The following is a 54,999-nucleotide window of genomic DNA, read 5'->3' as shown; positions in this document are numbered from 1 at the left end:
CTGGAACGCCGCGGCCCCCGGCCCGGTGGCCGAGCCCCTGGTCGACGAGGTGGTGGCCCGGCTGCGCGAACTGGGCGCCCACGTGGAAACGGGCCGCTTCGGAGCGGACATGCGCGTCTCGCTCACGAACCACGGCCCGTTCACGGTGCTGATCGACGTCTGACGAAGCCCGGCCGGTGGCGGCCGGGGCCCGGCCTCTGCCGGACCTGACAGCCGCCCGCTGCCAGGGGACCTGCCGGGGGGACGCTACGGCTCGACGACCGTCTCCTGCGCGGCCGCCGTCGTCCCGGCGACCAGCGGCGCGTCCACCGGCACGTTCCGCTTCACCAGGGCCAGGGCGATCGGCCCCAGCTCGTGGTGGCGGACGGAGCTCGTCACGAAGCCGAGCTGGCGGCCCTCCTCACCGTCGGCGGCCAGCCGGATCGGAGTGCCGTGCCCGGGCAGCAGCACCTCGCTGCCGTCCAGGTGCAGGAAGACCAGACGGCGCGGCGGCTTCCCCAGGTTCTGCACCCGGGCCACCGTCTCCTGACCCCGGTAGCAGCCCTTCTGCAGGTGCACGGCGCTGCCGATGAGCCCGACCTCGTGCGGAATGGTCCGGTGGTCGGTCTCGAAACCGAGCCGGGGCCGGTGCGCCTCGACCCGCAGCGCCTCGTACGCCAGGACGCCCGCGGCCGGCCCGTGCGAGCCCGCGAAGGACTCCAGGTCGGCCCGGGGCAGGAACAGGTCACGGCCGTGCGGGGTCTCCCGTACGACGGCTCCCTCGGGGACCTCGGCGATGGAGCCGGCCGGGAGGTGGACGACCGCGAAGTCGTCCGTACGGTCGGCGACCTCGACGCGGTAGAAGAACTTCATCGACTCCAGGTACGCGACGAGCTCCTCGCGCGTCCCCGGCTCGACGTGCGCCCAGACCGTCGCACCGTCGTCGACGAGGTACAGGGCGTGCTCGATGTGCCCGTTCGCGGAGAGGATCAGCGCCTCGGTGGCCTGCCCGGGCGCCAGATCGGTCATGTGCTGGGTGACGAGCAGGTGCAGCCAGCTCAGCCGGTCGTCACCGGTGACGGCGACGACACCGCGGTGGGAGAGGTCGACGAAACCGTGTCCGTCGGCGAGGGCGCGCTGCTCACGGAACAGGTCGCCGTAGTGCGCGGCGACGCCTTCGTCGCGGCCTTCGGCGGCGACGGCGCCGGGCAGGGACAGCAGAGGGCTCTTCATGGTGACGAGCCTACGACGTGCCGCCGCTGTTCTCGGGGGCGCGGTCGGCGGCGGCCTTCTGCGCGCACTCCCCGCACCGGCCGAAGATCGCGAAGTGCTTCATGTCCGTCTCGAAGCCGAAGGTCTCGCGGAGCTTTCCGGTGAACTCGGCCGCCACCTCGACGTCCGCCTCGATCACCTCGGAGCAGTCCCGGCAGACCAGGTGCAGATGGTGGTGCCGGTCGGCGAGGTGATAGGTCGGCGCCCCGTGCCCCAGATGGGCGTGGCTCACCAGACCGAGCTCCTCGAGGAGCTCCAGGGTCCGGTAGACGGTGGAGATGTTCACCCCGGACGCGGTCCTGCGGACCTCGACGAGGATGTCGTCGGGCGTCGCGTGCTCCAGCGCGTCGACCGCCTCCAGGACAAGCTGACGCTGCGGCGTCAGCCGATAGCCGCGCTGCCGCAGGTCGCTCTTCCAGTCGGTGCTCACCACGCCCCCCAGTGTAGGAGGGCGCGGCGCGCCGACCCAGGTTCTAGCGGAAGAAGGCGATGCCGTCGTCCGGCATGTCGGGCAGGTTGCGGGCCATCTCCGCGACCTCCTCCGGCGTCACGACCTTCTTCAGGTGCGCCGACATGTACGGCCGCAGCGGGACCTCGGGGGTCGCCTTCTCGCCCACCCACATGAGGTCGCTCTTCACGTAGCCGTACAGGCGCTTGCCACCGGAGTACGCGCCGGAGGCCGCGGTCCGGGCGACGGCGTCGGTCGCCAGGTCGATCTGCGGCTTCTGGTCGGCGAGCTCGCCGTACCAGATCTCGACGATTCCCTGGTCGCGGACCATGACGACCTCGACCTTGCGGTCCTTGTCGATGCGCCAGTAGCCGCTCTCGCTCTCCAGCGGGCGGACCTTGTTGCCCTCGTTGTCCAGGACCCAGGAGTGGGACGTGTACTCGAGGAAGTCCCGGCCGTCGTGGCTGAATGTCACGGACTGGCCGAAGTTGCACTTCTCGGCGCCGGGGAAGTCGGAGACGCCCGCGCCCTCCCACGTGCCCAGCAGGAACGCGAGGGGGACGAGGTCCGGGTTGAGGTCGGACGGGATCTCGATCATGAGCAGCTCTGGCGTTCTCTCGAAGTGGTTAGCGCTGGCCCTGGTACAGCTTCTTCACGGCCAGACCGGTGAAGGCGAGCACGCCGACACAGACCAGGGCCAGCAGAACCTCGAAGAAAATGATCACGGAGTGCTCCTCGACTGAGCGGTGAAGGCGGAACGGGCCGGACCCCAGCTTAGTAGGAGGGTGCCCGGCCCACTCGGTGAGGTGGGTCTCGCGCGCTGTGACTACCCGAGCAGCTGGTTCTGCAGGGTGACGGTCTGCTGGAACGGCACGACGAGGGCCTCGCCCCGACGGGTCTGGGTGATCAGCGCGAGGGTGTCACCGGCCTGGACGTAGGCCCAGCGGGTCTGCTCGGGGCCGTACGGCTTCTTCTCGTGGTACGCGTACAGGCTCGTGTCCGGTACGGAGACGTCGTCCGCGAAGGACTCCAGGACGGCGCCCGCCACCCCGTCCGGCAGTGCCTTGGGGCCGTAGATCCCGTCCGCCTCCAGCGCCTCGTCCTTGAACGCGCCCGCGTACGCCACCGAGCTGAAGCGCAGCAGGTGGATGCTGGTCCTGGTGCCGTCGGGTGTGGTCCAGCCGCGGGCGGCGACGTGCCGCAGGGTGGAGTCCGCCAGGTGCCGCTTCAGCTCGCCGCGGGACTCCTTCCCGTACAGCGCCAGGTACGCGTCCGTGGACACGAACCCGCCGTTCAGCTTCGGGTCGGGCGTGGCGCCGACCGGTGCGGGCAGCAACAGCTCGCGCAGGTCGGCGTGGTGGATCTCGCCGTCGTTGCCCTCCGTGAAGGGGCGCGGCCGGTCCGCCGGCAGGGCGGGGAGCCGGAGCTCGGGGTAGTCCCAGCGGCCGTCGCTCTCGGTCGCGAGACCGGGTACGTCGTTCCGGTCGAGCGCGGTGATCCCCGCGGCGGTACCGGCACCGACGCCGCCGCACACGACGACGGCGGCCGTCCAGCGGGCCACCGCCCACAGGACACGGCGGGACCGCCGGGGCGCGGCGGAGACGGCCGCGGCGGCCGTCTCGGGCGCCTCCGTCGCGGGTGCCTGTGCCTCGGGCGCCTGTGCCTCGGGGGCCTGTGCCCCGGGTGCCTGCGCCTCGGGCGCCTTCGGCTCGTCGGTCTCCGGCTGGGAGGCGGTTCCGGTCGTCAACTGCTCGGTCATACGTACTCCCCCGGGGACGCGATGTGGCGAAGCTGCTTCTCGACAAGGCCGGCCACGTCCTTGTCCTCGAAGGGCGGGGCGCCGAACGCCGTGACGGTGACCATGACCTCGCCGTCGTACGCCGAGCAGATCATGGCCTGGAGCACGGGACTCCGTTCCTCGTCCCCGTACGTCTCCGGCTTCTCGGGCTTGGGCCCGAGGTAGCAGGCGGACGTCCGCGCGTACTCCTTGATCTTCGGGCCCTTGCGCAGCTCCAGGAGCTCGGACATCTCCTTGCGGACCTCGAAGAACTCGCGGACCTTCTTCTTGTCCTTCATCCGCAGGATGAGCACCTCGGCCTGAAGGCTGCTGTCCTGCTGGGCGTACGAGCGCATGGCCATGCCCTGGATGCCGAGCCGGTCGACCGCCTCCTCGTACTCGCGGCGCTTCTTGCCGTAGAAGCCCCTGCCGGACTCCTTGAGGAGGGCCGCGGCCTGCTTGGCGGGCAGTTCGTCGTCGTTCCCGTACCCCGCGATGTCCGCGCCGAGGACGTAACCCTCCGGTACGGGCAGCAGGAGCTTGCTCAGCGGGGTGGAGGCCCGGCCCCGCGCGGCACCGGCCGCCGGGTCGGCGGGCGTCGCGGTCACGGACGGATCCGCCCACGGGTCGGTGGGCGCGGACCGGTCGGCGCCGTCGGCGGTGACGGCGGTGTAGGCGACTCCACCGCCGACGGCCCCCAGGACCAGCACGGAGACCAGCGCGTTCTTCAGGATCCGCCGTGTGCGGCTCCCCGACTTCTCACTCACAGGCGCCCCAGCTGCCGCTCGGCCAGAGAACGGATCTCGCTCTCGGTGATCTTCCGTGTGTCGGACATCAGGATCGTGATCGCGATGTCGCCGCGCTGGATGAAGGCGCGGGCCTCGTAGAGGTCCAGGTAGCCCGCCCGGCGTTCCACCGGGTAGACGAAGTAGCGCCCGTTCTCCGAGCCCCGCACCGACTTCCCGAGGGAGTCCGACTTCGACTGGCCGATGGCGATCCGCTGCTGGCTCTCCACGTGCTCCAGCGCGCCGATGCCGGAGCTGGCGCGGTACTGCACGAGGTTGACCTCCACGCGCTTGTACTCGCCGACGCGCCACGCGCGCGTGGCGATGCGCCGGACGCCCTGGTCGAGCTGGAACTCCAGCGCGCCTTCGGGCCGGGTGAAGCCGTTGACGTACCCGGCCAGCGACTGCCAGCCGTCCGGGCCGTCGGCCCGCGCCCCCGCCGGTCGCGGGACCAGCAGCTTCCGCAGGTCGCCGTCCGTCTTGACCTGGCGGTCCTCCGCCGCGGACAGCGGCGCGGGCTCCTCGCCCTTCGGGAGCGGCTTCGCCGGGTACGCGAGACCGGGCTGGTTCAGCGGCGGCAGCGCGGTGGGCTCGCGGTCGGCCTGGATGCGGTAGCCGACGGCGGTCCCGCCGACGAGCCCGAGCACGGCGGCGACGGCGATCAGCCCGACGGTACGGAGAACACGACGGCGAGGCGGGACGGCGACGGGGTCCGGCGCCTCGGCCGGGTCCGGCGGCGGTGCCGTTTCCGGATTTTGGATAGTTTCTTCGATGCTCAAAAGTCCCCCCACGAGACCTGAAGCGCGGATTCCGTCATCCGCGCACCCAGCAGACCCGCGGGGGACTCCAAGGGTTGTGGCGCCGAGCATTACAGTTCGGCATATGCCGAAGAAGCTCGTGATCAAGGTGACCGCGGGGGCCGACGCCCCCGAACGCTGCTCGCAGGCCTTCACGGTGGCGGCCGTCGCCGCCGCCAGTGGCGTCGAGGTCTCGCTCTGGCTGACCGGCGAGTCCTCGTGGTTCGCCCTCCCGGGCCGGGCGGCGGAGTTCGACCTCCCGCACGCGGCGCCGCTCCCGGACCTGATCGACGGAATCCTGGCGGCCGGCGGCCGCATCACGGTCTGCACGCAGTGCGCGGCGCGCCGCGCCATCGAGGAGAAGGACCTCCTGGAGGGCTTCCGCATCGCCGGCGCCCAGGTCTTCGTCCAGGAAGCGATGTCGGACGAGACCCAGGCCCTCGTCTACTGACCCGGTACTGACCCGGAAGGGCCTACTCCCCGCCGCCCTCCAACGCGCCCCCACACCGCCCCCGCTACGGCCCCCGCCGCTTCTTGCCGTCGAGTTCGTCCCACCACTCGTCCGACTTCGGGTCCCCCGAAGGGTCGTCCCACCAGCGGTCCTCGGGGCCTCTTCGGTTGGCGGCCATCGCGGCGATCGGGGGGATGACCATGGCCACCACGCACATGCCGATCGCCACCGGCATCGAGAAGAGGCGCACGACCGCCCAGGCGCCCACGAAGAGGGCCAGGCAGGCGCCCATCATCCAGAAGTAGACGTGCCGACGGCGTGCGTACACACCTTCAGGGTACGACCGAAGGGCCGTGCCTCAAGTCCTGGAAATGGCGTCCAACCCCCCAGGAGGCACGGCCCTTCGGCCGGTTCGGTGTCGCGGATCAGACCGCGATGGCGACCTCGGCCAGGCCACCGTGCTGGGCCACGACCTGGCGGTCGGCGGTGCCGCCGGGGACCAGGGCGCGGACGGTCCAGGTGCCCTCGGCCGCGTAGAAACGGAACTGGCCGGTGGCGGAGGTCGGGACCTCGGCCGTGAACTCGCCGGTCGAGTCCAGGAGGCGGACGTAACCGGTGACGGGCTGGCCGTCCTTGGTCACGAAGCCCTGGATGGTGGTCTCACCGGGCTTGATCGTCGAGGCGTCGGGGCCGCCGGGCTGCGCTCCACACATGTCGTTCTGTCCTTAACGTCGAGGGGTCCGGAGGAGGGAGGATCCGGGGATTACTTGTTGGCGCCGAGCTCGATCGGCACGCCGACGAGGGAGCCGTACTCGGTCCACGAGCCGTCGTAGTTCTTGACGTTCTCGACGCCGAGCAGCTCATGCAGGACGAACCACGTGAGCGCGGAGCGCTCACCGATGCGGCAGTAGGCGATGGTGTCCTTCGCCAGGTCGACCTGCTCGTCCTCGTAGAGGGCCTTGAGCTCGTCGTCCGACTTGAAGGTGCCGTCGTCGTTGGCGTTCTTCGACCACGGGATGTTGCGGGCGCTCGGCACGTGGCCGGGGCGCTGCGACTGCTCCTGCGGGAGGTGCGCCGGGGCGAGCAGCTTGCCGGAGAACTCGTCGGGCGAGCGGACGTCGACCAGGTTCTGGGCGCCGATCGCGGCCACGACGTCGTCGCGGAAGGCGCGGATGGAGGAGTCCTGGGCCTTGGCCTTGTACTCGGTGGCCGGGCGGGCGGGGACGGCGGAGCCGTCGACCAGGTCGCGGGAGTCGAGCTCCCACTTCTTGCGGCCGCCGTCGAGGAGCTTCACGTCCTGGTGGCCGTAGAGCTTGAAGTACCAGTAGGCGTAGGAGGCGAACCAGTTGTTGTTGCCGCCGTAGAGCACGACCGTGGTGTCGTTCGCGATGCCCTTCGCCGAGAGGAGCTTCTCGAAGCCCTCCTGGTCGATGAAGTCGCGGCGGACCGGGTCCTGGAGGTCCTGGGTCCAGTCGATCCGGATGGCGTTGCGGATGTGGTTCTTCTCGTAGGCCGAGGTGTCCTCGTCGACCTCGACGATGGCGACCTGCGGGTTGTCGAGGTTGGCCTCGACCCAGTCCGCGTCGACCAGGACGTCGCTGCGAGCCATGTTGTTCTCCTCCGGGGCAGTGTGCGGCGGTGTGGTGCGGGTGTGCGGGTGTGGAGCGGTACGCCTCGTCGCGGGCGGCTCGTCGGGTGACTCGTCGGACGGCGTGTCGGGCAAGCGGACGTGCGTGAGGGACGTGCGTACGGCTACACGGGGCGGCCCCGACCTCGGTCGGAGGGCCTGAGGAATACGGGAGTGGTGGGTCCCGCTCAGACGGAGCGACAGAGCATGGCGGCGACGCGGCACAGGTCTACTGCCCGCCGCTTCGTGAGTTCCGCCTGTCGCTTCATGCCCACGATCGTAGGGACGGACAGGCGGCCGTGTCACCGGTGTGTCGTATTTTGAGACGCGATCGTCCGAGATGCGAGACGCGATCAGGACGCGGGAGGGCTCCGGACGCCTCCGTACCGAGGCGTCCGGTTCTGGTTCTGCTGGTCGGACAGCGGTGTCTCAGCATGTGACCAATGGGTACACGCAGGGGCCGCGCGGGTGGCCTTCCGGGGCCGCCGGGCCGTCCGCCCAGCCCGCCCGCCGGGCCGTCCGCCCAGCCCACCCCTCGGCCCGCCCGCCGGCCCGCCCGTCAGCCCGCCAGGACGACGTCCTTGCCGCTCACGGAGATGGCGAGGCCGTCCGGGCGCGGCTCGACCTTCTCCACCTTCATGCCGGCGATCACACCGATCGGGCGGTCGAAGTCGGTGCGGGCGCGCACCAGGTCCTCGATGCCGGGGATGCCCTCGCCGGGCACCTCGTCGGCGCGGACCCGGAGGGTGTCGCCGTTCACGACGGTCACGGTCGACAGGACCGTGCGGGTCACGGTGCGGCCCATGACCTTCACGCCGCCGGTCACCTTCACCTTGCCGTTGCCGCCGTACGCGACGACGGCCTCCCGGTCGGAGGCGGCGGTGAGGTCCGCGTACGAGATGAGGGCCGTCCCGCTCGCGGAGCCGGCCTTCGCGCCCGCCCAGTCGCCGGTCACGGTCACGTCCCGCAGGGCCACCGTCAGCTCGCCGACCCGGACGCGCTTGTCGCCGGCCTGCGCGGAGCCGCCCTTGACCGTGACGTCGATCTCGTCGAACCGCTTGTCCACGACCTGGGTCAGGAAGGGGAAGCCCTTGATGTCGACCTCGACGGATTCGCTGTTCACGGAGGGGAGCTTCACCCGGCCCGCCGCCTCGTCCTCGGCGTATGAGACGGCCAGCCGGTCGATCCCGACCAGGACCCCGCCCAGCACGACGGCCACGATCAACAGAATCCGCAGTGCTCGCATGGGCTGTGCGTCCCCCCGATGAAAAGGATCCGATGGGTACGGAAAAGGTTCCGGCCCCCCGACACGAAGATCGACGTGTCAGGGGGCCGGTTGGTTCCCTCGCGGTCCGCGCGGGCGGTCAGACCAGGGCCCGGCCGAGCAGGTAGACGGCGGGCGCGGCGGCGGTCAGCGGCAGTGCGACACCGGCGGTCATGTGCACGAAGCGGGACGGGTAGTCGTAGGCGGCCGCCCGCAGGCCGACCAGGGCGCAGACACCGGCCCCGAGGCCGAGCAGCGCGCCGGAGGGGCCCAGGCCGGTGAGGCCGCCGGCGGCGATCCCCGCGCCCGCCGATGCCAGCAGCGCGCCGACGAGGGAGACGGGGCCGGGCAGCGGGAGTGCCCGGGCGAGGACGGCGGCGGCGACCGCGATCCCGCCGACGACGACCGCGTCGGGGTCGGCGCCGAGGAGCCCGGTGGCGATGACGGTGAGCGCCGCCGAGGCGACGGTGGCCATCAGGCCGTACATGCGCTCGTCGGGGTCGGCGTGGCTGCGCAGCTGGAGGACCAGGCAGAGCAGCACCCAGACGCCGAGCGTGCCGAGGATCGCGGCGGCCGCGTGCTCCCGGCCGGTGGCGAGCAGTGCGGCGTCGGCGGCGAGGCCGCCGGCGAAGGCGAGGGCGATGCCCTGGCGGGCGGGCCACATGCCGTTGAGCCGGAACCAGCCGGCGGCGGTGAGGCCCTGGAGGAGCACGAGCGGGACGAGGAGCCCGTAGCTGCCGAGGGCGGCGCCGCCGGCGAGCAGCAGGCCGAGGACGGCGGTGAGGGCGGCGGGCCGCATCCCCGGGTCGATGATCGGCGACCGGCCTTCGGCGCGGGCGCGCTGGGCGTCGGTAATGCGGGTGTTCCCGGAGGTGGTGGGCGAGGAGTACGCGGGCCCGGCCTCGGCGGCGGGGGCCGGGACGGGGGCGGGGGCGGGCTCAGGGGCCGGCGCCTCCGCCGAATGCGGCTGCGGCTCCGCGTAGTACGCGGCGGGGGCCCCGTTCCCGTACGAGCCGTGCGACCCGTACGAGTCCTGCTCGGGCGCGTACGGCGGGTACGGCTGCTGCTCCTGCTGGTACGCCGCCTCCTGTCCCCCGTAGGAGACGGGGGGCTGCGCCCGCGCGGCCTGGACCTGCTCGTAGGTGACGGCCGGCTGGTACTGGGTGTCCCAGGTCTGGCCCTCCCACGTCTGTGTGACGTCGGCGCCCTGCTGCGACTGCTGCCCGTTGCCGTTGCCGTTCGCGTACGGGTCGTACGGCTGACCGCCGTAGTACTGGTCGTTGCTCATGGTCTGGGGTTCACCCTCCTGCGAACGGGGGGAGCACCTCGACGGTGCCGCCCTCGGCAAGCCGTACCGTCTCATGGCTCCGGGTCCCGACGGGGTCGCCGTCGACCAGGAACGAGCACCGCTTGAGGACCTGGGCGAGCTCGCCCGGGTGCTTCGCGCGGGCCGCGTCGAGGGCCTCCGCGAGGTGCTCGGCGGTGTACGGCTCCTCGGCGACACCGGCGGCGGCCTTGGCCGCGGCCCAGTAGCGGATGGTTCCCGCTGCCATAGCGGCGCTCCCTTCGTTCGTGTGCGCGCCGCCCCCCATGATGGGCTATGCGCGCGGGGGCTCAGGCGCGCTCGGGCCCGGGGCCCGGGTCAGCCAGTCCCCGATCCGGGCGAGGAGCTCGTCGTCCGCCGCGTTCTCGGCGTGCCCCATCCCGCGCTCCAGCCACAGTTCCGCGTCGCCCGCCCCGGCCAGCATCCGCGGGTGGTCCAGCGGGAAGTACGGGTCCCGGTCGCCGTGCACGATCAGCAGCGGGGTCGGCGCGATCAGCGGCACCGCCTCCACGGGCGACAGGGGTACGGGGTCCCAGGGCCGCCGCTCGATGCGGGTGCGGAACCCGTAGCGGCCGACGAGCCGGCCCGCCGGCCGGGTGACCACCCAGTGGAGCCGGCGCATCGGGGCCGTCCCCCGGTAGTACCAGCGGGCGGGCGCGGAGACGGCGGCCACCGCGTCGGCGCGTCCGTCGGTGTCCCGGTCGAGGGCCGCGTGGCGCAGGACGACGGAGCCGCCCATGGAGAAACCGACCGTCGCCACGCGCGCGTGGCCGAGCTCACGCGCCCAGCGGACGGCGGCGGACAGGTCGAGGACCTCCCGGTCGCCGACGGTGGACAGACCGCCCGAGCCGCCGTGGCCGCGGAAGGAGAAGGTGACGACCGCGGCGCCGCGCGCGGTGAAGGCCCGGGCGGCGCGCCGGACGGCGGGCCGGTCGGCCGACCCGGTGAACCCGTGGGCGACGACGACCGCCGTATCGGTGACACTGGCCGGAGCAGGGTCGTAAACCGCCTCGATCCGGACATCGTCCCGGGTACGCAACATTGCGCGCCGGGAGCCGGAAGTGATCAGGGAGACATCCACGATGTGAAATGCGCCCTCTCCCTCTGAACTCATGTGGGCTATTCTCCTGTGCAGAGGATCCGGGCGACGCAGCCCCCGGGTCCTTTTGCGTTTTCCGACCGTTGTTACGGATGGATGAACAAAAGCTCTCAGGGCGCGAGAGCCGGCAGTGATCCGTACGAAGCAGTGCCCGTACGAACAGTGCCTGTACGAAGCAGTGCACGTCCTCGCAGGGACCGAGGAGGAACCGCGTGATGAGCGAGCGACCGAAGCACGACCGACCGACGGCGGGTCCGGCAGGTGGTGCGCGATGAGCGCCCTGCTGCTCCTGACCAACGCCCTCCAGCCGTCCACCGAGGTGCTGCCCGCCCTCGGACTGCTGCTGCACAACGTCCGGGTCGCCCCGGCCGAGGGCCCGGCCCTCGTGGACACCCCCGGCGCGGACGTGATCCTCGTCGACGGGCGGCGCGACCTGCCGCAGGTGCGTTCGCTCTGCCAGCTGCTGCGCTCCACGGGGCCCGGCTGTCCGCTGATCCTCGTCGTCACGGAGGGCGGTCTCGCGGCCGTCACCGCCGACTGGGGCATCGACGACGTCCTCCTCGACACCGCGGGCCCGGCCGAGGTCGAGGCGCGGCTGCGGCTCGCGATGGGCCGCCAGCAGATCGTCGCGGACGACTCCCCGATGGAGATCCGCAACGGCGACCTGTCGGTCGACGAGGCGACGTACAGCGCCAAGCTCAAGGGCCGGGTCCTGGACCTGACCTTCAAGGAGTTCGAGCTCCTCAAGTACCTCGCCCAGCACCCGGGCCGGGTCTTCACCCGCGCGCAGCTCCTCCAGGAGGTGTGGGGGTACGACTACTTCGGCGGCACCCGGACGGTGGACGTCCACGTGCGGCGGCTGCGGGCCAAGCTGGGTCCGGAGCACGAGTCGCTGATCGGCACCGTCCGCAACGTCGGCTACCGCTTCGTCACCCCCGAGAAGGTCGAGCGGGCCGCCGAGGAGGCGCGTGCCAAGGCCGAGGAGGCCCGTGTGAAGGAAGGGGCCAGGGCGAACGCCGGCGTCAAGGACGCCACGGGGGATGTCACCCCCGCGGAGGACAGGAACGTGGCGGACGCCACAGTGCGACCTGCCGGTAGGTAGGTCACCCCGCGTAGACTGCCGCGCGTGGCCAAGGTGACGCGGGATGACGTAGCTCGACTGGCAGGTACTTCGACCGCGGTCGTGAGCTACGTCATCAACAACGGACCCCGGCCGGTCGCCCCGGCCACGCGCGAGCGTGTCCTCGCCGCGATCAAGGAACTGGGCTACCGCCCCGACCGGGTCGCCCAGGCGATGGCGTCCCGGCGCACGGACCTCATAGGCATGATCGTCCCGGACGCGCGGCAGCCGTTCTTCGCGGAGATGGCGCACGCGGTCGAGCAGGCCGCCGCCGAGCGCGGAAAGATGGTCCTGGTCGGCAACTCCGACTACCGCACCGAGCGCGAGGTCCACTACCTGCGCGCCTTCCTCGGCATGCGGGTCTCCGGTCTGATCCTGGTCAGCCAGGGCATGAGCGAGCAGGCCGCCAGCGAGATCGAGGCCTGGGACGCGCGCGTGGTGCTGCTGCACGAGCGGCCCGAGGCGATCGACGACGTCGCCGTCGTGACGGACGACATCGGCGGCGCCCAGCTCGCCACCCGGCACCTCCTGGAGCACGGCCACGCGTACGTGGCCTGCATGGGCGGCATCCCGAACACCCCCGCCGTCGGCGACCCGGTCGCCGACCACGAGGAGGGCTGGCGCCGCGCCATGCAGGAGGCGGGCCTCCCGATCGAGGGCCGGCTCTTCCAGGCCCCGTACAACCGCTACGACGCCTACCAGGTGGCCCTGAAGCTGCTCGCGGGCCCGGACAGGCCGCCGGCCATCTTCTGCTCCACCGACGACCAGGCCTTCGGCGTCCTGCGGGCGGCGCGCGAGCTGCGCATCGAGGTGCCGACGGAGCTGGCGGTCGCGGGCTTCGACGACGTGAAGGAGGCGGCGCTCACCGACCCGCCGCTGACCACGGTCTCCTCGGACCGCCCGGCGATGGCGCGCGCGGCGGTGGACCTGGTCCTCGACGACTCGATCCGGGTCGCCGGCTCGCGCCGCGAGCGCGTGAAGCTCTTCCCGTCGGCCCTGGTCGTCCGCCGCTCCTGCGGCTGCGACGAGGGCTGAGCGGGGCCCCTTCCGACGGCCAGGGGCCCGGAGGACGTACGCAGAGCCCGTACGGGAGCGGCGGAGGCCGACCCGTACGGGCTGGGGGTTCTTTATATCGGGCATACAGGCTTCTGTCGGGCTTCTCAGCCGGTCCTCAGGCGGCTCTCATGTACGGCTCCGAGAGTCATAGCCATGACGGACTTCCAGGAGCAGCAGCCGCAGCAGCCCTACTACCCGCCGCAGCCGCCGAGGCCGCCGTACGCCCCGGCGCCGCAGCCTGCCGCAGCCGAGCAGACCGCCACCCAGCCGATCGTCACCGAGCCCGGCACCACGATCTGGCCGTCCGGCGGGCACGTGCCGCCGCCCGTGGGACCGCCCGCCCCTCCCGTCGGACCGCCCGCCCCGCCCGCCGCCATGGGCGCCCCCGCTGCCGCCGGCGGCCCCGGCTCCCGGCGGCGCGCCAAGCGGGGTGTCGGCCTCATGGCCGCCGTGGCCATCGCCGCCGCCGCGATCGGCGGCGGTACGGCCACCCTGGTCCAGCAGCTCGCCTCGGACACCCCCACCGTCGCCGCCTCGAACGTGAACGGCACCAACGTCTCCACCGGCAACACGGGCACCGTCGCCGGGGTCGCCGAGGCCGTCTCCCCGTCCATCGTCGAGATCTCCGCGAGCTCGAACTCCGGCAAGTCCACCGGCTCGGGCGTGATCATCACCTCCGACGGCGAGATCGTCACCAACAACCACGTGATCTCCGGCGCGTCCGAGATCACCGTGCGCCTCAGCGACGGCAAGACCTACCCGGCCGAGGTCGTCGGCACGGACCCCGACAAGGACCTGGCCCTCATCAAGCTCCGGGGCGCCTCCGGCCTCAAGGCCGCCACCCTCGGCGACTCGTCCAAGGTGCGGGTCGGCGACCAGGTCGTGGCGATCGGCTCCCCCGAGGGCCTGACCGGCACCGTCACCAGCGGCATCGTCTCCGCGCTCGACCGGGACGTCACCGTCGCCAAGGACGACGACGGCGGGGACCAGCGGGGGCAGCAGCAGTACGACCCGCGGCAGGGCTGGCCGTTCGAGTTCGGCGGACAGCAGTTCAACGGCGACACCGGCTCGTCGAAGACCACGTACAAGGCACTGCAGACCGACGCCTCGCTCAATCCGGGGAATTCCGGCGGCGCGCTGATCAATATGAAGGGCGAGATCATCGGAATCAATTCGGCCATGTATTCGCCCAGTTCTTCGAGCGGCTCGACGGCCGGAAGCGTCGGCCTCGGATTCGCCATCCCGGTCGACACCGTGAAGGCCGACCTGGCCCAGCTGCGCGCGGGCGGGGACAACTGACCGGCGAACGGGCCTCGTGCGACGCTGAGCCCATGACGGGACAGCACACCGAAGCCGAACGCATCCTCATCGTCGACGACGAGCCCGCCGTCCGGGAGGCCCTGCGCCGCAGCCTCGCCTTCGAGGGGTACGGCACCCAGGACGCCGTCGACGGCGTGGACGCGCTCGCCCGGATGGAGTCGTACGCCCCCGACCTCGTCGTCCTCGACGTGCAGATGCCCCGGATGGACGGGCTGACGGCGGCCCGCCGGATCAGGGCCTCCGGCTCCACCGTGCCGATCCTGATGCTCACCGCGCGCGACACGGTCGGCGACCGGGTCACCGGCCTCGACGCCGGCGCCGACGACTACCTCGTGAAGCCCTTCGAACTGGACGAGCTGTTCGCCCGGATCAGGGCCCTGCTGCGGCGCAGCTCGTACGCCCGCGCCACGGCCGGCGCCCCCGACACCGGCGACGTGCTGTCCTTCGAGGACCTGCGGATGGACCTGGCCACCCGCGAGGTGACCCGGGGCGGCCGGACCGTGGAACTGACCCGCACCGAGTTCACGCTCCTGGAGATGTTCCTGGCGCACCCGCGGCAGGTACTGACCCGCGAGCAGATCCTCAAGGCGGTGTGGGGCTTCGACTTCGAACCGAGCTCGAACTCACTGGACGTGTACGTGATGTACCTGCGGCGCAAGACGGAGGCGGGCGGCGAGCCGCGCCTCGTGCACACCGTGCGGGGCGTGGGATACGCGCTCCGCGGCGGAGGCGGGGAGTGAGCGCTCCCCGCGACGGCTCCGGGACGGACCGCAAGGGGCCGCGCGGTCCCCTCGGCTGGTTCCGCTCCCGGCCGCTGCGCTCCCGGCTCGCCCTGCTCACGGCGGTCGCCGTGGCCGTCGCCGTGGCGGCCGTGTCGCTCGCGTGCTGGTTCGTGACGCGGGAGCAGCTGCGGAACGAGATGGACGACTCGCTGCGCACCACCCGGCTCGACGCGAACGGGGTGCGGAGCCTGCTCACCCTCTGCCAGCAGGGCACCACGCCGCCGCCGGTGGCCGGCTCGTACACGGTCCAGGTCATCCTCGCCAACGGCAGCGTGTGCACCTCGGGGAAGGCCGCGATCCCGGCCGGCGACACCGATCTCGCGGTGGCTCGGGGGCAGCTGGAGTACGTCCTGCACACGGTGAAGGACGACACCGGACGCGAGATGCGGGTCTACACCTACCCGCAGGACGGGCCCCCCGGGCTCGCCGTCTCCGTCGCCCGCCCGCTCGACGAGATCGACAACTCGATGTCCACCCTGCGCTGGGTGCTGCTCCTGGTCTCCGGGATCGGCGTCGTCGGCGCGGGCGCGGCCGGCCTGTGGGTGGCGCGGACCGGCCTTGAGCCGGTGAACCGGCTGACCGGGGCGGTCGAGCACGTCGCCGCGACCGAGGACCTGACCGTGCGCATCCCGGTGGAGGGCGAGGACGAGATCGCCCGTCTGTCGCGTTCGTTCAACGCGATGACGGCGGCGCTCGCGACCTCCCGCGACCGGCAGGCGCAGCTGATCGCGGACGCCGGGCACGAACTCCGTACGCCGCTGACCTCGCTGCGGACGAACGTCGAACTGCTCGCACGCAGCGAGGAGACCGGGCGGGCGATCCCGCCGGACGACCGGCGGGCCCTGATGGCCTCGGTGAAGGCGCAGATGACCGAGCTGGCGGCGCTGATCGGCGACCTCCAGGAACTGGCCCGCCCGGACGCGGCGCAGCCGGGCCCGCTCGAAGTGGTCCCGCTGCACACGATCCTGCGGGCGGCCCTGGACCGGGCACGGCTGCGCGGCCCGGAGCTGACCTTCGTCACGGACCTGGCGCCCTGGTACGTACGGGCCGAACCGGCCGCCCTGGAGCGGGCCCTGATGAACGTCCTGGACAACGCGGTGAAGTTCTCGCCGCGCGGGGGCACGGTCGAGGTGGTCCTGATGCGGGGCGAGCTGACGGTCCGCGACCAGGGCCCCGGCATCGCGGCGGACGAGCTCCCGCACGTCTTCGAACGTTTCTGGCGCTCCCCGTCGGCCCGGAGCCTCCCGGGCTCGGGTCTCGGCCTGTCGATCGTGGCCCGCACGGTCCGGCACGCGGGCGGCACGATCGCGCTGACCCCGGCGGAGGGCGGCGGGACGGTGGCGACGGTACGGCTCCCGGGAGCCCCGACGCCGCCACCGGAACACTGACGCGCACGCGGGCCGGTGCCGCGCGCGGCACTGACGTGCGTACGGCGCTGGCATGCGTACGGCTCTGGCGCGCGTACGGCTCTGGCGTGCCTCGCGGTGCGTCAGAGCACCGCGAGTCGGTCCACCAGGAGGGACACGCGCCGCTCGGCGTGCTCCGGCGGCAGGCGTCCCGCCCGGGTCAGGGTGGCGAGGCCGTGCAGGGCCGCCCAGAACGTCTCGGTGAACAGCCCCGGGTGGACGCCGTCCCCCGCCACCTCGCCGAGGCATTCGAGGAGCGCGGCGAAGGCGTCCTTCAGCGGCTCCGGGGTGTCCTCCCGCGCGAACGCCAGGCCGCCGTCGAGCTGGAACATGGCGTCGTAGACCGCCGGGTTGCGCTCGGCGAAGTCGAGGTAGGCGCGGGCGAGGGCGGTGACCCGGGCGTGCGGGCCGGCCGCGGCGGAGGTCGCGGCCCGCAGCGCCACGGCCATCTCGCCGGCGCCTTCCAGGGCGACGGCGCCGATGATCTCCCGCTTGCCGCGGAAGTGGCTGTAGAGGACGGGCTGGCTGTACTCGATGCGCTCGGCGAGCCGTCGGGTGGTGACCGCGTCCCAGCCCTGCTGCTCCGCCAGTTCGCGGGCCGTCGCCACGATGAGGCGTTCGCGGTCCGCCCGTTCACGCTGCTTGCGTTCCTGTACCGACATGATTCGATCCTAGCACCGCTAGACAATCGAGCGGCAGTAGCGCTAGCGTTGCCTCATCAGCTAGCAACGCTAGATCCCAGGAGGGGCCGTCATGCTCAACGCAATCCAGGTCGTCACCACCGTGCTCGTCGGCCTGATGGTCGGGGTCGAGTTGTCCGTCGCCTTCGTCGTCAACCGCATCCTCGACGCCCTGCCCGAGGACAGCGGCCAGCTCGGCCGCGCCCACGGCGGCCGGATGCTCGGCGCCCTGATGCCCTTCTGGTACATCGGCTCGGTCGTCCTCACCGCGGTGTGGGCCGTCGCCGGATGGCACCTCGCCGGCACCGGCCTCGTCGTCACCGCCGGCGCGCTGCTGATCGTGAGCGTGCTGATGTCGGTGCTGCTGCTCGTCCCGATCAACAACCGCAGCAAGACCTGGACCCCGGAGAACCGGCCCGCGGACTGGAAGGAGCAGGCGAACCGCTGGGACCGCTACCACTACGTCCGCGTCGCGGTCATCATCGCCGCCTTCACCCTGCTGGTCACCGCCCTGGTGTGAGCCACCGGGCCGACAGCACCCGGGCGGCGCGCGGTGCGCCGCCCGGGACACGCGTCGTTCAGTTGTGCCGGAGCAGCGCCTCGACCAGACCCGAGCGGGTGTTGGGGAAGTCCATGGGGACGATCCCGAGGCCCTTCGCGCCCGCGGCGGCCGCGCTGTCGAGGTAGCGGTGCACGCGCGGGTTGAGGTTGTCGGAGTTCCAGCGGGGCGGCAGGTAGGCGGAGGTGCTGACGAAGTTCACGTACAGCCGGCCCGGCTGGGCGACGGCGGTACGGAAGTGCGCCTCGATCTTGGCGTACTTGGGGTCGGGCAGCGCGTTCCAGTCGTCCTGGATGGCGAGGGCCGAGCCGTCGCCCCAGCGCAGACCGCCCGGCAGTCCGCCGTTGTCGGCGATGAGCACGACCCGGCCGCGGGCCTCGCCGAGCAGCGGGACCCCGTCGCCGATGCGGAACAGGGAGCGCCAGCCGCGCGCGTCGAGGTAGTCGTCGAAGACGGCCCGGAAGGTGGCGTCGGAGTCGGTCGAGTACTCCTGCTTGACCCGCATGAGGACGGTCTCGGAGGGGTGCGCGGCGAGGAAGTCGCGGCAGGCGACGAGGACGTCGCCGAACATCATGTTCTGGTAGGAGGCCCCGTGGTGGATGGCGAAGGACCCGCCGGTGACCCGGCACCGGACGTCCAGGAACCGGATCCCGCTGTCCAGCTGCTGGGCGATGGTGGTGTTCTGGCACTCCGACCAGGGCCCGCCGAACCGGGCGCCGGAGTCGTGGGTGCCGGGGATGGTGAGCCGCTGGAGCGGCGTGCCGTCCCCGTGTCCCCCCATCCACGCGCGCGTGTCCACGGCCGAGGCGGTGGGGGCCCCGGTGAGAAGGATCGCCCCGGCACCCACGGCGCCGAGGGCTCCTGCGAGAAAGCGTCGTCGCTCCATGCGCCGCACTATGACAGGTCCACAACAACACCCGCCAGGGTGCGTGCGGCGGAGAGGGAGAAGGGGTCGGAAACGGAGAAGGGGCGGCGGTCCGCCGAAACGGTCCGCCGCCCCCAGGGCCCTAGATGAGCGCCCAGTGCCCTCGTCGAGGGTTACTGCACGACCGTGATGCGGTCCGCCGCCGGGACGGCCAGCGGGGCCGCCGCCGAGGAGTGGGCCGCCAGGTAGGCGTTGAAGACGTCCAGGTCCGAGGCGCCGACCAGCTTGTTGGTGCCGGTGGCCAGGGCCGCGAAGCCGTCACCGCCGCCCGCGAGGAACTCGTTCATCGCGACCCGGTAGGTCTTCGACGGGTCGATCGCCGCGCCGTTCAGCTTGATCGTGCCGTCGACGACGCGGTCCGCGCCCGTCTTCGTCATGTCGAGCGTGTAGGTGAGGCCCTTCGAGACCTGAAGGATCTTGACCGAGTTCAGGTTCGAGCCGCTGACCTGCTGCTTGAGCGCCGCGATCAGGTTCGCGCCGGAGAGGTCGACGACGTTCATCATGTTGGTGAAGGGCTGCACGGTGAACGACTCGCCGTACGTCACGACACCGTCGCCCTCGGCGCCGGACGCCTTGTGGACCAGGTCGGCGCGGATGCCGCCCGGGTTCATCAGGGCCAGCTGCGCGCCGCCCTTGTCGGCCGGGGCGAGGCCTTCGAGCTGCGCGTCGGCGATCACGTCACCGAGCGGCTTCTCGTACGCCGTGGAGCCGCGGCCGTTGATGTCGGCGGCGATCCAGCCCTGCGGACGGTTGGCGATCGGGGCCGCGAGCGTCTGCCAGTCGCCGATCAGCTTCGTCATGTCCGCGGCCTTCGGCACGTCACGGCTGACGACGTGGTTGGCCGAGGCGACGGCCGTCCGCACGATGTCCTTGGTGCGGCGGTCGTAGGTCAGCGTGGTGTCGGTGTACAGCTTGCCGAACGAGGACGCCGAGGTGACCAGCCGCGGCTTGCCCGACGGGTCGGGGATGGAGCACACGTACGCCTGGTGGGTGTGCCCGGTGACCAGCGCGTCGACCTGCGGGGAGACGTTCTTGGCGATGTCGACGATCGCGCCGGACACGCCCTCGCCGTCACCGTCGCCGTCACCGTCGCAGTTGTAGTTGTACGCGGACGAGGCCGGCATGCCGCCCTCGTGGACCAGGGCGACGATGGACTTGACGCCCTTGCGCTCCAGGATCTTCGTGTACTTGTTGATCGTCTCGACCTCGTCGCCGAACTTGAGGCCCTTGACGCCCTCGGCGGTGACGACGTTCGGGGTGCCCTCCAGCGTGACGCCGATGAAGCCGATCCGGACGCCGTTCTTCTCCCAGATGAAGTACGGGTCGAGCAGCGGCTTGCCCGTCTTCTCCTTCGTCACGTTCGCGGCGAGGTAGGGGAAGTCGGCGCCCTGGAACGTCTTGCCCTTGACGTAACAGCCGGCGGTCGGGTGACAGCCGCCGTTCTGCATGCGGGCCAGCTCCACCGCGCCCTCGTCGAACTCGTGGTTGCCCACGGAGGTGACGTCCAGGTCGAGCTTGTTGAGCGCGCCGATCATCGGCTCGTCGTGGAACAGGCCCGAGAGGAGCGGCGAGGCACCGATCAGGTCACCGGCCGCGGCCGTGATGGAGTAACGATTCCCCTGACGCGCCTGACGCAGGTGCGTGGCCAGGTACTCGACGCCGCCGGCGTCGACCTTCTCGGTGGTGCCGTCCTCCTTGACCCGGGTGACCTGACCGGACGAACCGGCCGGCGGCTCCAGGGTGCCGTGCAGGTCGTTGAAGGAGAGCAGCTGGACGTCGACCATCCGGCCCCAGTCCTTGCCGTGCCCGGCGAAGGTGTCCACGCCGGCCCCGGCCGACGGCATCGCGGCGACGAGCGCCCCGACCGTCACGAGTCCCGCCCCCGCGGCGAGAACCCGCCGCGCGGTCTTGTTCTTCCTCGGCTTCGCTGCCATCTCTCCCCTAGTCCCCTTGCCCCGTTTCGAGGCCTTGACGTACTTCCCCGTACGGGGGTGCAGCCTAGAGTCAACGCGCGTAGCGCAACAGGGGGTAGCGGGTTACGAGACAGTTGCCTTCGCCTTTCCCCGGGGCGGCCGCGTGTCGCCGTAGGCTCGGGTCCATGACTTCCGACGCGGCGCCGGCCCTCGAACCCGGACGGCAGATCCAAACCTATGACGAGCTCACCCCCGAGCAGATCCAGGACGTGCTGGACCTGCTGGAGGCCGCGGACCGGTCCGACGGCGTGCACGCCGTGTCCGAGCAGGGCCGGCTCTACCTCCGGCACGGCGGCCGCGAGGGCGTGCGGCACTTCCTGCTCACCGTCGGCACCCACCTCTACGGGTACGCCCAACTGGAGGAGACCGACCCCATCGAGGCCCCCGCGGCCGAACTCGTGGTCCACCCCGCGCACCGCGGCCGCGGGCACGGCCGGGCGCTCGGCACGACCCTGCTCGCCGCCTCCGGCAAGCGGCTGCGCGTCTGGGCGCACGGCGGCAAGTCCGCCGCCCGGCACCTGGCCCAGGTCCTCGGCCTGACGCTCTTCCGCGAACTGCGCCAGCTCCGGCGCCCGCTGAACCCCCTCGACATCCCGGAGCCGGTGTTCCCCGAGGGCGTCACCGTCCGCACCTTCGTGCCCGGCCAGGACGACGCGGCCTGGCTCGCCGTCAACGCCGCCGCGTTCGCCCACCACCCGGAGCAGGGCTCGCTGACCCAGCGGGACCTGGACGACCGGACGGCCGAACCGTGGTTCGACCCGAAGGGCTTCTTCCTCGCCGAGAAGGACGGCCGGCTGATCGGCTTCCACTGGACGAAGACCCACGCCGAGGAGCAGCTCGGCGAGGTGTACGTGGTCGGCATCCTGCCGGACGCGCAGGGCGGCGGCCTCGGCAAGGCCCTCACCGCGACGGGCCTGCGGCACCTGGCGGCGCAGGGGCTGCCGACGGCGATGCTGTACGTGGACGCGGACAACACGGCGGCGGTGACGGTGTACGAGCGGCTGGGCTTCGTGACGCACGAGGTGGACCTGATGTACCGCACGGAGTCGTAAGTCCCTGTCGGAAGGGGGTGGTTGACACCACCCCCTTCTTTCCACCACCCTTTCACTACTTGATTAGTGAAAGGGTGGTGGAAGGGAACGTGGTCGAGTACCGCATCGACCGGCGCAGTGGCGTCGCCACCTACCTCCAGATCGTCCAACAGACGAAACAGGCCCTCCGCATGGGCCTCCTGGAACCGGGCGACCGACTGCCCACCGCACGCGAGGTCGTCGAAGCGACGGCCATCAACCCCAACACGGTCCTCAAGGCCTACCGCGAACTCGAACGCGAAGGGCTCGTCGAAGCCCGCAGAGGCCTCGGCACCTTCGTCCGCACCACCCTCGGCACCGGCCCCGCCGACTCACCCCTACGCGGCGAACTCACCGACTGGACCCGCCGCGCCAAAGCCTCCGGCCTGGACCGGGAGGACGTGGCCGCGCTCTTCACATCCGTACTGAAGGAACAATTCGAGGGGGACGCGTCATGACGAGAGACGGCATCGCACTGGAGGCCGACCTCCTGGGCAAGAAATACGGGGGCAGATCCCGCGGCTGGGCCCTGCGGGACTGCGACTTCGCCCTCCCCGCCGGCCGCGTCTGCGCCCTCGTCGGCCCCAACGGCGCCGGCAAGTCCACCCTCCTCGCCCTCGCCGCCGGCCTCCTCCGCCCCACCGAGGGCAGGATCGAAGCCCCGGCCCGCGAGCACCTCGCCTACGTCGCCCAGGACAAGCCGCTCCACCCCCGGCTCACCGTCGCCGACACCCTCCGCATGGGCCGCGAACTCAACCCCGGCCGCTGGGACGAGACCGCCGCCCGGCGCGTGATGGCCGACGCGCTCGATCCCGACGCCGTGGTACGCACCCTCTCCGGCGGCCAGCGGACCCGCGTCGCCCTCGCGCTCGCCCTCGGCAAACGGGCCGAACTGCTGCTCCTCGACGAACCGATGGCCGACCTGGACCCGCTCGCCCGGCACCAGCTGATGGGCCTGCTCATGGCCGACGCGGCCGAACACGGCACCACCGTCGTCATGTCCTCCCACATCCTCACCGAGCTGGAGGGCTCCTGCGACCACCTCCTGCTCCTCCACGGCGGCCGCATCCGCCTCGACGGACCCGTCGACGAACTCCTCGCCGCGCACACCCTGCTCACCGGCCCGGTCGCCGACCTCGCCCCGCACACCGTCGTCGAATCCCGCACGACGGGCCGTCAACTCACCGCGATGATCCGCCGCCAGGGCCCCGTCGAAGGCCCGTGGGAGACGAGGGACCCCTCCCTGGAGGACCTCCTCCTGGCCCACCTCCGCACCTCCGAAGGAGCCCCCGCATGAGCACCCTCACCCTGAAGGGCCCGCACTGGGTGACGGCCCGCCAGTACCGGCGCACGCTGTGGCTCGCGGCCGCGGCGGTGGGCGGGTCGCTCGCGGTGATCGGCGGACTGCGGATCTGGGACGCGACCCAGGACACCGAGCTCCCGGACCGGTGGGGCCGGGGATACGACCTGCTGCGCGGTGCCATGGAGCAGTTCTCCCAGGGCATGCTCGCGCTGCCCCTGCTTGTCGGGGCGTTCGTCGCGGGCCCCCTGATCGCCCGCGAGTTCGAATCGGGGACGTACAAGCTGTCGCTCACCCAGTCGATCACCCCCACCGCCTGGCTGCGCGCCAAACTCCAGACCGCGACCACCGCCGCTCTGGCGACCACGCTCGCCCTCACGGCGGTCTTCCTGATCGGCTGGCCGCGGGTCGCGGGCACCTACGGACTCCACTGGGCGGACCGCGGCCCGTACGAGGCCACCGGCACCGTCCTCACCTCGTACGTCCTGCTCGCCGTCGCCGTCGGCGCCCTCGTCGGCCAACTGGTCAGGCGCACGCTGGTGGCCATGGCCGCGACCGGCGGAGTGGTGGGCCTCGTCCTCCTGGTCCTCGGCGCCCTCCGCTGGGATTTCCTGCCGGTACGGACGATCACCGGCCCGGCCCACGAGGGCGTCCACGCCCTCGTGACACCCGGCAGCGGCCTGCCCATGGGCCAGGGTCTGATCCGTGCCGACGGGCAGCGGCTCCCCGGATACTTCTGTTACGGCTCGGACGTCCCCGACGGAAGCTGCCGCCCCGACGAGGCGATCACCGCCCAGTACCTCGACTACCACCCCGCGTCACACTTCTGGCCCACCCAGCTCATCGAGACCGGCATCGTCCTCGCACTCGCCGCCCTCGCGGCCTACGTCGCCTTCCGCGTCCTCCGCTCCCGTCACCCGTAAAACGTCCGACCGATCAAGGAGCGGGGCCCGCACACGGCCCCGCCCCCGATTCCCGTACGACATGTCGTCGTTACCGGCCATTCAGACGCGCTTGCGACGCTCACGCAATGAAGCGCTCCGTGACCACGCCCGGCAGGGCGGTCCTCCCCAAGGGGAGACTTCCCTCCCCCACGGCCCGCTCCGACGCGCCCGACCACCCCTTCGCGCGGAAGAATGGGGCCATGAGCAAGCAGCCCGCCGAGGTCCCGGTCCAGTCCTCCGCCACGCCGTCGTCCCCGTCGTCCGCTCCGGCCTCCCCGGCCGCCCGGGCGGGGTCCTCCGACTCCATAGCCACCCCCCGCGCGCAGGTGGTCAACGGCACCGTGGTGACCGACATCGACGCGGACCTGGACTCGGGTCCGGACACCTACGAGGACGACGGCGCCCTCGGTGACGAGCTGCCCCAGGGACGCTTCCTCGACCGGGAGCGCAGCTGGCTCGCCTTCAACGAGCGCGTCCTCGAACTCGCCGAGGACCCCACGACGCCCCTCCTGGAGCGGGCGAACTTCCTCGCGATCTTCGCCTCGAACCTCGACGAGTTCTTCATGGTCCGGGTCGCCGGCCTCAAGCGCCGCATCGCGACCGGCGTCGCCACCCGCTCCGCCTCCGGACTCCAGCCCCGTGAGGTCCTGGACCTCATCTGGACGCGTTCGCGTGAGCTCATGGCCCGGCACGCCGCCTGCTTCCAGCAGGACGTCGCCCCGGCCCTCGCCGACGAGGGCGTCCACCTGATCCGCTGGCCCGAGCTCACCGAGAAGGAGCAGGCGCGCCTCTTCACCCTGTTCCGGCAGCAGATCTTCCCGGTCCTCACCCCGCTGGCCGTGGACCCGGCCCACCCGTTCCCGTACATCTCCGGTCTGAGCCTCAACCTCGCCGTGGTGGTGCGCAATCCGGTCAGCGGCCACCGCCACTTCGCCCGGGTGAAGGTGCCGCCGCTGCTGTCCCGCTTCCTGGAGGCCTCCCCGCAGCGCTACGTCCCCCTGGAGGACGTCATCGCGGCGCACCTGGAGGAGTTGTTCCCCGGTATGGAGGTGCTGGCGCACCACATGTTCCGGGTGACCAGGAACGAGGACCTGGAGGTCGAGGAGGACGACGCCGAGAACCTCCTGCAGGCCCTGGAGAAGGAGCTCATGCGGCGCCGGTTCGGCCCGCCGGTGCGCCTGGAGGTCGAGGAGTCCATCGACCCGTACGTCCTCGACCTGCTGGTCCGCGAGCTGAAGATCTCCGACGCCGAGGTCTACCCGCTGCCCGGCCCGCTGGACCTGACGGGGCTGTTCGGGATCTCCGGGCAGGACCGGCCGGAGCTGAAGTACCCGACGTACGTGGCCGGAACCCATCGGGACCTGGCCGAGGTCGAGTCGGCGTCCGCACCCGACATCTTCGCGGCCCTGCGCGAGCGGGACGTGCTGCTCCACCACCCGTACGACTCGTTCTCGACGTCCGTCCAGGCCTTCCTCGAGCAGGCGGCCGCCGACCCCGACGTACTGGCGATCAAGCAGACCCTGTACCGGACCTCGGGCGACTCCCCGATAGTGGACGCCCTCATCGACGCCGCCGAGTCCGGCAAGCAGGTCCTGGTCCTCGTCGAGATCAAGGCCCGCTTCGACGAGCAGGCCAACATCAAGTGGGCGCGCAAGCTGGAGGAGGCCGGCTGCCACGTCGTGTACGGCCTCGTCGGCCTCAAGACCCACTGCAAGCTGTCGCTCGTCGTACGGCAGGAGGGCGAGCTGCTGCGCCGCTACTCGCACGTCGGCACCGGCAACTACCACCCGAAGACGGCCCGCCTCTACGAGGACCTGGGCCTGCTCACCGCCGACCCGCAGGTCGGCGCGGACCTCTCCGACCTGTTCAACCGGCTCTCCGGCTATTCCCGCCGCGAGACCTACCGTCGGCTGCTCACCGCCCCGAAGTCGCTGCGCGACGGGCTGGTCTCCCGGATCACCAAGGAGATCGCCCACCACCGCGCCGGCCGGCCCGCGTACGTCCGGATCAAGGTCAACTCGATGGTCGACGAGGCCGTCATCGACGCCTGCTACCAGGCCTCGCGGGCCGGCGTCCCGGTCGACATCTGGGTCCGCGGCATCTGCGCCGTACGCCCCGGGGTCACCGGCCTCTCGGAGAACATCCGGGTCCGCTCCATCCTCGGCCGCTTCCTGGAACACTCCCGGATCTTCGCCTTCGGCAACGGCGGCGAACCCGAAGTCTGGTTCGGCAGCGCCGACATGATGCACCGCAACCTGGACCGCCGGATCGAGGCCCTCGTACGGGTCTCCGACCCGGCGCACCGGGCGGCGCTCACCCGGCTCCTGGAGACCGGGATGTCCGACACCACCTCCTCCTGGCACCTCGGACCCGACGGGAACTGGACGCGGCACGCGACCGACCCCGAAGGCCGACCGCTCCGGCACGTCCAGGAGATGCTCATCGACGCGCGGAGGCGCCGGCGTGCACAACCCTGACCACACGCGGGACGTCTCGGCGGGCGAGGTCCTGGCCCCCTATCTGCACGCCCGCGCCGCGGACTTCCTCCGGGGCCTGCGGCTCCACGGCGAGAGCGGCTCCGACACGGCCGGCGCGGAAGAGGCGGCCCGCACGCTGCGCGGGGCCGCCCGCCGGATCGGCGGAACGCTCCACACGTTCCGGCCGCTGCTGGACACGGCCTGGGCGGACCAGCTGCGCACCGAACTCGCCTGGCTGTCCGGAACCCTGGCCCTTGAGCACGCCTGCACCTCACGGCTGGTCCGCCTGGTGGACGCACTGTCCCGGCTGTCGAACGCCACGGGCGGCGCGCACGGCGACGCGAAGGGCCCCGTGCCGGCCGCCCGCGGCGCCGACTCCGCCGGCCTCACCGTGGGCGCCGCCCGGGCCGGCGCCCTCCTGGAACGCCAGCTGACCCTCGCCAGGACCCGCGCCCACTCGGCCTCGCTGCAGGCCCTGGGCTCGGCCCGGTTCCACGCGCTCGCCGACGCCGTCGCCCTCCTGGCGTCCGAGGTGCCGCTCGGCCCCGTCGGCTCCGCCCCGGCCGTCGAGGTCCTGGACGGCCCCGCCGAGGTCGCCGAGCGCCGCCTCCTCGACGCGGTGGCCGCACTGCCCCTGACCCGGGCGGCCCACCCGTACAACGCGGACGCCCTCGGGCTCGCCGCGGGGGAGAACCAGGACGCGCCCTGGCACCAGACCCGGCTGCTGCTGCGCCTCCACCGGTACGCCACCGAGGCCCTGCACACCGGCGGCGAACCCGACGCGGTCCTCTACGAGGCCGCCCGGGCGCTGGACCGGCACCGCGACGCCGCGGAAGCCGCCGCCGCGGCCGCCGCCGCGGCCCGCACCCCCCGCATCGCCCCGGCGACCGCCTACGCCCTGGGCGTCCTCCACGCCGACCAACGCCACGAAGTGGAAGCCGCCCGCTTCGCCTTCCAACGCGCCTGGCGCAGCACGACGGCACCTGTTCCATGAGCGTCCCCGAGTCCCCGATCCTCGCCGCGGGCTGCGTCCTCTGGCGGCGGTCGCGTTCCGGCCACGGCATCGAGATCGCCGTGGTCTTCCGACCGAAGTGGTCCGACTGGTCCCACCCCAAGGGCAAGCTGAAGTCCGGCGAAGGCGCGAGAGCGGCCGCGGTCCGTGAGGTTCGGGAGGAGACCGGCATGACGTGCGCGCTGGGCGTCGAACTTCCCACCGTCCGCTACCGGGTTCAGGGCCGTGCCAAGGAGGTCCGCTACTGGGCGGCCGAGGCCACGGGCGGCTCGTTCGCACCGAACCGGGAAGTGACGCGTCTGCTGTGGCTCACCCCTGAAGCCGCACGCACCTGCCTGACCCAGGACAGGGACAAGGACCTGATCGGCGTGTTCCTCAGGAGGCGAGCCGCAGAGGGCGGGCGGGTGTCATGACCGAGCACACACTGCCAAGATGATCTTCTGTAGCGACAGATCGCCGCACCGGTGATCTGGTCGGCATCGGCTCACGGGGAGTGCGGTTGTGAAGCATCACATAGGTCGGAGTGCGGCAGTTCTGGTGACGCTGGCGGCCCTCGCCACCGGCTGTGGAGGCGCCGGCTCCGACACGACGACGAAGCCGGCCACGGGCGGCAGTGCCGGAACCGGATCAGGCTCGGGCGGCTCGGCCGTCGGCAAGGCGGACTTCGGCACCGTCTTCAGGACCGAGGAGAGGTTCAAGCAGGCGTTGCCCGATCCGGCGTCGATGGCGGGGTGGACGCCGCGCAGCGCAAGCGCGGACATCGAGGAGGCGCCCGAACCAGCCGCGAGTTGCGGTGCGGACGCGGACTGGTACTGCGCCAGGATCGCGCGCGGCGAGGCGGACTACGAGGCGTTCGGCGAGGAAGCCCAGTTCGACCTCACGGCCTTCGCGGACGAGAAGGCCGCTCAGGACGCCTGCCGCAAGGAGAAGAGCTGGTCGGCCAAGTACACCAAGGCAGGGGTGGCACCGGTCGCCGGTGTCGAGAGCCACGCCTACTACCGGAACGCCGGGAGCCTGGACGGCCTCTACCTCACCCTGTGCCTGGGCACGACGGTCGCGCAGGTGACGCTGGAAGGGGAAGGCAGCTCCCTGGACCCCGCCACCGCCCATTCGCTGGCTCAGATCTTCGTCCCCCGGATCCAGAAGGCCGCCGCGGCTTCCTGAACCACGTGGGGCCTCACCCGGGCCCCACGACACCGCACCCGCCCTTCCGGCACGGTTCACTTTCCGTTCACTCTGTCCCGTCGGCCGCTTCACCTGTTCTGCCTAATTTCGGCAGTACACGGTGCACAGAGCTCAGCGACGCACCGCCCACCGACACACGCCGCCGTAGAAACGTTCGGGACACTCGGTCCGCGACAGGGCGGCTTCTGGAAGGAACACCCGAAAGTGAAGCTTTCGCGCAAGAACGGGCTTCGCGCCTCCGCGATCGGTGCCCTCGTCGTCTCCGGTGCGCTCGTCCTCTCGGCGTGTGGCTCGGACAACAACACGGAGACCCCGGCCAAGGAAAACGGCACGAAGACCTCCGCCGCCGCCTCCGACATCGCGTGTGACGGCGCCAAGGGCCAGCTCCTCGCCGCGGGCTCCAGCGCCCAGAAGAACGCGATGGACCTCTGGGTCAAGAACTTCCAGGCCGCGTGCTCCGGTGTCGAGATCAACTACCAGGCCATCGGCTCCGGCGGCGGCATCACCAAGTTCAACCAGGGCCAGGTCGCCTTCGCGGGCTCCGACTCCGCCCTGAAGGACGAAGAGGCCGCCGAGTCGGCGAAGATCTGCAAGACCGGCAAGGGCGTCAACCTGCCGATGGTCGGCGGCCCCATCGCCATCGGCTACAAGCTGGACGGCGTGGACAACCTGGTCCTGGACGCCTCCACCATCGCCAAGATCTTCGACAACAAGATCACCAAGTGGAACGACCCGGCGATCGCCAAGCTGAACCCGGGCGCCAAGCTCCCGGACAGCACGATCCAGGCCTTCCACCGCTCGGACGAGTCCGGCACCACCCAGAACCTCGGCAAGTACCTCTCGACCGCCGCCGCGGCCGACTGGAAGCACGACCCGAAGTCGAAGTCGTGGCCGGCCCAGGGCGGCCAGGCCGCCAACGGCTCCTCCGGTGTCGCCACCGCCGTGAAGGACGCCGAGGGCTCCATCGGCTACTTCGAGCTCTCCTACGCCACGGCGAACAAGATCTCGACGGTCAGCATCAACACCGGCGCCGCCGCCCCGGTCGCCGCCTCCTCGGAGAACGCGTCCAAGGCCATCGCCGCCGCCAAGGTCAAGGGCACGGGCAGCGACATGGCCCTCTCCCTCGACTACGCCACGAAGGCCGAGGGTGCCTACCCGATCGTCCTCGTCACGTACGAGATCGCCTGCGACAAGGGCAACAAGGCGGAGACCCTGCCGACCCTGAAGGCGTTCCTCAACTACACCGTGAGCGAGCAGGGCCAGAAGGTCCTCGCCGACGCCGGCTACGCCCCGCTCCCGGCCGAGATCGCCGCGAAGGTCCGCACGATCGTCCCCACCCTGTCCTGACCCCCGGCCGGGTCCGGCCCCCCGCCCGGGGGCCGGACCCGGCATCCGGTGCACCGCCGCCAGGAGCCCGTACGTCCGTAGGGGCCCCGCAGACCGGAGAAGCAGATGGCTACCACCACTCCAGACATACAAGGGAGCCGGAGCGCCAAGAGCGCCACCCGCCCCGGGGACCGCGTCTTCAGCGGCCTCTCCCGAGGATCCGGCATCACCCTCCTCGTGATCATGGCCGCGATCGCCGGCTTCCTCACCTACCGCGCGGTCCTCGCGATCTCCGACGACAGCGCGAACTTCTTCACCACCTTCGAGTGGAACCCGGCCGGCAACCCGCCGGTCTTCGGCATCGCCGTCCTCGCCTTCGGCACGGTCGTCTCCTCGATCGTCGCGATGCTCATCGCCGTGCCCGTGGCGATCGGGATCGCCCTCTTCATCTCGCACTACGCCCCGCGCAAGCTGGCCAAGCCGCTCGCGTACGTCGTCGACCTGCTCGCCGCCGTGCCCAGCATCATCTACGGCCTCTGGGGCGCGATCTTCCTCGTCCCGTACCTGGACGGCCTCAACAAGTGGCTCGACCAGTACTTCGGCTGGACGTACATCTTCGACAAGGCCACCGACGGCCCCGCCCGCAACCTCTTCACCGTGGGCATCCTGCTGGCGATCATGATCCTTCCGATCATCACCAACGTCACCCGTGAGGTCTTCCTGCAGGCCCCGAAGATGCACGAGGAAGCCGCCCTCGCCCTCGGCGCCACGCGCTGGGAGGTCATCCGCATGTCGGTGCTGCCCTTCGGCCGCTCCGGCATCATCTCCGCCTCCATGCTGGGCCTCGGCCGCGCACTCGGCGAGACCATGGCCGTCGCCGTGGTGCTCTCCCCGAGCTTCCTCCTCTCGGGCCACCTCCTCGACCCGGGCGGCGGCACGTTCGCGCAGAACATCGCCGCCAAGTTCAACGAGGCCGACGAGTTCGGACGGGACGCGCTGATCGCCTCCGGTCTCGTCCTCTTCGCCATCACCCTGCTGGTCAACGGCGCCGCCCGCTGGATCATCGGCCGCCGCAAGGAGTACTCGGGGGCAGCGGCATGAGCCACGCCATACAGGACCGTCCGGTCTCGACGGTCAAGCGCACGGGATCGCTCTCCAGCGCCCGCCTCCCCCGCTGGACCCCGGCCGCCGTCGCCGCCGGCTCCGTCGCCGCGGGCATCGGCATCGGCCTCGCCGCCGGCTGGCACAGCAAGGTCCAGTGGGGCATCCTCGCCGCCCTGATCTTCGTGCTCGTCACGTACGCGCTGACCACCAAGGTCGAGGGCAGCCGCCAGGCCAAGGACCGCGTCGCCACCAGCCTCGTCTGGGTCTGCTTCGTCCTGGCCGTCATCCCGCTGCTCTCCCTCGCGTGGGTCACCATCAGCAAGGGCATCGAGGTCCTCGACCCGTACTTCCTGGGCCACTCGATGAACGGCGTCCTCGACGCCGAGGCCGGCGGCGGCGTCTACCACGCGCTGCTCGGCACCATCGAGCAGGTCGCCATCGCGACCGTGATCGCCGCTCCGATCGGTCTCCTCACCGCCGTCTACCTCGTCGAGTACGGCGGCGGAAAGCTGGCCCAGGCCGTCACCTTCTTCGTCGACGTCATGACGGGCATCCCGTCGATCGTCGCCGGCCTCTTCATCCTCGCCACCTGGAACCTGATGCTGGGCTTCGGCCCCTCCGGTTTCGCCGGCGCGATGGCCCTCGCCATCCTGATGATGCCGGTCGTGGTCCGCTCCACCGAGGAGATGCTCAAGCTCGTCCCGAACGAGCTCCGCGAGGCCTCCCTCGCCCTCGGCATCCCCAAGTGGCGCACCATCCTGAAGGTGGTCCTCCCCACCGCGATCGGCGGCATCACCACGGGCGTCATGCTCGCGGTCGCCCGCATCACCGGTGAGACGGCCCCGGTCCTGCTCCTCGTGTTCGGTACGAAGCTCATCAACCCGAACCCCTTCGAAGGCGCCCAGTCCTCCCTGCCGCTCTACGTGTACGAGCAGTACGCGGTCGGCACCGACGCGGCCGTGTCCCGCGCCTGGGCCGCAGCGCTCGTCCTGATCGCCTTCGTCATGATCCTCAACCTGGTGGCCCGCGGCATCGCCCGCTGGAAGGCCCCCAAGACCGGCCGCTGACCGCGGCATCATTGGAAGTAGTGATTCACATGGCCAAGCGAATCGACGTCAGCGGCCTCTCCGCCTACTACGGCGCCCACAAGGCGATCGACGACATCTCGATGACCGTCGAGCCCCGCTCCGTGACGGCCTTCATCGGCCCGTCCGGCTGCGGCAAGTCCACCTTCCTGCGCACCCTGAACCGGATGCACGAGGTCACCCCCGGTGGCCGCGTCGAGGGCAAGGTACTGCTGGACGACGAGAACCTGTACGGCAGCAACGTCGACCCCGTCGCCGTGCGCCGCACGGTGGGCATGGTCTTCCAGCGCCCGAACCCCTTCCCCACCATGTCGATCTTCGACAACGTGGCGGCGGGCCTGCGGCTCAACGGCAAGTACAAGAAGTCGCAGCTCAACGACATCGTCGAGAAGTCCCTCAAGGGCGCCAACCTCTGGAACGAGGTCAAGGACCGCCTGAACAAGCCGGGCTCCGGCCTCTCCGGCGGTCAGCAGCAGCGTCTGTGCATCGCCCGCGCGATCGCGGTCGAGCCCGACGTCCTGCTGATGGACGAGCCCTGCTCGGCCCTCGACCCGATCTCGACGCTGGCGATCGAGGACCTCATCGGCGAGCTGAAGGAGCGCTTCACGATCGTCATCGTGACGCACAACATGCAGCAGGCCGCCCGCGTCTCGGACCGCACCGCCTTCTTCAACCTGGCGGCCGTCGGCCAGCCCGGCAAGCTGATCGAACTGGACGACACCGAGCGCATCTTCTCCAACCCGAGCGTCCAGGCGACCGAGGACTACATCTCCGGCCGCTTTGGGTAAGTCTCGTCTACGGTGCTGCATGGCGGTGCCACCGTTAGACGAAGGGCCCGGCTCCCCTCAGGGGAGCCGGGCCCGACCATTCAGCGCGTCCGCTGCCGCGTCAGCCGAAGAACAGCTGCACCACGTAGAAGCTTCCGGCCGCGACCAGCGCCGCCGCCGGCATGGTGATGAACCAGCCGAGGATGATGTTCTTGGCGACACCCCACCGCACCGCGTTGACCCGCTTCGTCGCGCCCACGCCCATGATCGCGGAGGTGATGACGTGCGTGGTCGAGATCGGCGCGTGGAAGAGGAACGCCGAGCCGAACATGATCGACGCGCCCGTGGTCTCCGCCGCGAACCCCTGCGGCGGGTCCAGCTCGATGATCTTGCGGCCGAGGGTCCGCATGATGCGCCAGCCACCCGCGTACGTACCCAGCGAGAGCATCACGGCGCACGCGATCTTCACCCAGACCGGGATGTCGTCGCCGGCGTCCTGCACATCGGCGATGACGAGGGCCATCACCACGATGCCCATGGTCTTCTGCGCGTCCTGCAGACCGTGGCCGAGCGCCATGCCGGCCGCCGACACGGTCTGCGCGATCCGGAAACCGCGCTTGGCCTTGTGCGGGTTGGCCTTGCGGAACATCCACATGATCGCGCACATCACCAGGTAACCGGCGACGAGGCCGACCACCGGCGAGATGAACATCGGGATGACGATCTTGTCGAGCACCCCGCCCCAGATGACCTCGGTCCCGCCGGCGAGCGCCGCGCCCACCATGCCGCCGAACAGGGCGTGCGAGGAGGAGGACGGCAGGCCGAAGTACCAGGTGACCAGGTTCCAGATGATCGCGCCGACGAGCGCGGCGAAGAGGATGCCCATCCCCTTGTCGCCGTGCGGCGTCTCGATCAGGCCCTCGCTGACGGTCTTGGCGACCCCGCTGCCCATGAAGGCACCGGCGAGGTTCATGACCGCGGCCATCGCCAGGGCCGCCCGGGGCGTCAGCGCCCGGGTCGACACCGAGGTGGCGATGGCGTTGGCCGAGTCGTGGAAGCCGTTCGTATAGGTGAAGCCGAGCGCGACACCGATGGTCACGATCAGAGCAAAGGTGTCCACGAAGCCTCAGGACTCCTTGACCGCGATGGTCTCCACCGTGTTGGCCACGTGCTCGAACGCGTCGGCCGCCTCTTCCAGCACGTCGACGATCTGCTTGAGCTTGAGCACCTCGATGGCGTCGTACTTGCCGTTGAAGAGCGTCGCGAGCAGCTTGCGGTGGATCTGGTCGGCCTGGTTCTCGAGCCGGTTGACCTCGATCCAGTACTCGGTGAGGTTGGCCATCGTCCGCAGGTTCGGCATGGCTTCGGCGGTCAGCTCCGCCGCCCGGGCCAGCACCTCGATCTGCTGCTCGACGCCCTTGGGGAGCTCCTCGACGTTGTAGAGGACGACCAGGTCGACGGCCTCCTCCATGAAGTCCATGATGTCGTCGAGGGAGGACGCGAGGTTGTAGATGTCCTCGCGGTCGAACGGCGTGATGAAGGAGGAGTTCAGCTGGTGGAAGATCGCGTGGGTGGCGTCGTCGCCGGCGTGCTCCGCTGCCCGCATCCGCTCCGCGATCTCGGCCCGGGCGGAAGGCTCCGCTCCGAGCAGTTCCATCAGGAGCTTCGAGCCCGTGACGATGTTGTCCGCGGACGCGGCGAACATGTCGTAGAAGCTCGTCTCCCTGGGGGTCAGACGAAATCGCACGTGGGGTCCTCGGGGTGCTGGGTTTCGGTCAGGCTGATGCTAGGCGCATCATCCGGCCACGGCTAACCGGCGTCTCTCAGTGTCGCCCATCAGGCACAGTGAACAGCACGGACCCCCGCCCGGATCGGCGAGGATCGGTACCATATACCCACGAGGGGTATACACCCCCTTTATGGACAGCGGGAGGACGCGATGACGACCACCGAGGCGGACCAGGTCACCCCCGAGGCCGTCCCGGCCGTCGGGCAGGCCGACCACGAGCACGGTGTGCACGGCTACCACAAGCAGAAGGACGAGCACCTCAAGCGGCTCCGCCGGATCGAGGGCCAGATCCGCGGCCTCCAGCGGATGGTCGACGAGGACGTCTACTGCATCGACATACTCACGCAGGTCTCCGCCTCGACGAAGGCCCTGCAGTCCTTCGCGCTCCAGCTCCTGGAGGAGCACCTGCGGCACTGCGTCGCGGACGCGGCGGCCACCGGCGAGGGCATCGACGCCAAGGTCGAGGAGGCCACGAAGGCCATCGCCCGCATGATGCGCACCTGACGCCGTGCCGGGCCCCGCCGTCAGCGGTCCTGTCCGGCCCGCTCCGTCGCCACTCTCAGGACCTCGTCGATCCGGTCGGCACTGAGCCGCTCCTCGTCGGCGGTGGAGGCGGCGATGATCAGCTCGCCGCAGAGTTCGATCTCCGCGAGGGCGACGCAGTCCGGGTCTGCGGGCACGGTTGCTGTACCGGGCGGGGCCACGCGCATCCACCTCTTCCTGCCGGCGTCGGTCTCCCAGCGGTCTCCCAGCGTAGGGACGGCGCCACGCACCGCGCATGACACGTCCGGACCATTTGCCGATGGTCCGTACCCGTACCCGTACGGGCCGGGCCGGCGTGCGGCGGTCGGGCCCGGCCCCGTCAGGCGTCCCGTCAGGCCTTGATCTTCCCGGCGTAGATGTCCCGGCGGTCCGGGAGCGTCACCTCGACGGGCACCCCGAAGCCGTACAGCAGGGTCGTCGACGCGACCGCGACCGTACGGCCCTGGTTGCTGAAGCTGAACTGGTGGCGCACCTTCCGCAGCCGGCCCTCCCCGTCGAGGTACGCGTCGAAGGGCACCGTGTCCTTGGCGAACCCTTTCGCCGCCGCGGCGAGCGCGCCCCGCACCTGCGGCGAGGCCAGCCGGGCGGCGTGCGCGATGTCGGCGACCCCCCGGTAGTGGCTGACTTTCACCCCCGCCAGCTCGACCTCGCCGACGTACGTGACCTGCCGCACGCCCCGCAGCAGCTCGGCCGCGGCGGCGGGGTCGGTGGCCCCGCCCGTGACGAGGTTCCCGTCGTCGAGGCCGGTGGTGTCGACCCGGACCCACTTGTCGGCGGGCACCCCGGCCCCCCGGTTCTTCATGTAGAGCGCCCCGGGGGTGAGGAGTTCGGTGATCGGCCGGTGCTCACTGGTGCCGGCCGGGTCCTTCGGCAGCACCACCTGGAGCCGGCCGGTGCGGCGCCGGAAGTCGTAGCCGCCCTCGCCCCGGATGGTGACCCGCGTCCCGCCCGAGGCCATCTCCATCGAGGTGCTCGCCTTGGACGTGCCCGCCTTCGTCAGCGCGTCCGGGGCGTTCCGTACGGCGAGGGCCGGATCGGCCGGCGGGCCCGGGTCCTCGGGGGCGGCGCACCCCGTGACCGCCGTGGTCCCGACGAGGGAGCCGACCAGGGCGACGGTGACGGCGAGCGCCCCGCTCCCGCGAGCTCCGGGACGTCCGTGCCGCTGCACCACCATCGCCTGCCAACCCCCAACGCCTCACCGCTGTTCGCCCGGGACCCGCGCTTCCCCCGCCCCACGGGCCCGGGGACACCCGATCCGGATAACGACGGTCGGGGCGTGCCGTCACGGCGCAGTACCGTGGTGGGGTGCACGCACAGGCCTCCCCTCACGCCACCACGACCACGGAGCGCGGCGCGTTCGCGCTGGCGCGCTGCAGCTGCGGCTGGACGGGCCCGGCCCGCAGATCCCGCGACCGCGCCCGTACGGACGCGGCGGACCACCTCCGTACGAACGCCCCCGCGGAGGCCTGACGGCCCCCCTGCCCGCCGACGGGGGACGGGCGGTGAACTAGGCCGCGAGGTCGTTGCGGCCGGTGTCGGAGGCGGGGCCGCCGACGCGGGGCTCGGGGATGTCGACCGCCTCGGGGCGGCGCGGCGTCTCTGCCTTCCGGGAGCGGACCAGCCAGGCACCCCGGCCGGAGCGGGCCACGGCGGAGAGCACCGGGGTCAGCAGCGCGAGGGCGAGCGGGGCGAGGAGCAGCGCCACCGCCGTACCGAGGGCGAAGCCGCCGATCACGTCGGTCGGGTAGTGGACGCCCATGTAGACCCGCGCGAAGCCCTCGGCGAGGGCGAGGCCGATGGCGGCGAGCCCGAACCTGCGGTGGGCGACGAAGACGCCGACGCCGAGCGCCATCGCCAGGGTGGCGTGATCGCTGACGAACGAGAAGTCGGTCTTCCCGTCGACGAGGACCTCGAGCCCCTGGTGGTCCCTGAAGGGCCGGGGACGCTCGACGAAGCCGCGGATGGGGATGTTCACCAGGAGGGCGATCCCGGCGGCCAGCGGAGCCCACACGAGGCCGGCGACGGCCGAGACGGAGTCGCCGAGGGTGCCGCGGCGCCGGACGCTCCACCAGCACCACAGGCAGACGAGCGCCATCCCGAGCATGATCCCGTACTCGCCGACGAATTCCATGACGCGGTCGAACCACGGCGGTGCCGACTTGGCCAGCCCGTTGATGTCGTAGAGCAGGCTGACATCGGGGTTCGAACCGTCCGATGCGAGTTCAGCCATCTGCTGAGGCCCCTTGCTCTCGTGTCTGTGTTTTCCAACCCCCGTGGTCAGAGCGGTCGGATCAGGGAACGAACCGCCTGAGGCGCACGTTCCGCTCTCTCCGGTGGATCATGACGACGTTATCGAAGAGTGACGGTTCACCGCAGCTCAGGGCCTGTGCATGACGGAGAGTTCCGGCCATGTCCGGTCCGCCCGGAACGCCCTCCCGACGGCCCGACGGACCGTCTGCTCCCCTCACGTCTGCGGGAGATGGGTCGGCAGCGCCGCCGCCCCCTCCGCGGTGACCCGCGTCGCACCGAAGTAGTCCGGGGTGTCGATCCGGTCGAAACGGATCACCGCCCCGGTGCGCGGCGCGTCGATCATGTAGCCGCCGCCGACGTAGATGCCGACGTGCCGGATCGCCCGCGAGTTGGTCAGGTCGTCCGAGAAGAAGACCAGGTCCCCGGGGAGCAGCTCCTCGCGCGAGGGGTGCGGCCCGGCGTTGTACTGGTCGTTGGCGACGCGCGGCAGCTGGATGCCGACACTGTCGTACGCGGCCTGGGTCAGCCCCGAGCAGTCGAACCGGCCGTTCTGCGCGGCCGTGCCCGTCCCGCCCCACAGGTACGGGGTGCCGAGCTTCCCCTGCGCGTAGTGGATCGCGCCCGCCGCCTGCCGGGAGGGGTCGACGCGCCCGGCGGGCCGGGCGAAGCTCTTCTCCAGGGACTTGATGATGCGCACGTAGTTCCGGGTCTCGCTGATCGGCGGCACCCCGCCGTGCTTGATCACCCGGTACGCGCCCGCGTTGTACGCCGCCAGCATGTTGCTCGCCGGATCGCCCGGCACGTCCTTCACGTAGCCGGCGAGCTCGCAGTCGTACGTGGCGGCCGAAGGGATCGCGTCCTTTGGGTCCCAGATGTCCCGGTCGCCGTCCCCGTCCCCGTCCACCCCGTGACCCGCCCAGGTGCCGGGGATGAACTGGGCGATGCCCCGGGCGTCGGCCGAGGAGACCGCCCGCGGGTTCCAGCCGCTCTCCTGGTAGAGCTGCGCGGCGAGCAGGGCCGGGTTGATGGCCGGGCAGAGGTTCCCCCAGCGCTGCACGAGCCCCTGGTAGAGCGCGGGAACCGCGCCCTTGGCGAGGGCCACCGTGCCGTTCGCCCCGCTCCCCGCGCCGCCCGCGAGACCGGCCGCCGCCGAGTACGTGCCGACGACGAGCAGAGCGACGAAGCTCAGGCAGACCCCGAAGGCCCCGCCGGCCACCAGCCACGCCTTGCCGGCCTTACGCACCGTCAACCACCCCTCGGCTCATGGCAGTACGCCCCGGGGGTCGAGTCTAGGCGGTGGGGCCCCCGACGGGGTCGATTGTGCGACACCCCGCGCACCCCGCCGCCGACGCCGCCCCAAGAGTGCAACAACGACAATCATTGCCCGGAGTCACCCTCCGTGATACACAGAGTGACCATACGCTTCTTTGCATAGAAACCGGCCACACCACCGCAGGTCAAGGCGGTCAAGTCGGTCAGATGTGCGGGGATCGGGTAAAGAGAGCCGTCAAGCCGTCACACGCGAGCGGTTTCATCAGCGAAGATAGGGCGATGACCCATGCCGTCCGGCAGGGGCGACTAACTACCCATACAGGGGCGGTGAGTTACATGTACCTGGCGGCCGAAAAAGGCGACATCACCACCATCATCGGTGGAATCGCCCCGAACTGGGGACCTTTCGGGAGCCTGGGCAACGAAGCCAAGGTGATGATCGAGGTCGTGATGGCCGTGGCCATCCTGCTCTGCCTCGGCATCGCCATCTGGGGAGCGGCCAAGCAGCGCATCGGCGCGACCGCCCTCCGCGACACGTTCAGCGCGGAACAGGGCAAGGGACTGATCGTCGCCGGCCTGACCGGCGTCTTCATCATCGGCTCCCTGGGGACGCTCTTCACCATCGTGTACGGGATGGCCGTCTGATACCCCGTCGGACCCCATCCACCTGAGATTGCGTTCCCTGATGTCCAGTCATGTTGCAGCAATGCCCGTACCGCGAACCAGTGAGGGGGCGTACCCGGCATGAGTCCCGGTGACGAGCACGACAGCTTCGGCGGCGTGGGCGGCTCGGGCCAGACCCGGACCCGCCTGCCCGAGGGCAACAGCGGCGACGTCTACGGCGGCGCCCGCCGCCCCGTCCGCAGCTCCCGCTCCCTCATCACGGTCGTCGGCGTGGTGGTCCTCCTCGTCGCGGCCATCGCCTTCGCCAACCGCGGCGGCGGCGACCCCGCCGACGCGGCGGGCCCCGCCAAGGACACCCCCGGCCAGAACGCCCCCACAGCGGCCACCGGCGTCCGCCCGGTCACCGGCAAGAACGGCCGAATCCCCACGGGTTACTCCCACGACGACCAGGGGGCCCAGAGCGCGGCGACGAATTACGCGGTGGCGCTGGGGTCGGCGGAGATGTTCAACGCCGCGACGCGAAGCGAAATCGTCCGGACGGTCTACGCGCCCGCCGTCGCCGCCGCGAATCAGGACGACTTCGACAAGGCGTACACCGACAAGGGATTCCTGAGCCGGGTCGGTCTCCAGGAGGACGGCTCCGCGCCGCAGGGCCTGACGTTCATCTCCCGCACCATCCCCGTGGGCTCGAAGGTGGAGAGCTACGCCGACGACAAGGCGACGGTGTCGGTCTGGTACACATCCCTGTTCGGTCTGGCCGGCGACGGTTCCAAGAACCCCGTGACCGAGGCCTGGTACACCAACTCGTACGAACTGCAGTGGGTCGACGGCGACTGGAAGGTGACCGCCCTCACCCAGAAGGACGGTCCTGTTCCCGTCGCCCGCGACCAGCGCGCGTCCACCGCACAGGAGATGCGCGACGCTGTCGGCCAGTTCGGAGGCTTCACCTATGCCCGGTAAGCGCCCCTCGCGCGGCACCAGGATCGTCGCCACGCTGGGCGCGGTCCAGACAGGCCTCGTGCTGTTCGCCGGACATGCCTTCGCGGCACCGACACCCACCCCGAGCCCGAGCCCGAGTGCGGGCAACAGCGACTGCGGCCTGATTCGTGGCCCCGCACGGGACCTCTGCGAGCAAGGGCAGACCGGTGGCGGTGGCGCGCCCGTCACCGATCCCACCTCCGCCGTCGACCCCCTCTCCTCCCTCGCCCGCGGCTGCGCCGACGCCGCCATCGCCACCGTCGACTACCTCTCCAAGGCGGTGAAGGAGACCGCCGACGTCGACTTCACCAATCTGGAGTTCCTCGGCCGGTACGCGATCGTCTTCGCCGCCGCCACCTTCCTCACCCTCCTCCTCTGGCTGCTGGCCGTCGCCAAGCGGGCCATCCGGGGTGTTCCGCTCACCACCGCCCTCTCCGAGGCGATCGGTTTCCTCTGGCTGACGGTCCTCGCCTCCGCCTTCACCCCGCTGATCCTCTACACGGTCGTCAACGCCACCGACGCCGTCACCGAGGTCATCGCCTCCGGCACCGGCCGGCAGACGGACATCTTCTTCGGCAGCTTCAAGGAGGCCCTGCAGAAGGGCGACAGCATCGGTGGCGGCCCCATCATGCTGATCATCGTGTCCCTGGTGACCGTCCTCGCCGCGGGCGTCCTGTATCTGGAGCTGTTCCTCCGCGCCGTCCTGCTGTACGTCGGCGCGCTCCTCGGTGTCGTCGTCTACTCGGGCCTCGTCGACAAGAACATGTGGGGCCACGTCCGCCGCTGGGCCGGCATCATGATCGCGATCATCCTGGTCAAGCCGGTGATCGTGATCGTTCTCGGTCTCGCCGGCGCCCTGTCCTCCGGCACCGGCCCGGACTCCTTCTCCGCCGTCGTGTCGGGCCTGGCGATCATCCTGCTCGCGATCTTCGCCTCCGCGATGATCTACCGTTTCGTCCCCGGCTTCGGCGACGAGATCGCCGCGTCCCGCAACAACCGTCTGCACCGCGCCGGCGAGAACGCGGCCGCGGCCGTCATCTCCTCTCCCGCCTCCCTCGTCTCGCAGGGCATCAAGACCCACAGTTCCCGTCCCGACAGCGGAGGCGGCGGCCAGGCCTCCCAGCCGGCCCGTGCCGCCAATCCGATGTCCGGCGGCATGGCCGCCCACAGCAGCCGCGGCAGCGGCGGCGGCGGAGCGACTCCCCCGCCCGCCCCCCGTAGCAGCAGCCCCACCGCGGGCACCCCGCACAGCAACCGCAAGAACTCTGGAGGTGGAGGGCGTTGACGACCCAGTCCCAGCCGGTCGCGCCCCGCCGTACGTATCTCGTGGGCCGCGCCCGGCCCAACGCGATCGTCGGCAAGAACCGCGAGACCGGCGAGATCGCCCTGATCATCGTCGGCGCCTTCCTCGGCATGATGAGCGGACTCCTCGTCCCCCTCCTCCCCCTGCGGATCGCGCTCCTCGCCGGCCTGCCCATGCTGGCGATCGCCGCCGTGTACCTCCCGTACAAGCACCGCACGTTCTACAAGTGGTTCGAGATCAACCGCAGCTACAAGCGGATGCTGAAGCGCGGCACGGCCTACCGTTCCGTTGTCGCGGAGGCCGGCACCCGTCTGGACGGCCGTGAGGTCGAGGTCGGCCCGCCGCCCGGCATCGGCCGCGTCGGCTGGCTCGCGGCCCCGTTCGGCCCCGACGAGATCGCCGTCCTGCTGCACGCCGACCGCCGCACCGTCACGGCCGCCATCGAGATCGAGGGCCCCGGTGTCGGCCTGCGCGACAGCGAGGACCAGGAGGCCCTGGTCGACCGCTTCGGCACCCTCCTCAAGCACGTCGCCAACGGAGACGGCTTCGTCACCCGCCTCCAGATGCTGGCCCGTACGCTCCCCGCCGACCCCGACGCCCACGCCAAGGACGTCGGCCAGCGCGGCGACCCCCACGCGCCCGCGTGGCTCCAGGAGTCGTACGAGCAGCTCCAGTCCATGGTGTCCACGTCCAGCGAGCAGCACCGCGCCTATCTGGTCGCCTGCATGCACTACACGCGGGAGCTCGCCGCCGAGGCCAACGCCATGGCCCGCGCCGCCAAGCACGCCTCCGGCGCCCGCAAGCTCGACCGGGACGCCGGTCTCGCCGTGGTCATGGCCCGTGAGCTCACCGACATCTGTGCCCGGCTCGCCGAGGCCGACATCCGGGTCCGCCAGCCGCTCGGCCAGTCCCGGCTCGCCTCCCTGGTGCACTCCATGTACGACCCGGACCACCCCATCGACCACATCCAGGCCATGACGAAACGAAACGCTTGGCCGGCCGAACTGGACGCGATGGAGCCCACGTACCTCCAGGCGAAGACCCGCGAGTCCTCCACCCGCGCCCCCTGGTGCCACGCCACCGCCTGGGTGAAGGAGTGGCCGATGACCCCCGTCGGCGTCAACTTCCTCGCCCCGCTGCTCGTCCACACCCCGGACGTGATCCGTACGGTCGCCGTGACCATGGATCTGGAGCCCACCGAGGTCGCCATCGAGCGGATGCTCACCGAGAAGACCAACGACGAGGCCGACGCGAGCCGCGCCGCCAAGATGAACCGCACGGTCGACCCGCGCGACATCGCCGCCCACGGCCGGCTCGACCAGCGGGGTGAAGATCTCGCCAGTGGCGCGGCAGGAGTGAACCTCGTCGGGTACATCACGGTGTCGTCGCGTTCGCCCGAGGCCCTGGCCCGGGACAAGCGCACGATCAGGGCCTCGGCCGGCAAGTCGTATCTGAAGCTGGAGTGGTGCGACCGCGAGCACCACCGGGCCTTTGTGAACACCTTGCCGTTCGCGACCGGCATCCGCCGCTAGGGCCGAAGGGGCACAGACCCATGCGAGATCCGCTGTCCGTCCTCACCGACGCCTTCACCTCCTTCGTCTTCGGCAAGGTGGAGACGACCCGGCTGCCCGTCCGCACCTCCACGGGGCAGGCGCAGGCCGTCTACCTGCCGACCGCCGCCCCGGGCCTCGGCGACTCCGGCGTGATCATCGGCCGCGAGGTCTACAGCGGCAAGGGCTACATCTACGACCCCTTCCAGCTGTACGGGCAGCAGCTCCCCGCCCCGCACTGGCTGGTCCTCGGCGAGTCCGGCAACGGCAAGTCGGCCCTGGAGAAGACGTACGTCCTGCGCCAGCTCCGTTTCCGCGACCGGCAGGTCGTCGTCCTCGACGCCCAGGGCGAGGACGGCGTCGGCGAGTGGAACCTCATCGCCCAGGAGCTGGGGATAACTCCCATCCGCCTGGACCCCATGGTCGCCAACGACTCCGGGATCCGCCTCAACCCGCTCGACCCCTCGATCACCACGACCGGGCAGCTGGCCCTGCTCCGTACGATCATCGAGGTGGCGATGGGCCACGGCCTCGACGAGCGTTCCGGCTTCGCGCTCAAGGTCGCCCACGCGTACGTCGTCGAGCACACCACCCACCGCCAGCCGATCCTCACCGACATCGTGGAGCGGCTCCGCCACCCGGAGGCGGAATCCGCCGAGGCGATGAACGTCGACATAGACGATGTACGGGCCTGGGGCCTGGACGTGGCCCTCGTCCTCGACCGCCTCGTCGACGGTGACCTCCGGGGCATGTTCGACGGCCCGACGACCGTCGGCATCGACCTCGACGCGCCCCTGATCGTCTTCGACCTCTCCCACATCGACCGCAACTCCATCGCCATGCCGATCCTGATGGCGATCGTCGGCGTCTGGCTGGAGCACACCTGGATCCGCCCCGACCGGAAGAAGCGCATCTTCCTCGTCGAGGAGGCCTGGCACATCATCAACAGCCCCTTCGTGGCGCAGCTGTTCCAGCGGCTGCTCAAGTTCGGGCGGCGGCTCGGCCTGTCCTTCGTCGCGGTCGTCCACCACCTCTCCGACGTCGTCGACGGGGCGGCGGCCAAGGAGGCCGCGGCGATCCTCAAGATGGCCTCCACCCGGACCATCTACGCCCAGAAGGCCGACGAGGCCCGCAACACGGGCCGGGTCCTCGGCCTGCCCCGCTGGGCGGTCGAGATCATCCCGACCCTCACCCCCGGCATCGCCGTCTGGGACGTCAACGGCAACGTGCAGGTGGTCAAGCACCTCATCACCGAACGGGAACGCCCGCTGGTCTACACCGACCGCGCCATGACGGAGGCATCCGTCACGGACCCGGAACTGGAGTGGGAGACGGAGCAGCGGGCCATCCTCATCGAGCAGCAGATGAACGGCACTTCGCAGTCGACGGTGGCGTAGATGGAATCAGCACGGAAGGGTGGGGGCGGGATCTCCGACGGGCTGCTGCTCAGCCTGTTCGCCCTCCTCCTCTGCCTCACGGTCCTGGTCTGGACGGCGACCGGCCTGTCCGGCCTCTTCGCCCACGGCGCCTGGCCGCGGGGCGTCGCCTTCACCGGTACGCCCTCGGCCCTGCGCTCGCTGGCGACGGCCCCGACGGACCTCCCGGCCGCCTGGCCGGCCACGCCCCCGGCCGAGCTGTCGGGCTACGGCCTGTTCTGGGGCCTGCTGATCGGCGAGGCGATGATCCTGATGGTCCTCGCGGTCTTCACCCTGGGCACGGTGGCCCGCTGGCGAGCGGTCCGGGCGAGGCGGAAGGCGGGGGCGTACGGGACGACTCCCGTACGAGCGCCCCGGGAGCCGGCAGGGGAGGAGCCCGTAGGGGAGCCTGTACGGGAGCCGGTACGGGGCCCGGTGCGGGAGCCGCTACAGGACCCGGAACGGGAGCTCTTGCGGAAGCCCGCTCCCCCGGCCCCCCGCCGCCCGTCCCAGGCCCACGGCGAGGCTCAGGCACCGCCCCAGGCACCGGTCCCGGCACCGCCCCAGGCACCGTCGCAGCCGGAGCTGCTCCAGGCGTCTGATCCGGGTCCGGCCACCCCGCTCCCGCCCGCACCGGCAGCCTTCGCCCCGTCGCCGGCCACCGTCCCGACCCCCGCCCCGGCCGTGGCCCCGCCCCCGGCCGCCACCGGAACCCGCACCTTCTACGGCCCCCCGGAGGCGCGCCGCCCCGTCGCCGTCCAGGCTGTCCGGGAGGCCGAAGGCCCGGTCCTGGTCGTCACCTCCGACCCCACCGTCTGGTCCGCGACCAAGGACGCCCGGGCCAAGCTCGGCCCGGTCCTGGTCCACGACCCAGGCCACCTCTGCGACACCCCGGCGCGACTCCACTGGTCGCCGTCCGAGGGCTGCGAGGACCCCGCGGTGGCGCAGGAACGGGCGATCGCCCTCCTGGCCCCGGTGCGCCCGCACTCCCGTCTGGACGCGGCGACGGCGGACACCGCGGAAACGCTCCTGCGCTGCTGGCTGCACGCGGCCGCCGTCGACGGCCGCCCGTTCCGCCAGGTCCACCGCTGGGCCCAGGGAGCCGGCGCCCACGAACCCGTACGCATCCTCCGCAGCCACCCCAAGGCGGCTTCCGGTCACGCGGGACTTCTCGAGTCGGCGCTCACCGCGCACCCCGAAAGCCGCCGCCTGGCCCAGGAACTGACGGCCCGTGCGCTGGCGTCGCTGTCCTCGGTCCACATCAGGGAGGCCTGCACCCCGAATCGAACGGATTCGCTGGCACTGGCATCTTTCCTGCCCGAAGGGGGCACCCTCTATGTGGTGGGGGAACCGATCGAGGATCCCCGCACCCGCCCCGGCGCGATGCCGCTCCTGACGGCGCTCGCCGCAAGCGTGGTCGAGCACGGCCGCCGCATGGCCGCACGGTCATCCGACGGTCGGCTCGACCCACCACTGACGCTCGTCCTCGACGACGTGGCGGCCGTCGCGCCGCTTCCCCGGCTCCCGGAGCTCCTCGCCGCCGGATCCGACCAGGGCCTGCCGACCCTGGCCCTGATGCGCTCCCCGGAGCAGGCCCGCAGTCGCTGGCCGGAGACCACCCTCAGCCGCTGAGGCCCTCGCGGGCCCGCCCGGGAGACAGAGCTCCCGGCCGGGAGTCAGAGGGCGCGGCCGCGCAGGGAGTGCAGATGGGCCCGGGCGGCCTCGGCGGCGTGGGTGAACCAGTCGGCGATGACCGCGGTCTCCTCCGGTGTGTACCGGGCGAAGACGTCCTCGAGGCGGGCGTAGAACGGCTGGTAGAGCGCGACGACCCGCGCGGCCGCTTCGGGGTCCGCGACCACGCGCACCCGCCGCCGGTCGGCCGGGTCAGGGGCCCGGCGGGCGTAGCCGGCCTTCTCCAGACGGTTGAGCACGCCGGTCACCGCCCCCGTGGTGAGGTTGGCGCGCTCCGCCAGGTCTCCGGCCGAGAGCGGGTCCTCGCCGGCGCCGAGCACGTGCCCGAGACAGGTCAAGTCGGTCACGTTGATGCCGAGGGCCTGGGCGACCTCCTGCTGGCCGATGAAGCCCAGGGCCACGTACGCGTCCATCCGGTGGATCGCCTCGCCGACCGTGGCCGGGGGACGGCTCTTGCCCTCCACGCAGAGACTCCTTAGCATCTAAGTTACTTAGCTCGTGAGATAAAGCGTCTCACCGATGCCTTCATCCTGCCTGCCCCGACACCCTCCAGGAGCATCCATGAGTGCCCACGGCGACGTCGACCTCGGCCACACCCTGGCCGGATGGACCGGAACCGCCCTCGCCGCACTGGGCGCCGCCGTCGCCGGAGCCGGGATGTGCCTCGACCGCACCTGGGCCCTCTGGCTCGGCGCCGCACTCGTCGTGCTCGCCGCCGCCACGACCTGGACGCTTCACCTGACGGGCTGGGGCAAACCCTCCGGCCCCCGCCCGGCCGACCAGTGGGACTGGCGGGTCCGCGACACCGGCGCCCGCAACGGCCACCCCGACTGCCTCGGCTGCCGCCTCGCGGGCCGCCGACTCACGGCCACCGCCCGGACGCGCCCACACCCCGAACCGTCCCCGATCCGCCCCTGATCCGACCCGGATCCGGCCCGGCGCCGTGACTCCACCCCCGGCGGCTACGCCGACGCGGGCCGCCGCACCTCGTACTCCTCCTCCATCGCGGTGTCGTGCCCCGGCACCGCCACCCGGTCGCCCGTCGCCACGAAGCCGAACCGGCGGTAGAACGCGGCGGCCCGCGCGTTGTCCTCGTGGACGTACAGCCGCACCCGCTCGATCGGCCCCGCCAGCGACCAGGACCACTCGATCCCCGCACGGAACAGCGCGTCGATCACACCCGTCCCACGGGCCTCAGGGCGCACATAGACGCCGACGATGTGCGTCTGGTCGACCTTCGCCGCCTCCCCGAACCGCACCTCCGACGAAGGCCGCTCCACGAGCAGCGAGATCGTCCCCGCCCAACTCCCGTCCGGGGCCTCGGCGACGAACTGCCGCACGTTCCCGTCACCGCTCTCGGACGCCCCCTCGGCACGCTCCTGCCAGAAGGAGTCTGGGCGCTGCACCGCCGCCTCGTAGGTGTCGAGGAACGCGAGGTGCGCGACCGGATCGCGCAGAGCAGCCAGACGGATCTCGCGGGTCTGCTCCCACTCGTCGGCGCGGATGACTCGAATCGAATAGTCCATGCGCCCGATCCTCCGTGGACCACACCCCCCTGACAAGGGCTTTTGTGCCGCCGTCGTACCCAGGTACGACGGCGGCGCCCCGTCTCCCGACCACGGTCGGACGTTCCGCCACCGCCCGCTCCCTAGCGTCGGAGACATGATCCGAGCAGAGAACCTCACCAAGCGGTACGGCGACACCACCGTCGTCCAGGACCTCAGCTTCACCGTCCACCCCGGCGCCGTCACCGGTTTCCTCGGCCCCAACGGCGCCGGAAAGTCCACCACCCTCCGCATGATCCTCGGCCTGGACGCCCCCACCCGCGGCCACGCCACCGTCGACGGCCGCCCCTACGCCCGCCACACCGCCCCGCTCACCCGCGTCGGCGCCCTCCTCGAAGCCCGCTCCACCCACCCCGGCCGCTCGGCCCGCCACCACCTCACGGCCCTCGCCCTCACCCACGGCATCCCGCGCTCCCGCGTCGACCGGGTCCTCGCCCTCGCCGGCCTCACCCAGGTCGCCGACAAGCGCGTGAAGGGCTTCTCGCTCGGCATGGGCCAGCGCCTCGGCATCGCCGCCGCCCTCCTCGGCGACCCGGCCACCGTCGTCCTCGACGAGCCGGTCAACGGCCTGGACCCCGAGGGCGTGCTCTGGATCCGCACCCTCCTCAAGTCCCTGGCCGCCGAGGGCCGTACGGTCCTGGTCTCCTCCCACCTGATGAGCGAGATGGCCCTCACCGCCGACCACCTGATCGTCATCGGCAAGGGCCGGCTGCTCGCCGACACCACCGTCGACGCCCTCGTCCGCGCCTCCGGCGGCGCCGCCGTGAAGGTCGTCACCCCGGAGCCAGACCGGCTGCGCGACCTGCTCCCGGGCGCGGGGATCACCGTGGAGGCCCCCGACACCCTCCTCGTGACCGGCCCGGACGCCCCCGAGATCGGCCGCACGGCCGCCGCCCACGGCCTCCCCCTCCACGAACTGACCCCCCAGGCCGCCTCCCTGGAGCAGGCGTTCATGGCCCTCACCCACGACTCCGTCGAATACCAGGGAGCCCCCGCATGACCACGACGACCCCCGCCCCGGCCACCGTCCCGACGCCCACCGGCGGCCCCGCGCTCAGCCACGCGCGCGTACTCCGCTCCGAGTGGCACAAGCTGTGGACCGTCCGCTCCACCTGGACCACGGTCCTCAGCGCCGTCGCGCTCGTCCTCGGCGTCGGCCTCCTCATGGGCGCCACCTACACCTCCGGCGGCGGCGACTCCGACGTCGACACCGTCATCCTCACCCTGTACGGCACCCAGCTCGGCGCCATCGCCCTCGCCGTCCTCGGCATCCTCGTCACCGCCGGCGAGTACGCGACCGGCCTGATCCGCTCCACCCTCACCGCCGTCCCCGGCCGCCTCCCCGTCCTGTGGGCGAAGGCCGCCGTCTACACCGGCGCCGTCCTCGCTCTCTCCTTCCTCACCGACCTGCTGACCTTCCTCGCCGCCCAGGTCTTCCTCTCCGACACCGACCAGGCCGCCTCCCTCACCGACGACGGCGTCCTCGCCGCGATCGCGGGCAACGCCGCGGGCATCACCCTCCTCGGCCTGATCGCCCTCGGCCTCGGCGCCGCACTGCGCTCGGTGCCCGGCGCGATCGGCGCCTTCGTCGGCGGCGTGATGATCCTGCCCGAGGTCCTCGGCATGCTCCCGTACGAGGCCGTGGAGACGGCCGTCCGGTACTTCCCCACCCAGGCCGCCGGCGCCCTCGGCTCCGCGACCCCGATCCCCGGCGCCGCCTCCCCCGGCGCCGCCCTCCTCGCCCTCGTCCTCTGGGCGGCCGCGACGCTCACCGTGCCCGCGCTGTTGCTCAAGCGCCGGGACGTATGAGGAGATGATCACGTGACCACGGAGACGGCACGGGAGACGGCGACCACACCGACGCGCCTCAGCCGCTCCCTCCAGCAGCTGACCGCACGCGCGCGTGCCGCCGACGTCCGCCGCCCCTGGGTGTGGGACACCACGCTGACCCTCTTCTGGACGGCGGCGGCGCTCGTGGACGCGTCCGGCGGCTGGCGGAACACCGCCCCCGACCCGACCGTCCCGCCCTGGCTCGTGATCACCCTCAGCCTGGCCCTCGCCCTGCCGCTGTACGGGCGCCGCCGCCACCCCACGGCCGTCCTCGCCGTGATGGCCTGCGCGGCGCTCGTCAGCGCCGCGTCGGGCGCCGCCCTCCAGGCCTGCTACCTCCAGCTCGTCCCGCTCTTCCAACTCGCCCTCACCCGCCCGCCCCGCGCCCTCCTGTGGGCCCTGGGCCTGCTCCTCCCCCCGCTCGTCGCCGGCGCCGTCCGCTTCCCCCGGGGCAGCTGGGACCAGCACGTCGTGCCGACCCTGACGTCGTACGCCCTCGTCGCCCTCCTCGGCATCGCGGTCCGCTCCCGCAGGGACCACACGGCGGCCCTCGTCGACCGGGCCCGCCGCCTGGAGATCGAACGCGACCAGGAGATCCGGCTCGCGGCCGCCGCCGAACGCACCCGGATCGCCCGCGAGATGCACGACATCATCGGCCACAACCTCTCGGTCATCACGGGCCTCGCGGACGGCGGCCGGTACGCGGCCGCCAGGAGCCCGGAGCGCGCCGCCCAGGCCCTCGACGCCATCGGTACGACGAGCCGCGAGGCCCTCGCCGAACTCCGCCGCCTCCTCGGCGTCCTGCGCGCGGACGAGCCGGAGGCGGCCCGCGACCCGCAGCCCACCCTGGCCGACCTCGACGCCCTGATCACCGGCGTACGCAAGGCAGGCCTGCCCGTACGCCTCGACCGCCCCGACACCCCCACGGCCCAACCCCTCCCGCCGGGCGCCCAGCTGACGGTCTACCGGGTCGTCCAGGAAGCCCTGACGAACACCCTCAAGCACGCGGGCGAGGGAGCGACGGCGACGGTCCTCCTGACGTACACCCCTCAGGACGTACGGGCGGAGATCACGAACACGGGAGTGCAGGCCCCGGCCGCACCGCCCGGCCAGGGCATCACGGGCATGCGGGAACGCGCGGCGCTCTACGACGGCACCCTTGAAAGCGGCCCGCTGCCGACCGGCGGCTGGCGGGTCGGACTGCGACTCCCCCGGGAGGGCTCCCCCTCGTGACGACCGTTCTCATCGCCGACGACCAGCCGATGCAGCGCTTCGGCTTCCGCATGCTGCTGGAGAGCCAGGACGACATGACCGTCGTCGGCGAGGCCTCGAACGGCACCGAGGCGGTCCGGCTGGTCGACCGGCACCACCCCGACGTCGTCCTGATGGACATCAGGATGCCCGGCCTCGACGGCATCGAGGCCACCCGTCGGATCATCACCACCGGCGCCCGCACCCGCGTCCTGATCGTCACCACCTTCGACCTCGACGAGTACGCGTACGACGGCCTGCGCGCCGGCGCCAGCGGCTTCCTGGTGAAGGACGCCCAGCCGGAGGAACTCCTGGCCGGCATCCGCGCGGTCGCGAGCGGCGACGCGGTCGTCGCCCCGAGCCTCACCCGCCGGCTCCTGGACGCCTACATCCACCACCTCCCGCAGTCCCCCACGGCGGACCCCGACCCGGAGGACCCCCGCCTCGCCACGCTCACCGAGCGGGAACGCGAGATCCTCACCGTCATCGGCCAGGGCTGGACCAACACCGAGATCGCCGAACGCCTCCACCTCGCGGAATCGACGGTGAAGACCCACGTCGGCCGCATCCTGGCGAAGACGGGCGCCCGCGACCGCGTCCAGGCGGTGATCCTGGCCTACGACACCCAACTCGTCACGCCGGCCTGACCGACCCGCAAGGAGCGCGAAAGGGTTCCGGCCCCAGAACGCAGAAAAGCCCCGCACCATGAGGTGCGGGGCTTTCCCACAATGATTGTTCGGCGGCGTCCTACTCTCCCACAGGGTCCCCCCTGCAGTACCATCGGCGCTGAAAGGCTTAGCTTCCGGGTTCGGAATGTAACCGGGCGTTTCCCTAACGCTATGACCACCGAAACTCTATGAAGTTGAACTCAACCAGCAAAAGGGAGTTCGTTACTTCAGAACTAACACAGTGGACGCGAGCAACTGAGGACAAGCCCTCGGCCTATTAGTACCGGTCAGCTCCACCCATTACTGGGCTTCCACATCCGGCCTATCAACCCAGTCGTCTACTGGGAGCCTTACCCTCTCAAGGAGGTGGGAATACTCATCTCGAAGCAGGCTTCCCGCTTAGATGCTTTCAGCGGTTATCCCTCCCGAACGTAGCCAACCAGCCATGCCCTTGGCAGGACAACTGGCACACCAGAGGTTCGTCCGTCCCGGTCCTCTCGTACTAGGGACAGCCCTTCTCAATATTCCTACGCGCACAGCGGATAGGGACCGAACTGTCTCACGACGTTCTAAACCCAGCTCGCGTACCGCTTTAATGGGCGAACAGCCCAACCCTTGGGACCGACTCCAGCCCCAGGATGCGACGAGCCGACATCGAGGTGCCAAACCATCCCGTCGATATGGACTCTTGGGGAAGATCAGCCTGTTATCCCCGGGGTACCTTTTATCCGTTGAGCGACGGCGCTTCCACAAGCCACCGCCGGATCACTAGTCCCGACTTTCGTCCCTGCTCGACCCGTCGGTCTCACAGTCAAGCTCCCTTGTGCACTTACACTCAACACCTGATTGCCAACCAGGCTGAGGGAACCTTTGGGCGCCTCCGTTACCCTTTGGGAGGCAACCGCCCCAGTTAAACTACCCATCAGACACTGTCCCTGATCCGGATCACGGACCGAGGTTAGACATCCAGCACGACCAGAGTGGTATTTCAACGGCGACTCCACCATGACTGGCGTCACGGCTTCAAAGTCTCCCACCTATCCTACACAAGCCGAACCGAACACCAATATCAAACTGTAGTAAAGGTCCCGGGGTCTTTCCGTCCTGCTGCGCGAAACGAGCATCTTTACTCGTAGTGCAATTTCACCGGGCCTATGGTTGAGACAGTCGAGAAGTCGTTACGCCATTCGTGCAGGTCGGAACTTACCCGACAAGGAATTTCGCTACCTTAGGATGGTTATAGTTACCACCGCCGTTTACTGGCGCTTAAGTTCTCAGCTTCGCCCTGTCGAAACAGAGCTAACCGGTCCCCTTAACGTTCCAGCACCGGGCAGGCGTCAGTCCGTATACATCGCCTTACGGCTTCGCACGGACCTGTGTTTTTAGTAAACAGTCGCTTCTCGCTGGTCTCTGCGGCCACCCCCAGCTCAGGAGGAAAACTCCATCACCAGGCGTGGCCCCCCTTCTCCCGAAGTTACGGGGGCATTTTGCCGAGTTCCTTAACCATAGTTCACCCGAACGCCTCGGTATTCTCTACCTGACCACCTGAGTCGGTTTAGGGTACGGGCCGCCATGAAACTCGCTAGAGGCTTTTCTCGACAGCATAGGATCATCCACTTCACCACAATCGGCTCGGCATCAGGTCTCAGCCTTAATGTGTGACGGATTTGCCTATCACACGGCCTACACCCTTACCCCGGGACAACCACCGCCCGGGCTGGACTACCTTCCTGCGTCACCCCATCGCTTACCTACTACCACCTTGGGTCAGCGGCTCCACCACTTTCCTTTCCCCGAAGGGTCCGGAACGGCTTCACGGCCTTAGCATTAATGGGCTCGATATTGGGCGTTTCAAAGCGGGTACCGGAATATCAACCGGTTGTCCATCGACTACGCCTGTCGGCCTCGCCTTAGGTCCCGACTTACCCTGGGCAGATCAGCTTGACCCAGGAACCCTTAGTCAATCGGCGCACACGTTTCTCACGTGTGTATCGCTACTCATGCCTGCATTCTCACTCGTGAACCGTCCACAACTCGCTTCCGCGGCTGCTTCACCCGGCACACGACGCTCCCCTACCCATCACAGCGGGCGTTGGCCCTATTGCTGCAATGACACGACTTCGGCGGTACGCTTGAGCCCCGCTACATTGTCGGCGCGGAATCACTTGACCAGTGAGCTATTACGCACTCTTTCAAGGGTGGCTGCTTCTAAGCCAACCTCCTGGTTGTCTCTGCGACTCCACATCCTTTCCCACTTAGCGTACGCTTAGGGGCCTTAGTCGATGCTCTGGGCTGTTTCCCTCTCGACCATGGAGCTTATCCCCCACAGTCTCACTGCCGTGCTCTCACTTACCGGCATTCGGAGTTTGGCTAAGGTCAGTAACCCGGTAGGGCCCATCGCCTATCCAGTGCTCTACCTCCGGCAAGAAACACACGACGCTGCACCTAAATGCATTTCGGGGAGAACCAGCTATCACGGAGTTTGATTGGCCTTTCACCCCTAACCACAGGTCATCCCCCAGGTTTTCAACCCTGGTGGGTTCGGTCCTCCACGAAGTCTTACCTCCGCTTCAACCTGCCCATGGCTAGATCACTCCGCTTCGGGTCTTGAGCGCGCTACTGAATCGCCCTATTCGGACTCGCTTTCGCTACGGCTTCCCCACACGGGTTAACCTCGCAACGCACCGCAAACTCGCAGGCTCATTCTTCAAAAGGCACGCAGTCACGACCCATTGGGTAAACCCAATGAGCGACGCTCCCACGGCTTGTAGGCACACGGTTTCAGGTACTATTTCACTCCGCTCCCGCGGTACTTTTCACCATTCCCTCACGGTACTATCCGCTATCGGTCACCAGGGAATATTTAGGCTTAGCGGGTGGTCCCGCCAGATTCACACGGGATTTCTCGGGCCCCGTGCTACTTGGGTGTCTCTCAAACGAGCCGTCAATGTTTCAGCTACGGGGGTCTTACCCTCTACGCCGGACCTTTCGCATGTCCTTCGCCTACATCAACGGTTTCTGACTCGTCTCACAGCCGGCAGACTGTGAAAGAGAGATCCCACAACCCCGCATGCGCAACCCCTGCCGGGTATCACACGCATACGGTTTGGCCTCATCCGGTTTCGCTCGCCACTACTCCCGGAATCACGGTTGTTTTCTCTTCCTGAGGGTACTGAGATGTTTCACTTCCCCTCGTTCCCTCCACATGCCCTATGTGTTCAGGCATGGGTGACAGCCCATGACGACTGCCGGGTTTCCCCATTCGGAAACCCCCGGATCAAAGCCTGGTTGACGGCTCCCCGGGGACTATCGTGGCCTCCCACGTCCTTCATCGGTTCCTGGTGCCAAGGCATCC

58 protein-coding genes and 2 rRNA genes (2 of these 60 running past the window's edge) are annotated in these 54,999 nt (G+C 70.7%); 33 read left to right on the top strand and 27 right to left on the bottom strand.

Annotated features, from left to right (window positions below):
- Window positions 1–163: the 3' portion of a D-aminoacyl-tRNA deacylase gene (gene dtd, locus DEJ43_RS19675; protein ID WP_015035130.1), read on the top strand. It extends 263 nt beyond the left edge of the window; only the last 163 of its 426 coding nucleotides appear in the window; the start codon falls outside the window, past its left edge; the stop codon is at window positions 161–163.
- An 83-nt stretch (window positions 164–246) separates the two neighbouring features.
- On the opposite strand, the gene ygfZ is transcribed toward dtd, so the two are convergent.
- The 6 genes from ygfZ to DEJ43_RS19640 all read right to left on the bottom strand — a co-directional run bounded on the left by ygfZ (window position 247) and on the right by DEJ43_RS19640 (window position 5,040).
- Window positions 247–1,212, bottom strand: a complete 966-nt coding sequence (gene ygfZ, locus DEJ43_RS19670; protein ID WP_015035129.1) for a CAF17-like 4Fe-4S cluster assembly/insertion protein YgfZ — start codon at window positions 1,210–1,212, stop codon at window positions 247–249.
- A gap of 10 nt (window positions 1,213–1,222) precedes the next feature.
- A complete protein-coding gene (locus DEJ43_RS19665; protein ID WP_015035128.1) occupies window positions 1,223–1,684 on the bottom strand; it encodes a Fur family transcriptional regulator in 462 nt (153 codons plus the stop codon).
- Window positions 1,685–1,724: 40 nt separating this feature from the next.
- Window positions 1,725–2,297 carry a heme-binding beta-barrel domain-containing protein gene (locus tag DEJ43_RS19660; RefSeq protein ID WP_015035127.1) on the bottom strand — a complete coding sequence of 191 codons (573 nt, stop codon included), beginning with the start codon at window positions 2,295–2,297 and terminating at the stop codon, window positions 1,725–1,727.
- 228 nt (window positions 2,298–2,525) lie between these two features.
- Window positions 2,526–3,458, bottom strand: coding sequence for a hypothetical protein (locus DEJ43_RS19650; RefSeq protein WP_015035126.1), 933 nt, complete (start codon window positions 3,456–3,458; stop codon window positions 2,526–2,528).
- Complete coding sequence (locus tag DEJ43_RS19645; protein ID WP_015035125.1) at window positions 3,455–4,243, bottom strand: hypothetical protein; 789 nt, start codon at window positions 4,241–4,243, stop codon at window positions 3,455–3,457. The genes DEJ43_RS19650 and DEJ43_RS19645 overlap by 4 nt, the downstream gene beginning before the upstream one ends.
- The gene (locus DEJ43_RS19640) at window positions 4,240–5,040 is read right to left on the bottom strand and encodes a hypothetical protein (RefSeq protein ID WP_202490778.1); all 801 of its coding nucleotides are present in this window, start codon (window positions 5,038–5,040) and stop codon (window positions 4,240–4,242) included. Before DEJ43_RS19640 ends, DEJ43_RS19645 begins: the two co-directional genes overlap by 4 nt.
- 103 nt (window positions 5,041–5,143) lie before the next feature.
- Here DEJ43_RS19640 and DEJ43_RS19635 point away from each other — a divergent pair, with 103 nt between their 5' ends.
- Window positions 5,144–5,509 (top strand): DsrE family protein, encoded by a 366-nt coding sequence (locus tag DEJ43_RS19635; RefSeq protein ID WP_015035123.1) that lies wholly within the window; start codon window positions 5,144–5,146, stop codon window positions 5,507–5,509.
- A 64-nt stretch (window positions 5,510–5,573) separates the two neighbouring features.
- Here DEJ43_RS19635 and DEJ43_RS19630 read toward each other — a convergent pair whose 3' ends face one another.
- The 8 genes from DEJ43_RS19630 to DEJ43_RS19600 form a co-directional block, all read right to left on the bottom strand.
- Window positions 5,574–5,837, bottom strand: coding sequence for a DUF3099 domain-containing protein (locus DEJ43_RS19630; protein ID WP_015035122.1), 264 nt, complete (start codon window positions 5,835–5,837; stop codon window positions 5,574–5,576).
- Window positions 5,838–5,934: 97 nt separating this feature from the next.
- Window positions 5,935–6,222, bottom strand: coding sequence for a DUF1416 domain-containing protein (locus tag DEJ43_RS19625; protein ID WP_015035121.1), 288 nt, complete (start codon window positions 6,220–6,222; stop codon window positions 5,935–5,937).
- A gap of 50 nt (window positions 6,223–6,272) precedes the next feature.
- The gene (locus DEJ43_RS19620) at window positions 6,273–7,118 is read right to left on the bottom strand and encodes a sulfurtransferase (protein WP_015035120.1); all 846 of its coding nucleotides are present in this window, start codon (window positions 7,116–7,118) and stop codon (window positions 6,273–6,275) included.
- A 206-nt stretch (window positions 7,119–7,324) separates the two neighbouring features.
- Complete coding sequence (locus DEJ43_RS38780; protein WP_352021666.1) at window positions 7,325–7,405, bottom strand: Ms5788A family Cys-rich leader peptide; 81 nt, start codon at window positions 7,403–7,405, stop codon at window positions 7,325–7,327.
- A 290-nt stretch (window positions 7,406–7,695) separates the two neighbouring features.
- Window positions 7,696–8,382: an LmeA family phospholipid-binding protein gene (locus DEJ43_RS19615; protein ID WP_015035119.1), complete on the bottom strand. Its 687-nt coding sequence runs from the start codon at window positions 8,380–8,382 to the stop codon at window positions 7,696–7,698.
- Between the two features lie 118 nt (window positions 8,383–8,500).
- Complete coding sequence (locus DEJ43_RS19610; protein ID WP_015035118.1) at window positions 8,501–9,688, bottom strand: hypothetical protein; 1,188 nt, start codon at window positions 9,686–9,688, stop codon at window positions 8,501–8,503.
- Between the two features lie 10 nt (window positions 9,689–9,698).
- The gene (locus DEJ43_RS19605) at window positions 9,699–9,953 is read right to left on the bottom strand and encodes a MoaD/ThiS family protein (protein ID WP_015035117.1); all 255 of its coding nucleotides are present in this window, start codon (window positions 9,951–9,953) and stop codon (window positions 9,699–9,701) included.
- Window positions 9,954–9,998: 45 nt separating this feature from the next.
- On the bottom strand, window positions 9,999–10,838 hold the full coding sequence (locus DEJ43_RS19600) for an alpha/beta hydrolase (protein WP_015035116.1): 840 nt from the start codon (window positions 10,836–10,838) through the stop codon (window positions 9,999–10,001).
- 256 nt (window positions 10,839–11,094) lie between these two features.
- On the opposite strand from DEJ43_RS19600, the gene DEJ43_RS19595 reads away from it, so the two are divergent.
- The 5 genes from DEJ43_RS19595 to DEJ43_RS19575 all read left to right on the top strand — a co-directional run bounded on the left by DEJ43_RS19595 (window position 11,095) and on the right by DEJ43_RS19575 (window position 16,489).
- Window positions 11,095–11,925, top strand: a complete 831-nt coding sequence (locus DEJ43_RS19595) for a response regulator transcription factor (protein ID WP_015035115.1) — start codon at window positions 11,095–11,097, stop codon at window positions 11,923–11,925.
- Window positions 11,926–11,949: 24 nt separating this feature from the next.
- Complete coding sequence (locus tag DEJ43_RS19590) at window positions 11,950–12,978, top strand: LacI family DNA-binding transcriptional regulator (protein WP_015035114.1); 1,029 nt, start codon at window positions 11,950–11,952, stop codon at window positions 12,976–12,978.
- Window positions 12,979–13,152: 174 nt separating this feature from the next.
- Window positions 13,153–14,298, top strand: a complete 1,146-nt coding sequence (locus DEJ43_RS19585; protein WP_015035113.1) for a S1C family serine protease — start codon at window positions 13,153–13,155, stop codon at window positions 14,296–14,298.
- Window positions 14,299–14,330: 32 nt separating this feature from the next.
- Complete coding sequence (locus tag DEJ43_RS19580) at window positions 14,331–15,059, top strand: response regulator transcription factor (protein WP_015035112.1); 729 nt, start codon at window positions 14,331–14,333, stop codon at window positions 15,057–15,059.
- Window positions 15,056–16,489, top strand: coding sequence for a sensor histidine kinase (locus tag DEJ43_RS19575; protein ID WP_015035111.1), 1,434 nt, complete (start codon window positions 15,056–15,058; stop codon window positions 16,487–16,489). The genes DEJ43_RS19580 and DEJ43_RS19575 overlap by 4 nt, the downstream gene beginning before the upstream one ends.
- A 101-nt stretch (window positions 16,490–16,590) precedes the next feature.
- On the opposite strand, the gene DEJ43_RS19570 is transcribed toward DEJ43_RS19575, so the two are convergent.
- Window positions 16,591–17,169, bottom strand: a complete 579-nt coding sequence (locus DEJ43_RS19570; protein WP_015035110.1) for a TetR/AcrR family transcriptional regulator — start codon at window positions 17,167–17,169, stop codon at window positions 16,591–16,593.
- Between the two features lie 91 nt (window positions 17,170–17,260).
- On the opposite strand from DEJ43_RS19570, the gene DEJ43_RS19565 reads away from it, so the two are divergent.
- Entirely contained in the window at window positions 17,261–17,707 is a 447-nt protein-coding gene (locus tag DEJ43_RS19565) for an anthrone oxygenase family protein (protein WP_015035109.1), read from the top strand.
- 58 nt (window positions 17,708–17,765) lie between these two features.
- On the opposite strand, the gene DEJ43_RS19560 is transcribed toward DEJ43_RS19565, so the two are convergent.
- Both DEJ43_RS19560 and DEJ43_RS19555 read right to left on the bottom strand, forming a co-directional pair.
- Window positions 17,766–18,632, bottom strand: coding sequence for a phosphatidylinositol-specific phospholipase C (locus DEJ43_RS19560; protein ID WP_041662703.1), 867 nt, complete (start codon window positions 18,630–18,632; stop codon window positions 17,766–17,768).
- Between the two features lie 152 nt (window positions 18,633–18,784).
- Window positions 18,785–20,605, bottom strand: a complete 1,821-nt coding sequence (locus DEJ43_RS19555) for a bifunctional metallophosphatase/5'-nucleotidase (RefSeq protein ID WP_015035107.1) — start codon at window positions 20,603–20,605, stop codon at window positions 18,785–18,787.
- A gap of 164 nt (window positions 20,606–20,769) precedes the next feature.
- On the opposite strand from DEJ43_RS19555, the gene mshD reads away from it, so the two are divergent.
- From mshD to pstB, 12 genes are all read left to right on the top strand, one after another.
- Complete coding sequence (gene mshD, locus DEJ43_RS19550) at window positions 20,770–21,696, top strand: mycothiol synthase (protein ID WP_015035106.1); 927 nt, start codon at window positions 20,770–20,772, stop codon at window positions 21,694–21,696.
- A gap of 89 nt (window positions 21,697–21,785) precedes the next feature.
- Window positions 21,786–22,172, top strand: a complete 387-nt coding sequence (locus DEJ43_RS19545) for a GntR family transcriptional regulator (protein ID WP_041662702.1) — start codon at window positions 21,786–21,788, stop codon at window positions 22,170–22,172.
- A complete protein-coding gene (locus DEJ43_RS19540) occupies window positions 22,169–23,011 on the top strand; it encodes an ABC transporter ATP-binding protein (protein ID WP_015035104.1) in 843 nt (280 codons plus the stop codon). The genes DEJ43_RS19545 and DEJ43_RS19540 overlap by 4 nt, the downstream gene beginning before the upstream one ends.
- Entirely contained in the window at window positions 23,008–23,937 is a 930-nt protein-coding gene (locus tag DEJ43_RS19535; protein ID WP_015035103.1) for an ABC transporter permease subunit, read from the top strand. Before DEJ43_RS19540 ends, DEJ43_RS19535 begins: the two co-directional genes overlap by 4 nt.
- A 221-nt stretch (window positions 23,938–24,158) precedes the next feature.
- Complete coding sequence (locus tag DEJ43_RS19530; RefSeq protein ID WP_041662700.1) at window positions 24,159–26,435, top strand: RNA degradosome polyphosphate kinase; 2,277 nt, start codon at window positions 24,159–24,161, stop codon at window positions 26,433–26,435.
- On the top strand, window positions 26,422–27,429 hold the full coding sequence (locus DEJ43_RS19525) for a CHAD domain-containing protein (RefSeq protein ID WP_015035101.1): 1,008 nt from the start codon (window positions 26,422–26,424) through the stop codon (window positions 27,427–27,429). Before DEJ43_RS19530 ends, DEJ43_RS19525 begins: the two co-directional genes overlap by 14 nt.
- Entirely contained in the window at window positions 27,426–27,860 is a 435-nt protein-coding gene (locus DEJ43_RS19520; protein ID WP_015035100.1) for an NUDIX hydrolase, read from the top strand. Before DEJ43_RS19525 ends, DEJ43_RS19520 begins: the two co-directional genes overlap by 4 nt.
- 88 nt (window positions 27,861–27,948) lie before the next feature.
- Window positions 27,949–28,611, top strand: coding sequence for a hypothetical protein (locus DEJ43_RS19515; protein WP_015035099.1), 663 nt, complete (start codon window positions 27,949–27,951; stop codon window positions 28,609–28,611).
- A gap of 225 nt (window positions 28,612–28,836) precedes the next feature.
- Window positions 28,837–29,979 carry a phosphate ABC transporter substrate-binding protein PstS gene (gene pstS / locus DEJ43_RS19510; protein ID WP_015035098.1) on the top strand — a complete coding sequence of 381 codons (1,143 nt, stop codon included), beginning with the start codon at window positions 28,837–28,839 and terminating at the stop codon, window positions 29,977–29,979.
- Window positions 29,980–30,084: 105 nt separating this feature from the next.
- Window positions 30,085–31,059, top strand: a complete 975-nt coding sequence (pstC, locus tag DEJ43_RS19505; protein WP_015035097.1) for a phosphate ABC transporter permease subunit PstC — start codon at window positions 30,085–30,087, stop codon at window positions 31,057–31,059.
- The gene (pstA, locus tag DEJ43_RS19500) at window positions 31,056–32,129 is read left to right on the top strand and encodes a phosphate ABC transporter permease PstA (RefSeq protein ID WP_015035096.1); all 1,074 of its coding nucleotides are present in this window, start codon (window positions 31,056–31,058) and stop codon (window positions 32,127–32,129) included. Before pstC ends, pstA begins: the two co-directional genes overlap by 4 nt.
- Window positions 32,130–32,158: 29 nt before the next feature.
- The gene (pstB, locus tag DEJ43_RS19495; RefSeq protein ID WP_015035095.1) at window positions 32,159–32,935 is read left to right on the top strand and encodes a phosphate ABC transporter ATP-binding protein PstB; all 777 of its coding nucleotides are present in this window, start codon (window positions 32,159–32,161) and stop codon (window positions 32,933–32,935) included.
- A gap of 100 nt (window positions 32,936–33,035) precedes the next feature.
- Here pstB and DEJ43_RS19490 read toward each other — a convergent pair whose 3' ends face one another.
- Together DEJ43_RS19490 and DEJ43_RS19485 are read right to left on the bottom strand one after the other, a co-directional pair.
- Complete coding sequence (locus DEJ43_RS19490) at window positions 33,036–34,034, bottom strand: inorganic phosphate transporter (protein ID WP_015035094.1); 999 nt, start codon at window positions 34,032–34,034, stop codon at window positions 33,036–33,038.
- Between the two features lie 6 nt (window positions 34,035–34,040).
- A complete protein-coding gene (locus DEJ43_RS19485; protein ID WP_015035093.1) occupies window positions 34,041–34,661 on the bottom strand; it encodes a DUF47 domain-containing protein in 621 nt (206 codons plus the stop codon).
- A 192-nt stretch (window positions 34,662–34,853) separates the two neighbouring features.
- Here DEJ43_RS19485 and DEJ43_RS19480 point away from each other — a divergent pair, with 192 nt between their 5' ends.
- Window positions 34,854–35,207 carry a metal-sensitive transcriptional regulator gene (locus DEJ43_RS19480; protein WP_015035092.1) on the top strand — a complete coding sequence of 118 codons (354 nt, stop codon included), beginning with the start codon at window positions 34,854–34,856 and terminating at the stop codon, window positions 35,205–35,207.
- Window positions 35,208–35,227: 20 nt separating this feature from the next.
- Here the strand turns inward: DEJ43_RS19480 and DEJ43_RS19475 are convergent, their stop codons facing one another.
- Both DEJ43_RS19475 and DEJ43_RS19470 read right to left on the bottom strand, forming a co-directional pair.
- Window positions 35,228–35,413, bottom strand: coding sequence for a hypothetical protein (locus tag DEJ43_RS19475; RefSeq protein ID WP_015035091.1), 186 nt, complete (start codon window positions 35,411–35,413; stop codon window positions 35,228–35,230).
- Between the two features lie 164 nt (window positions 35,414–35,577).
- Window positions 35,578–36,420 (bottom strand): SCO4651 family lipoprotein, encoded by an 843-nt coding sequence (locus DEJ43_RS19470; RefSeq protein ID WP_015035090.1) that lies wholly within the window; start codon window positions 36,418–36,420, stop codon window positions 35,578–35,580.
- A gap of 131 nt (window positions 36,421–36,551) precedes the next feature.
- Here DEJ43_RS19470 and DEJ43_RS37520 point away from each other — a divergent pair, with 131 nt between their 5' ends.
- Window positions 36,552–36,716 carry a hypothetical protein gene (locus DEJ43_RS37520; protein ID WP_167537141.1) on the top strand — a complete coding sequence of 55 codons (165 nt, stop codon included), beginning with the start codon at window positions 36,552–36,554 and terminating at the stop codon, window positions 36,714–36,716.
- Window positions 36,717–36,753: 37 nt separating this feature from the next.
- Here DEJ43_RS37520 and DEJ43_RS19465 read toward each other — a convergent pair whose 3' ends face one another.
- A complete protein-coding gene (locus tag DEJ43_RS19465) occupies window positions 36,754–37,476 on the bottom strand; it encodes a phosphatase PAP2 family protein (RefSeq protein WP_015035089.1) in 723 nt (240 codons plus the stop codon).
- Window positions 37,477–37,710: 234 nt separating this feature from the next.
- The gene (locus tag DEJ43_RS19460) at window positions 37,711–38,739 is read right to left on the bottom strand and encodes a C40 family peptidase (RefSeq protein WP_015035088.1); all 1,029 of its coding nucleotides are present in this window, start codon (window positions 38,737–38,739) and stop codon (window positions 37,711–37,713) included.
- 365 nt (window positions 38,740–39,104) lie between these two features.
- On the opposite strand from DEJ43_RS19460, the gene DEJ43_RS19455 reads away from it, so the two are divergent.
- The 6 genes from DEJ43_RS19455 to DEJ43_RS19430 all read left to right on the top strand — a co-directional run bounded on the left by DEJ43_RS19455 (window position 39,105) and on the right by DEJ43_RS19430 (window position 46,270).
- Entirely contained in the window at window positions 39,105–39,413 is a 309-nt protein-coding gene (locus DEJ43_RS19455) for a hypothetical protein (RefSeq protein ID WP_024757447.1), read from the top strand.
- Window positions 39,414–39,512: 99 nt separating this feature from the next.
- Window positions 39,513–40,352, top strand: coding sequence for a DUF8175 domain-containg protein (locus DEJ43_RS19450; protein WP_015035086.1), 840 nt, complete (start codon window positions 39,513–39,515; stop codon window positions 40,350–40,352).
- Window positions 40,342–41,655 carry a membrane protein gene (locus tag DEJ43_RS19445; RefSeq protein ID WP_015035085.1) on the top strand — a complete coding sequence of 438 codons (1,314 nt, stop codon included), beginning with the start codon at window positions 40,342–40,344 and terminating at the stop codon, window positions 41,653–41,655. The genes DEJ43_RS19450 and DEJ43_RS19445 overlap by 11 nt, the downstream gene beginning before the upstream one ends.
- Window positions 41,652–43,205, top strand: a complete 1,554-nt coding sequence (locus DEJ43_RS19440; protein WP_015035084.1) for an SCO6880 family protein — start codon at window positions 41,652–41,654, stop codon at window positions 43,203–43,205. The genes DEJ43_RS19445 and DEJ43_RS19440 overlap by 4 nt, the downstream gene beginning before the upstream one ends.
- A gap of 20 nt (window positions 43,206–43,225) precedes the next feature.
- Entirely contained in the window at window positions 43,226–44,620 is a 1,395-nt protein-coding gene (locus DEJ43_RS19435) for an ATP-binding protein (protein ID WP_015035083.1), read from the top strand.
- Window positions 44,621–46,270: a P-loop NTPase family protein gene (locus DEJ43_RS19430; protein WP_015035082.1), complete on the top strand. Its 1,650-nt coding sequence runs from the start codon at window positions 44,621–44,623 to the stop codon at window positions 46,268–46,270.
- A 44-nt stretch (window positions 46,271–46,314) separates the two neighbouring features.
- Here DEJ43_RS19430 and DEJ43_RS19425 read toward each other — a convergent pair whose 3' ends face one another.
- The gene (locus DEJ43_RS19425) at window positions 46,315–46,794 is read right to left on the bottom strand and encodes a MarR family transcriptional regulator (protein WP_015035081.1); all 480 of its coding nucleotides are present in this window, start codon (window positions 46,792–46,794) and stop codon (window positions 46,315–46,317) included.
- Window positions 46,795–46,891: 97 nt separating this feature from the next.
- Here DEJ43_RS19425 and DEJ43_RS19420 point away from each other — a divergent pair, with 97 nt between their 5' ends.
- Window positions 46,892–47,248 (top strand): HGxxPAAW family protein, encoded by a 357-nt coding sequence (locus DEJ43_RS19420; RefSeq protein WP_015035080.1) that lies wholly within the window; start codon window positions 46,892–46,894, stop codon window positions 47,246–47,248.
- A 44-nt stretch (window positions 47,249–47,292) separates the two neighbouring features.
- Here the strand turns inward: DEJ43_RS19420 and DEJ43_RS19415 are convergent, their stop codons facing one another.
- Window positions 47,293–47,856: a GNAT family N-acetyltransferase gene (locus tag DEJ43_RS19415; RefSeq protein WP_015035079.1), complete on the bottom strand. Its 564-nt coding sequence runs from the start codon at window positions 47,854–47,856 to the stop codon at window positions 47,293–47,295.
- 136 nt (window positions 47,857–47,992) lie between these two features.
- On the opposite strand from DEJ43_RS19415, the gene DEJ43_RS19410 reads away from it, so the two are divergent.
- The 4 genes from DEJ43_RS19410 to DEJ43_RS19395 are packed head-to-tail and all read left to right on the top strand — an operon-like array spanning window position 47,993 to window position 51,623.
- Window positions 47,993–48,895: an ABC transporter ATP-binding protein gene (locus DEJ43_RS19410; RefSeq protein ID WP_015035078.1), complete on the top strand. Its 903-nt coding sequence runs from the start codon at window positions 47,993–47,995 to the stop codon at window positions 48,893–48,895.
- Window positions 48,892–49,704, top strand: a complete 813-nt coding sequence (locus tag DEJ43_RS19405; RefSeq protein ID WP_015035077.1) for an ABC transporter permease — start codon at window positions 48,892–48,894, stop codon at window positions 49,702–49,704. The genes DEJ43_RS19410 and DEJ43_RS19405 overlap by 4 nt, the downstream gene beginning before the upstream one ends.
- Window positions 49,705–49,716: 12 nt before the next feature.
- The gene (locus tag DEJ43_RS19400; protein WP_015035076.1) at window positions 49,717–50,958 is read left to right on the top strand and encodes a sensor histidine kinase; all 1,242 of its coding nucleotides are present in this window, start codon (window positions 49,717–49,719) and stop codon (window positions 50,956–50,958) included.
- Window positions 50,955–51,623 carry a response regulator gene (locus DEJ43_RS19395; protein WP_015035075.1) on the top strand — a complete coding sequence of 223 codons (669 nt, stop codon included), beginning with the start codon at window positions 50,955–50,957 and terminating at the stop codon, window positions 51,621–51,623. Before DEJ43_RS19400 ends, DEJ43_RS19395 begins: the two co-directional genes overlap by 4 nt.
- Window positions 51,624–51,710: 87 nt before the next feature.
- Here DEJ43_RS19395 and rrf read toward each other — a convergent pair.
- A 5S ribosomal RNA gene (gene rrf / locus DEJ43_RS19390) occupies window positions 51,711–51,827 on the bottom strand.
- Window positions 51,828–51,901: 74 nt separating this feature from the next.
- Window positions 51,902–54,999: ribosomal RNA gene (locus tag DEJ43_RS19385) — 23S ribosomal RNA — on the bottom strand; it runs 25 nt beyond the window's last position.

This window comes from Streptomyces venezuelae ATCC 10712 (assembly GCF_008639165.1).
GTDB classification, from domain to species: Bacteria; Actinomycetota; Actinomycetes; order Streptomycetales; family Streptomycetaceae; genus Streptomyces; species Streptomyces venezuelae.
Note: the sequence above shows the minus strand (reverse complement) of the source record. Positions and strands in the feature narration are given on the sequence as shown.

Coding starts and splice junctions, on each gene's coding strand:
- ygfZ (WP_015035129.1), bottom strand. CDS start 1,212: ATGAAGAGCCCTCTGCTGTCCCTGCCCGGCGCCGTCGCCGCCGAAGGC.
- DEJ43_RS19660 (WP_015035127.1), bottom strand. CDS start 2,297: ATGATCGAGATCCCGTCCGACCTCAACCCGGACCTCGTCCCCCTCGCG.
- DEJ43_RS19650 (WP_015035126.1), bottom strand. CDS start 3,458: ATGACCGAGCAGTTGACGACCGGAACCGCCTCCCAGCCGGAGACCGAC.
- DEJ43_RS19635 (WP_015035123.1), top strand. CDS start 5,144: ATGCCGAAGAAGCTCGTGATCAAGGTGACCGCGGGGGCCGACGCCCCC.
- DEJ43_RS19625 (WP_015035121.1), bottom strand. CDS start 6,222: ATGTGTGGAGCGCAGCCCGGCGGCCCCGACGCCTCGACGATCAAGCCC.
- DEJ43_RS19620 (WP_015035120.1), bottom strand. CDS start 7,118: ATGGCTCGCAGCGACGTCCTGGTCGACGCGGACTGGGTCGAGGCCAAC.
- DEJ43_RS38780 (WP_352021666.1), bottom strand. CDS start 7,405: ATGAAGCGACAGGCGGAACTCACGAAGCGGCGGGCAGTAGACCTGTGC.
- DEJ43_RS19615 (WP_015035119.1), bottom strand. CDS start 8,382: ATGCGAGCACTGCGGATTCTGTTGATCGTGGCCGTCGTGCTGGGCGGG.
- DEJ43_RS19610 (WP_015035118.1), bottom strand. CDS start 9,688: ATGAGCAACGACCAGTACTACGGCGGTCAGCCGTACGACCCGTACGCG.
- DEJ43_RS19605 (WP_015035117.1), bottom strand. CDS start 9,953: ATGGCAGCGGGAACCATCCGCTACTGGGCCGCGGCCAAGGCCGCCGCC.
- DEJ43_RS19600 (WP_015035116.1), bottom strand. CDS start 10,838: ATGAGTTCAGAGGGAGAGGGCGCATTTCACATCGTGGATGTCTCCCTG.
- DEJ43_RS19595 (WP_015035115.1), top strand. CDS start 11,095: ATGAGCGCCCTGCTGCTCCTGACCAACGCCCTCCAGCCGTCCACCGAG.
- DEJ43_RS19585 (WP_015035113.1), top strand. CDS start 13,153: ATGACGGACTTCCAGGAGCAGCAGCCGCAGCAGCCCTACTACCCGCCG.
- DEJ43_RS19580 (WP_015035112.1), top strand. CDS start 14,331: ATGACGGGACAGCACACCGAAGCCGAACGCATCCTCATCGTCGACGAC.
- DEJ43_RS19570 (WP_015035110.1), bottom strand. CDS start 17,169: ATGTCGGTACAGGAACGCAAGCAGCGTGAACGGGCGGACCGCGAACGC.
- DEJ43_RS19565 (WP_015035109.1), top strand. CDS start 17,261: ATGCTCAACGCAATCCAGGTCGTCACCACCGTGCTCGTCGGCCTGATG.
- DEJ43_RS19560 (WP_041662703.1), bottom strand. CDS start 18,632: ATGGAGCGACGACGCTTTCTCGCAGGAGCCCTCGGCGCCGTGGGTGCC.
- DEJ43_RS19555 (WP_015035107.1), bottom strand. CDS start 20,605: ATGGCAGCGAAGCCGAGGAAGAACAAGACCGCGCGGCGGGTTCTCGCC.
- mshD (WP_015035106.1), top strand. CDS start 20,770: ATGACTTCCGACGCGGCGCCGGCCCTCGAACCCGGACGGCAGATCCAA.
- DEJ43_RS19540 (WP_015035104.1), top strand. CDS start 22,169: ATGACGAGAGACGGCATCGCACTGGAGGCCGACCTCCTGGGCAAGAAA.
- DEJ43_RS19535 (WP_015035103.1), top strand. CDS start 23,008: ATGAGCACCCTCACCCTGAAGGGCCCGCACTGGGTGACGGCCCGCCAG.
- DEJ43_RS19530 (WP_041662700.1), top strand. CDS start 24,159: ATGAGCAAGCAGCCCGCCGAGGTCCCGGTCCAGTCCTCCGCCACGCCG.
- DEJ43_RS19520 (WP_015035100.1), top strand. CDS start 27,426: ATGAGCGTCCCCGAGTCCCCGATCCTCGCCGCGGGCTGCGTCCTCTGG.
- pstC (WP_015035097.1), top strand. CDS start 30,085: ATGGCTACCACCACTCCAGACATACAAGGGAGCCGGAGCGCCAAGAGC.
- pstA (WP_015035096.1), top strand. CDS start 31,056: ATGAGCCACGCCATACAGGACCGTCCGGTCTCGACGGTCAAGCGCACG.
- pstB (WP_015035095.1), top strand. CDS start 32,159: ATGGCCAAGCGAATCGACGTCAGCGGCCTCTCCGCCTACTACGGCGCC.
- DEJ43_RS19480 (WP_015035092.1), top strand. CDS start 34,854: ATGACGACCACCGAGGCGGACCAGGTCACCCCCGAGGCCGTCCCGGCC.
- DEJ43_RS19475 (WP_015035091.1), bottom strand. CDS start 35,413: ATGCGCGTGGCCCCGCCCGGTACAGCAACCGTGCCCGCAGACCCGGAC.
- DEJ43_RS19470 (WP_015035090.1), bottom strand. CDS start 36,420: ATGGTGGTGCAGCGGCACGGACGTCCCGGAGCTCGCGGGAGCGGGGCG.
- DEJ43_RS19465 (WP_015035089.1), bottom strand. CDS start 37,476: ATGGCTGAACTCGCATCGGACGGTTCGAACCCCGATGTCAGCCTGCTC.
- DEJ43_RS19455 (WP_024757447.1), top strand. CDS start 39,105: ATGTACCTGGCGGCCGAAAAAGGCGACATCACCACCATCATCGGTGGA.
- DEJ43_RS19450 (WP_015035086.1), top strand. CDS start 39,513: ATGAGTCCCGGTGACGAGCACGACAGCTTCGGCGGCGTGGGCGGCTCG.
- DEJ43_RS19445 (WP_015035085.1), top strand. CDS start 40,342: ATGCCCGGTAAGCGCCCCTCGCGCGGCACCAGGATCGTCGCCACGCTG.
- DEJ43_RS19435 (WP_015035083.1), top strand. CDS start 43,226: ATGCGAGATCCGCTGTCCGTCCTCACCGACGCCTTCACCTCCTTCGTC.
- DEJ43_RS19430 (WP_015035082.1), top strand. CDS start 44,621: ATGGAATCAGCACGGAAGGGTGGGGGCGGGATCTCCGACGGGCTGCTG.
- DEJ43_RS19420 (WP_015035080.1), top strand. CDS start 46,892: ATGAGTGCCCACGGCGACGTCGACCTCGGCCACACCCTGGCCGGATGG.
- DEJ43_RS19415 (WP_015035079.1), bottom strand. CDS start 47,856: ATGGACTATTCGATTCGAGTCATCCGCGCCGACGAGTGGGAGCAGACC.
- DEJ43_RS19410 (WP_015035078.1), top strand. CDS start 47,993: ATGATCCGAGCAGAGAACCTCACCAAGCGGTACGGCGACACCACCGTC.
- DEJ43_RS19405 (WP_015035077.1), top strand. CDS start 48,892: ATGACCACGACGACCCCCGCCCCGGCCACCGTCCCGACGCCCACCGGC.